This window comes from Xanthomonas hortorum pv. cynarae (genome assembly GCF_002939985.1).
GTDB lineage: Bacteria > Pseudomonadota > Gammaproteobacteria > Xanthomonadales > Xanthomonadaceae > Xanthomonas > Xanthomonas hortorum_D.
In genome coordinates, this window is the sequence record NZ_MDFM01000024.1 from 1 (window position 1) to 56892 (window position 56892).

The following is a 56892-nucleotide window of genomic DNA, read 5'->3' on the forward strand; positions in this document are numbered from 1 at the left end:
CTTCCTGCAGGCGTCCGCACAAATTACCTGCGCACACTGTCAAAGAACATTGGGAAGTGGCCTCAGCGCCGTTCCCGTCAGCTTCGCCGTTTCCGTCGAAGCGAGCCGCCTAGTATAGCGGACTTTTTCTTGCCGTCAACACCTTGTTTCCGAGGTGGTTGACGCTGCTTCGTTTCGACCCGAAGGTTTTCTGCGAAGCGAGCCGACCATATTAGCAGGCTTTTCATCTTCGTCAACCCCTCGTGAAGAGGAAGTTGCCGCCGCTGCACTTCAATCCGCCGTAGCGTCTTTCCGTGTAGCGAGCCGCCCATCATAGCCGACTTTCCTGCTTCGTCAACACCCAATTTTCTGGGGGTTTTCGAACCCTTTCCGCTCTGGTTCCGCGTTTGCGGGGCCGTTGCGTCGGGGGAGGCGAACTATAGGCCCAACCGGAGAGTTTGGGAAGGGTTTTGTGAAAAAAATTTCACGATTTTTCCCTTCCCCTGCGGTGACGGGTCCTGATAGTCCGCTATGGCAAGCCGCTGATCCGGCTCATGCATCCCGGTGCACCTATATAGATGTAACCGCAGAGCGGAGGTTGCCGCCATGCAGCAACCCTTCGCAGCTCAGCCGCTGACCAGCGCCACGCGGGCGAAGTTACGCTTGCCCACCTGGATGACGCCTTCGAAGCCTGGCCCGAACTGGCGTGCCGGATCTTCGACCACTTCGCCATCGATCTTGACCGCCCGCTCCTTGAGCTTGCGCGTAGCCTCCGAATTACTCGGCGTCAGGCCAGCTGCAGTAAGCAGGCTTGCGATCCGCAGACCTTCGTCCGGTACAGCGACCTCCTGCAGCGGCAACAGGCTGGTGTCGCCCTGCCCTGTCACTACCGCGTGCCAGCCGGCAATGGCCTGCTCCGCGGTAGCAGCGTTATGGAAACGTGCGGTGAGTTCGCGTGCCAGCCGCAATTTGACCTCGCGCGGGTGCAGTTCACCTGAGGCGACCTGGGCCTTCAGGCGCTCTGCTTCGGCCACGCTGATGTCGAAAGACAGCAGATCGATCCAGCGCCAGGTCAGCTCGTCGCCGATCTTCATGGTCTTGGTGACGATGTCGATGGCCGGCTCGTTGATGCCGATGTAGTTGCCCAGCGACTTGGACATCTTGGCCACGCCGTCCAGGCCTTCCAGCAGCGGCATGGTCAGCACGACCTGCGGGGCCTGGCCGTAGTGCTCCTGCAGGCCACGCCCCATCAACAGGTTGAACTTCTGGTCGGTACCGCCCAGTTCGACGTCCGCCTTCAGGGCGACCGAGTCGTAGCCCTGGACCAGCGGATACAGGAATTCGTGGATGGCGATCGGCTGCTGGCCGCTGAAGCGCTTGGCGAAGTCGTCGCGCTCGAGCATGCGCGCCACCGTGTGCTGCGCGGACAGCTTGATCATGTCCGCCGCGCTCATCTGGCCGAACCACTCGGAGTTGAAGCGCACCTCGGTGCGTTCGCGGTCCAGGATCTTGAAGACCTGCTCCTCATAGGTGCGCGCGTTGGCCAGCACATCGTCGCGGCTAAGCGGCTTGCGGGTAACGTTCTTGCCGCTCGGGTCGCCGATCATGCCGGTGAAGTCGCCGATCAGGAAGATCACCTGGTGCCCGAGCTGCTGGAACTGCCGCATCTTGTTGAGCAGCACGGTGTGGCCCAGATGCAGATCCGGCGCGGTGGGATCGAAGCCGGCCTTCACCCGCAACGGGACGCCTGATGTCAGCCGTGCTTCGAGCTGATCGAGCTTGAGGATCTCTTCGGCGCCGCGGCCGATGAGTGCGAGGGATTCTTCGATAGTGGCCAACCACAGACTCCAGCGGCGCTTGCCGTCAAAAACGTGAACGATGTTAAACTCGGGTTAATTCCGCGCCAAATGAAAATGTTGAACAGGCTCAATGGTTTGACGCGCTGTTACAGGCTGTCTATGGTACCGGCGATTGGGCTCGCATTTCGAGCCAGCGAGGAATTTGAACGATGCAGAACTCAGAGCAGGGCCGTGCACGCAAGCGGCGCTTTCAAGAACGCCTCCACGTCCTCCACGACACTGCCCTGCATCGCAAGCTCAAGGCCCATCTTCCGGCGGCATTCAACGACCAGTGGACGCGCCGTCACTGGATCCACGCCAGTCTGTTTGCCACCATCGGTGCGCTGGTTGCAACGATCGTGCCGGGCTTCTCCAACGCCATCGATACGCCGCTGTCCAGCCATTCCACACTGGCGTTGCCGCTGCCGCCGTTGGTGCCGAGCCGCAAGCAGCTGGCGCCGAGTACCGATTGGGAAATCGTGCAGGTCAAGTCGGGCCAGACGCTGAGCACCCTGTTCGGCGAGTTGGGACTTCCGACCACGGTGATGTACCAGGTGCTGGCGCATCCGGGCACCAAGGACGCGCTGACCAAGCTGCGCCCGGGCGCCGAGATCGCCTTCGATATGCCCACGCCAGGCGAGCTGCGCGCATTGCGCTTCGACCGCGACGACAGCCACCGTGTGGAGCTGCGCCTGCTGGGCGACAGCGTGCGCGAGAACGTCACCGAGCGGGCAACGACCACGCGCACGGTGGTGGCAAGCGGGGAAATCAGCAGCTCGCTGTACGCCTCGGCCGGCAAGTCGGGCCTGTCGCCGGCGGCAGTGGCGATCATGACCGACGAGATCTTCAAGTACGACATCGACTTCGACAAGGATCTGCAGCCGGGCGACCGTTTCAGCGTGGTGATGGACGAGACCTGGCGCGAAGGCGAGCGGATCAACACCGGCGACATCCTGGCGGCGACCTTCACCACCGGCGGCAAGACCTACACCGGTTTCCGCTTCGAGCGTGCCGGCAAGCCGGCCGAGTATTTCGACATCACCGGCCGGCCTTTGAAGAAGAGCTTCATCCGCATGCCGGTGGCTTACAGCCGCATCAGCTCGACCTTCGGCGCACGCAGGCATCCGGTGCTGGGCACGATGCGCATGCATAAAGGTGTGGATTACGCGGCAGCGTCGGGGACGCCGATCATGGCGGCCGGCGATGCGCGGGTGGTGTTTGTCGGTACCCAGCGCGGCTACGGCAATGTGGTGATCCTGGACCACGGCAGGAATTTCAGCACGCTGTACGGGCACATGTCGCGCTTCGGCAAGGTCAAGGCGGGGCAGCGCATCAACCAGGGCACGGTGATCGGCTATGTCGGCATGACCGGTCTTGCGACCGGCCCGCATCTGCATTACGAATTCCGCGTGGCCGGGCAGCAGCGCAACCCGATGTCGGTGACCATGCCGCCGCCGGAACCGCTGCAAGGCGCCGAGCTGGCCGCATTCCGTGCACAGACGGCGCCGGCGCTGGCGCGTATCGAAGGCATGGAGAAGTTGATCTACGCCGACGCCGCCAAGCCTGCCAAGGGCAAGCCGCGCGGTTGAGTGGGTGCGGGGCTGGTTGACGGCCCCTGCCCCGGCTGCACAAGCTGCTGGATCGCTGCGCAACTGGCTCTGGCATGTCTGCTCTGGAACACCTGGAATCCCCGCTTTACCTGGGCCTGATGTCGGGCACCAGTGCCGACGGCATCGATGCCGCGCTGGTGCGCTTCGAAGACGATAGCCATGGCCGCTGCGAACTGGTTGCCGGCACGACGGTGGCCTGGGAGCCGCAGCTGCGCGAGACGCTGGTGATGCTGGGCCAGGGCGCCGAGGTGATCGCCATCGATGCGCTTGGGCAGCTGGATGCGCAGGTGGGGCTGGCGTTTGCAGCCGCTGCCAATCAATTGATCCGCGAGAGCGGTATTGCGCGTGGGCGCATTCGGGCGATCGGCTCGCATGGGCAGACCATTCGGCATCGACCCAAGGCCGATCCGGCCTTCACCTGGCAGATTGGCGATGCCAGCCGGATTGCCGAGCACACCGGCATTACCACGGTGGCCGATTTCCGCCGTCGCGATGTGGCCGCCGGTGGCCAGGGCGCGCCGCTGATGCCGGCGTTTCATCTGGCCATGCTGGGCGCGGGGGACGAAGACCGTGCAGTGCTCAATCTGGGCGGCATCGGCAATCTGACACTGATTCCGCGCAATGGCACGGTGCTGGGCTTCGATACCGGCCCGGCTAACGCGCTGCTGGATAGCTGGTGCCAACAGCATCACGGCACGCCGTTCGATGCCGATGGGGTATTTGCTGCCCGTGGGCAGGTCGATGCCGCGCTGCTGCAGGCGTTGTTGGCCGACCGGTGGTTTGCGCTTGCGCCGCCCAAGAGCACCGGGCGCGAGCAGTTTCATCTGGCCTGGGCGTTGCAGGCGATGCAGTCCCTAGGAAACGTGGCGCTGTCTGCGGCCGATGTGCAGGCGACGCTGCTCGAACTCACTGCGGCCAGTGTGGCCGATGCGTTGTTGCGGCTGCAGCCCGACACCCGCCGGGTGCTGGTGTGCGGTGGCGGGGTGCGTAATCCGGTGCTGATGGCGCGATTGGCGGCACGGTTGCCGAACGTGGTGGTGGAATCCAGCGCGCGGCATGGGCTGGACCCGGATTATCTGGAGGCGATGGGGTTTGCGTGGTTGGCGGCGGAGCTGATCGCGGGGCGTGCGGCCAATCTACCGTCGGTGACCGGGGCGGCGGGGCCGCGATTGTTGGGGGCGATTTATCCGGCGTAAGCGGCCTGCATCGGCTCGATCCGGATGCCACCGGCCTCGCTTCTTGAAATGCCCTCCCTTGCATCTGGCGACTCTCACCAGTGCTCAACTAATCAGGTGTGGCGATGATGTGTGCGGTCTAGCCTGCGAGTGCGCCGGAGCCTGAGCCCTTCTCGGCAATGTGCATGGCTTTTGACCGAGCCATCCGCAGTTGCACACCATCGTCGATCGTCGCTCCGGGTGGATTCACACGCGAGGCAGCGCTGGCGGAGCGACGTGCAGCGCTAGGGATGATTTCCCGCCGGCAGCGCCTTGAGCGCGGCGATCGCTTCGGCCAGGGCATCGACTTCCGGGTGTTGCAGGCCGCCGGTGACTTCGTATTCGCTGGCGAACAGGCCTTGTTCGAGCAGATGCATCACGGCCTGGTGCTGGGTCCAGCCGCGTGCGACGGAGATGCGACGGATCCTGTCTACCAGCAATGGATCGATGTCACGTAATACCAGATCGGTCATGCATACTCCCTATTTGCAAGGTTTCCGGCGTGTTGGCGATCATCCCGCAACGCTGCGGCCACCCGCGACCGTCAAGCCGCAGCAGTGTGCCGGCGCTGCTGCAGGATAAGCATCCCGCACAGGATCACAACGGGGATCGCAATCAGCGCTGTCCCGACGAAGAACAAGGCGTACCCCTCCAGCAGGGTTCGTCCCTGTGACAATGTCTGGACCGACCAGCCCGAGAAGCCTTTCAGTGCCTTCCCCGGCATGGCATAGAACGAACTCAGTAAGGCGTACTGGGTCGCGGTATAGCCGAAGCTGGTCAGGCTGGACATGTAGGCGATCAGCGCGGTTCCGGCAAAGCCGTTGGCGAAATTATCGATCGCCATCGCCACTGCAAATTTGGTCGTGTCCGGGCCGACATAGGCTAACCATGCAAATGCCAGATTCGAACATGGACCCAACACCGCGCCAACCATCAATGTCGCAAGCACTCCCCAGCGCACGGAGACCAGACCGGCAGCTGCAATGCCGACGAACGTCGCAACCAGCCCCACCGAGCCGCGGATGGCGCCGACGGTATCTTCAGACAGGCCAAGGTCGACATAGAACGGATTGGCCATCGGCCCCATCACGAAATCCGCCATGCGATAGACGCTGATGGCTACCAGGATCAAGATTGCGCCGCTGCGATGCTCACGAATGAAGGCAAGAAACGGCCCGGCGATTGCGTCGAACAGCCCGCGCGGGGTCCACAGCGAAGCGGCCTGTGTTTGCACGGCAATGATTTCGCGGGCCGGCTCACCTGCCATCGTCACGGCGATCACGCCCAGCACCATCAGCGCTGCCATGACTTCATAAGAGACTTGCCAGCCGACGCGTGCGGCGATGATCAGGATCAGCGCATCGGTCACCAACAAGGCCGAGCGATAGCCTAGTGCCGACGCGGAGGTCAGCAGGCCGAGCTGCTCACTGTTGTCGGCACTTTCGATGCGCCACGCATCGATGACGATGTCCTGTGTGGCCGAGGCGAAGGCAACCACCACCGCCATCACGCCGAACACCACCAGGTGTTCCCAGGCAATGCCCATCATTAGTACCTGGCCGCCTTTGGGCTGGACCAGCGCCATGCCAACCAGACCTATCGCCACGACCGCCTGCGATAGCAGCATCCAGCCGCGGCGTCGCCCCAACCGGCCCAGCAGCGGCACGTCCGTCTTGTCGACAATCGGCGCCCATAAGAACTTCATGGTGTAGGCCAGGCCAACCCAGGACAGGAAACCGATCGTGCTCAGATCGATGCCTTCCTTGCGCATCCAGAAGCCGAGCGTGTTGCCAACCAGGTACAACGGCAGGCCGGAACTGAAGCCCAGCAGCAGCATCGTCAGCACTTTGCGCTGGCGAAGGTTGGTCAGCACTTGCTGCCAGCGTCGACGTGGCTTGGTGACCCCGCTCACTCCGCGTAATCCACGATGTAAGGGGCGTGGTCGGAGAAGCGCTGTTCGCGGTAGATCGCGCAGCGTTGCAGCTTGTCGCGCATCCAGGGGGTGACCAGCTGGTAGTCGATGCGCCAGCCGACGTTGTTGGCGCGCGCGGCGCCGCGGTTGCTCCACCAGGTGTAGTCCTCGCCCTGCGGGTGCAGCACGCGGTACGTGTCGACCCAGCCGCGGCCGTTGGCGGCGTTGGCTTCTTCCGGCGCGTCGGCGCACAGGCCATTGAGCCAGTCGCGCTCCGGTGGCAGGCAGCCGGAGTTCTTCTGGTTGGACTTCCAGTTCTTGATATCCAAAGCGGTGCGCACAATGTTCCAGTCGCCGCACAGCACGTACTGCCTGCCGCTGGCCAGCCACTCGTCCAGGATCGGCCGCAGCCATTCCATCACCTGGAACTTGTAGCCCTGGCGCAACTCGCCCGATGAACCGGACGGAATGTAGAAGGACACCACGCTGAGGTTGCCGAAGCGCGCTTCGATATAGCGGCCCTCTTCGTCGAACTCGGGCCAGCCCAGCGCGGTGCGCACTTCGTCGGGCTCATGCCTGCTGTAGATCGCCACGCCGCTGTAGCCCTTCTTGGTACTGGCATCGCGAAACCAGGCCTTGTAGCCGGTGGGCAGGAATTTCGGCCCGGCCAGCTGATGCTCCTGAGCCTTGGTCTCCTGCACGCATAGCACGTCGGCGTCCTGGGTGGCGAACCACTCGAAGAAGCCCTTGGTCGTGGCCGAGCGCAGGCCGTTGGCGTTGAAACTGATGATGCGCATAAGGGCCGGGAATGGGGAGTTGGGAATGGAGAATCGTAAAGCCTACCCCAGCGCAGCCGCGAAGGCTGCCGAGGCGCGATGCGTTTACCATTCCCGACTCTCCATTCCCCATTCCCGTCAATGACCGACCACCGCACCCGTTTCCTGCAGCTGGCCCTGGGCGCCGATGCCCTGCGCTTTGGCGAGTTCACGCTCAAGTCCGGGCGGCTCAGCCCGTATTTCTTCAATGCCGGTCGCTTCGATTCGGGCGCGAAGACTGCGCAGCTGGCGCAGTGCTATGCCGATGCGATCGATGCGGCGGGGGTGGAATTCGATCTGTTGTTCGGGCCGGCCTACAAGGGCATCCCGTTGGCGACCGCGCTCGCCTGCGCGTATGCCGGGCGCGGGCGCGACCTGCCGATGGCGTTCAACCGCAAGGAAGCCAAGGCGCATGGCGAGGGCGGCAGCCTGATCGGTGCGCTGCTTGAGGGGCGCAAGGTCTTGATCGTCGACGATGTGATCACCGCCGGCACCGCAATCCGTGAGGCCTTGGGCATCATTCGTGGCGCGGGCGGCATCCCGTCCGGGATCGTGGTGGCGCTGGACCGGCAGGAGATCGCCTCCGAGCAGGATCGCCGTTCAGCCGCACAGGCGGTGGCAGCCGAGGCCGGCATCCCGGTGATTGCGGTGGCCAACCTGGGCGACCTGCTTGCTTTTGCGGCAGGAAACGCCGACCTTGTGGGCTTCCGGGAACCGCTGCTGGCCTATCGTGGCCGCTACGGCACCGACACTACAGGCTGACGGCAGGCGACAGGGGGCTGCGATGATGCCGATACACATCCGTTTGGCGTTACTCGCCGCCGCGGCCGCAGCTGTCGTTGCGACAACGATCGCCGCCGCGCCCGCCAGTGCGCAGGACAAACCGGCCGCGAAAAAGCTGTATTGCTGGAACCAGAACGGCGCCCGCGTGTGCAGCGACACGCTGCCGCCGGAGGCGGTGAACCAGGCGCGCGACGAATTCAACGTCAAGAGCGGCATGCGCAGCGCCGAGGTGCAGCGCGCGATGAGCAGCGACGAGCGTGCCGCCGCCGCGGCAAGCGAGCAGCAACGCCAGGCCGATCTGGCCGCCGAGCAGATGCGCCAGCGCACCGACCAGGCAATGTTGATGTCGTATCAGAGCGAGGACGATCTGCGCCGGGTGTTCAACGAGCGCATCGCCATCGTCGACAACAACATCCACACCGCCCGCTTCAATGTGACTAGCCTGCGCGAGGGGCTGGCCAGCATGCTGCGCACCGCCGGTGATCGTGAACTGGCCGGTCAAGCCGTTGCCGACAAGCTGGCCGGCGACATCCAGCAGCGCCATCGCGAGCTGATGGCGCAATTGCGTTTGCAGACCAGCTTCGAGCAGCAACGGGTGGCACTGGACGGCGAAATCGCCGACATCCTGCTGCGCTACCGGGCCATGAAGGAGCCCCCGGCCGGCGCTTCGCCGAGCGGCTGACTGGCGCAGCCGTCATTCCCGCCGGTGCGGCGCGCTGCTGCGGGCGGCATTTCCCGATCCGACGCCCTGCCCGCATAATGGCCGGTCTTACTCCTTGCCCACGAGGCTCTCCCGCATGGCCCGGATCATCGCCATTGCCAACCAGAAAGGCGGCGTCGGCAAGACCACGACGGCAGTCAATCTGGCGGCCGGCCTGGCGCGCGCGCCCAAGCGTGTGTTGCTGGTGGATCTGGACTCGCAGGGCAACGCCACCATGGGCAGCGGCATCGACAAGCGCGATGTGGCCGCCTCGACCTGCGACCTGTTGCTGGGCGAAAACACCGCTGCCGAGATCCGGGTCACTGCGCCGGAAGGCTTCGATCTGCTGCCCGGCAACATCGACCTGACCGCCGCCGAGATCCAGCTGATGGATCAGGGCGAGCGCGAACAGCGGCTCAAGCGCGCCCTGGCGCCGATCCGCGACGAATACGATTTCATCCTGATCGACTGCCCGCCGGCGTTGTCGCTGCTCACGCTCAATGCCTTGACCGCGGCCGATTCGATCATCGTGCCGATGCAGTGCGAGTACTACGCGCTGGAAGGACTCACGGCATTGCTGGAGACGATCGAGGCGCTGCGCGCCAACCTCAATCCGGCGCTGGAAATCGAAGGGGTGTTGCGCACGATGTTCGACATCCGCAACAACCTGGCCAATGCGGTGTCGGCCGAGTTGACCCAGCATTTCGGCGACAAGGTGTTCCGCACCATCGTGCCGCGCAACGTGCGCCTGGCCGAGGCGCCCAGCCATGGCCAGAGCATCCTCGGTTACGACCGCACCTCGCGCGGTGGCGTGGCGTACCTGGGGCTGGCCGGCGAGATCGTGCGCCGCCAGAACGATCGCAACAAGGCCTACCGGCCCGTGGAGACCGTTTGATGAGCAAGCCGATCCCCGCAAAAAAGCGTGGTCTGGGCCGCGGCCTGGAAGCGCTGTTGGGACCGAAGGGCGCAGCCGCCGCAGCGGCACCGAGCGCAGCCAGCGAAGACGCCTTGCAGCCGGGCGACAGCTTGCGCCAGTTGCCGGTCACCCAGTTGCAGCCGGGCAAGTACCAGCCGCGTAAGGAGATGGACGAGGTCAAGCTGGCCGAGCTGGCCGAATCGATCAAGGCGCAGGGCGTGATCCAGCCGATCGTGGCGCGCGAGCTGGCGCCGGGCCAGTTCGAGATCGTGGCCGGCGAACGCCGCTGGCGCGCCTCGCAACTGGCCGGGCTGACCGAAGTGCCGGTGGTGGTGCGCGAGCTGGACGACCGCACTGTCATCGCGATGGCGCTGATCGAGAACATCCAGCGCGAAGACCTCAACCCGCTGGAAGAAGCGCAGGCGCTGCAGCGGCTGATCGACGAATTTTCGCTGACCCACGCCGAGGCCGCCGGCGCGGTGGGCCGCTCGCGTGCGTCTGTGTCCAACCTGCTGCGGTTGCTGGAATTGCCGGTGGCGATCCGGGTGCTGCTGGAAACCCGCCGTCTGGAAATGGGCCATGCGCGTGCGCTGCTCACCCTGGCGCCGGAACTGGCCAGCAAGCTGGCGCAGGAAGCGGCCGACCAGGGGTGGTCGGTGCGTGAGGTAGAACACCGCGCGCAGCAGTTCGCCGCCGGCAAGGTGCCCGGATCGTTGCGCAAGGGCAAGCCGGCCGCCGCCGCACCGCAGGCCGACATCGCCTCGCTGGAAACCGAGCTGTCCGAGTCGCTGGGCACCAAGGTGGTGTTCAACCACGGCCGCGGCGGCAAGGGCAAGCTGGTGATTCATTACACCGACCTGGACACGCTGGATGGCGTGCTGGAACGTTTACGCGCCCAGCGCAGCTGAGTTCCTGCATCCGCGCAAGAGGATCATTCCGGCTATGCATCCCGCCAAGGTCGATCGCAATCATCTGCTGTGTCTGACCGAACTGCCGAACGTCGGGCCGGCCTGCGAAAAAGATCTGCGTCTGATCGGCATCCGTGTGCCCGCGCAGCTGCGCGGCCGCGATGCCTACGACATGTACGCGCAGCTATGCCTGCGCACCGGTGTGCTGCACGATCCGTGCGTGATCGATGTGTTCCTGTCGATCGTGCGTTTCATGGAAGGCGAGGCACCGGGCCCGTGGTGGTCGTTCAGCGCCGAACGCAAAGCCAAACTGGCCAGCGAAGCACCGCTCAGCATGGGGTGAGTGCGATGGGTGAGCGAACGTCGCCAGGAAGCGCTTCGGAGTGGTCTAGCGTCGCCTTTCGCCTCCCTTTTGCCACTCAAAATCTCCAGGACAACTTCCATGACCATTCTCGTGACCGGCGCTGCCGGTTTCATCGGTGCCTACACCTGCCGCGCGCTGGCTGCGCGTGGTGAGACGGTGGTGGGCCTGGACAACTACAACAGCTACTACGACCCGCAGCTCAAGCGCGACCGGGTGGCGGCGCTGTGCCCGGACATCGACATCCGCACGCTGGATCTGACCGACCGTGATGGCCTGGCCGCGTTGTTCGATGAGATCCAGCCCACGCGCGTGGTGCATCTGGCCGCGCAGGCCGGGGTGCGTTACTCGCTGGAAAATCCATCCGCCTACGTCGACAGCAACCTGGTCGGTTTCGTCAACATGCTGGAGCTGTGCCGGCATCGGGGCGTGCAGCATCTGGTGTATGCATCGAGCAGCTCGGTGTATGGCGACTCGGCGACCCCGCCGTTCTCGGAAGACCAGCGCGTGGACCAGCCACGCTCGCTGTATGCGGCGACCAAGGCCGCCAATGAGCTGATGGGCTACACCTACGCGCAGTTATACGGCCTGCGCGCGACGGGCCTGCGCTTCTTCACCGTGTATGGGCCGTGGGGCCGGCCGGACATGGCGCCGCTGATCTTCAGCCGCGCGGTGCTGGCGGGGCGGCCGATCGAGGTGTTCAACCACGGCAAGATGCAGCGCGATTTCACCTTCGTCGACGACATCGTGGCAGGCGTGCTGGGCGCGCTTGACACACCCAGCAGCGAGCCGGTGCCGCACCGGGTGTTCAACCTGGGCAACCACACCCCGGTGGAGCTGGAATACTTCATCGACGTGATCGCGCAGGCCGCCGGCCGCCCGGCCGAGAAAGTCTACCGGCCGATGCAGCCGGGCGACATGGTCCGCACCATGGCCGATACGCAGCGCGCGCAGGCCGCGTTCGGCTTTGAGCCGGCCACTCCGGTCGAACGTGGCTTGCCGCAGGTGGTGGACTGGTGCCGCCGCTATTTCGGCGATCGCGCTTAGCATCCAACACGCTACAGGCCGCTTTCCATTCGCTCCACCGCGCACAACGCACGTTCGCTTCATGCCTGACTCAGACAGGGCACAATGCGCGATCTTTTTCGCTCAGCCTTCATCTGGCCACTACGAATCCATGAGCCAACCTCAGCTTTCCGTTGTCGTCCCGGTGTTTAATGAGCGCGATAACGTCGCCGCGCTGGTTGGCGAAATCGTCGCTGCGTTGCGCGGGCTGGTGGCGTTCGAAATCGTCTATGTCGACGACCACTCGCGCGACGATACGCTGGCGGTGCTGCAAGGCCTGAAGACCACCACGCCGGAACTGCGCGTGCTGCATCACGTCACCCAGAGCGGCCAGAGCACGGCGGTGCGCAACGGCGTCAAGGCGGCGCGTGCAAGCTGGATCGCCACGCTCGATGGCGACGGCCAGAACGACCCGGCCGACATTCCCAAACTGCTGACCGCGCGTGCCAGCGCCGAGACGCAAGTGAAGCTGTTCGCCGGCTGGCGGGTCAATCGCCAGGATTCGGGGTCCAAGCGCTGGGCCAGCAAGTGGGCCAATGCGATCCGCTCGCGCATGCTGCACGACAACACCCCCGACACCGGCTGCGGCATCAAGCTGTTCGAGCGCGAGGCGTTTCTGGACCTGCCCTACTTCGACCATATGCACCGCTATCTGCCTGCGCTGATGCAGCGCGCCGGCTGGCGCACGGTGAGCGTGCCGGTGCACCACCGCCATCGCACTGCCGGCGTGTCCAAGTACAACAACCTCAATCGCGCCCTGGTCGGCATCCGCGACCTGCGTGGCGTGGCCTGGTTGATCACCCGCAGCAAGCGCACCGTGGTGCAGGAACGCTGATGGAACTGCATTGGCTGGATCAACCGCTGACCTGGCTGTTCTGGACCGGGCTGCATGTCACCTGTTGGAAGCTGATCGGCTATGTGGGCGCGCTGATGTTCGGCGGCCGCTGGCTGGTGCAGTTCGTCGCCTCAAAACGCGCCGGCAAGCCGGTGATTCCGCGCATGTTCTGGTACATGAGCGTGGTCGGCAGCCTGATGACGCTGAGCTACTTCGTGTTCTCGGCCAAGCAGGATTCGGTGGGCGTGCTGCAGAACCTGTTTCCGGCGTTTACCGCGTTTTACAGCCTGTATCTGGATGTGAAGCATCGCGGCTGGAAGCGGGATCGGGCGGTGCATTGAGCCAGGATTGGGGAGTCGGGATTGGGAGTCGCAAGTGCGGCACTGGTGCTCCGGTCTTCAGGCGTTTGAGGTGATGCTGGCTGCGCAACTGAGCTGATGGAGCATGCTGCATCGGCTTTACTTTGCAGTGGATAACGCCAGGCGCGCGATCTCCGAGAGTTCGTACACCGCGCTGCGATGGTTACCGACCTGAGATGACGCGCATCGCCGATGCCGCTTCGCTAACGCCATCGACATGCTGGGGTCATGTCCAGCGCCTTGCTCCATCGTCCCGTCTCCATGCCAGCGCCCACTGCGGTGTACTGGCATCTGCGTTTGCAGACGCATCAACACGTACCGCTGTTTGCGGACTGGCGCTGCGCGCGGGCGGCGGCAGCGAGCCTTGCGATGGCCGGTCACTGGCATGGTGCGCGCCTGCTGTGCTGGGTGCTGCTGCCGGATAGTTGGTGCGCCTTGCTGCAGGCACCGGGCAAGGCTGCGCTGCTGCAGATGGCTGGTGTCGCGCGACAGGCGGCTGGCGAGGCGGTCAATCGCGCGCGTGGCCGTGGCGGAACGGTGTGGCAGCCGCAGATGCAGGCGTCGGCACTTCCGCTGCAGGCCGATCACCGCCAGTTCGCGCGCTCGCTGGTCGCGTTGCCGTTGCGTGCGGGACTGGCCGAGCAGATCGGTGGGTATCCGTATTGGGACGCGATCTGGTTGTTGCACGACAACGCCGGGAACGCCGCCGCCATTCCGGCGCCGGATGATCGCTTACGCATGGCAGGTTTAGGAGGCGCGTGATCGTCATCGCTTGGGTCTGCAGGGATCGAGCACGACGTACAGGTGATCCTCTACACCTGTCAGCGTCGAGCGCAACGGGATCGGCAACTGCTGCTCACCACCTGCTCTGCCGCCATGCCGGCAGAGCAATCGCCCGTCACTCACCTGTCGATCAAAACGCCAACGGATGCTCTGGCAGCAAGGCCTGCAATTCGCTGCGGAACAACGCGCGGATCCGGTTCAATGCAGCCTCGGTGTCGGCTTCGAACCGCAGCACCAAGATCGGCGTGGTATTGGAGGCACGCACCAGGCCCCAGCCGTCGGTAAAGTCCGCACGCAATCCGTCGATCGTGGAGAGCCGAGCCGATTCGAACGGCGATTCTTCGCTGGCCTGCGCACGTTCGACAAAGCGCGCCACCAGCGCATGCGCATCACCGTCGACCGGCACCTTGATCTCCGGCGTGGCCACGCTTTCGGGTAGCGCGTTCAGCACTTCGGACGGGGTTTCCTCGCGCTGGGCCAGGATTTCCAGCAGGCGCGCGGCGGCATAGATGCCGTCGTCGAAACCGTACCAGCGCTCCTTGAAGAAGAAGTGCCCGCTCATCTCGCCGGCCAGTTCGGCGTCGGTCTCGCGCATCTTGGACTTGATCAGCGAATGCCCGGTCTTCCACATCAACGGGCTGCCGCCATTGCGCAACACGTAGTCGGACAGCTTGCCGGTGCATTTGACGTCGTAGATCACCAGCGCGCCGGGGTTGCGCTGCAGCACGTCGGCGGCGAACAGCATCAGCAGGCGGTCGGGAAACACGATGGCGCCTTCCTTGGTGACCACGCCCAGACGGTCGGCATCGCCATCGAAGGCCACGCCGATATCCGCATCGAAACGCTGCACCATGTTCACCAGATCGTCGAGATTGTGCGGCTCGCTCGGGTCGGGGTGATGATTGGGAAAGGTGCCATCGACATCGCAGTACAGCGGAATGACTTCGGCGCCGATCGCCTCCAGCAAGCGCGGTGCGATATCGCCGGCCACGCCGTTGCCGGCATCCACCACCACCTTGATCGGGCGGTCCAGCTGCACGTCGTCGGCGATGCGCTGGATATAGGCATCGCTGATGTCGCGCTGTTCCAGTTCGCCGGGCGCCGCTGCGGTGTGCAGGCGGCCTTCGTTGATGCGCTGGTGCAGGTCGGTGATCGCCGCACCCGACAGGGTCTCGCCTCCGATCACGATCTTGAAGCCGTTGTAGTCGGGCGGATTGTGGCTGCCGGTCACCGCCACGCAGCTGCCGGCGCGCAGCTCGTAGGCGCCGAAATACACCACTGGCGTCGGTGCCAGACCGATGTCGATCACGCTGCAGCCGGCACGGCGCAGGCCTTCGATCAGGCCGTTGGCAAGCTCTGGGCCCGACAGGCGCCCGTCACGGCCGACCACCACCTCGCGCAGGCCTTGGGCCTGCATCACGCTGCCGATGGCCTGGCCGATCAGCGCGGCAACGCCAGGATTCAAGTCCTTGCCGACCACGCCGCGGATGTCATAGGCGCGGAACATCTCGGTGGCGATCTGCACCGCCGGCACCAGGGCGGGCGGCGCGGATGTGGCGGCGTCCTGGTCCAGCGCGCGTGCCTGGCTGGCGACGCTGGCATCGTGCTGCAGGCTTTGCCCGAAGGTAGGTTCGTCGGCCGTCGATTCGCTTGCCACGCGGCGGCGCGGCAGGGCGACACGGCCACGGCTGGCGAGTACCAGCAGCACGGCGATGATGAGCAACAGCGACGCCACGATCGCGCAGCCAACTGCGCCAAGACCCAACGGGCCGCTGTCGCTCTGTCGCACGGCGGCGGCAACGCGCAGACCGCTGTCGCCCAGCGGCCTGGCCAGCGTTTCGGCGGCGTCGGCCAGCCCGGCATCGCCCTGCTCGGCGACGTTGTAGCTGCCCTGACGCAATGCCAGATAGGCGCTGCCGGGCACTGCGATCGCATCCAGCGGGCCGGTCAACCGCAACAGCGGCAGGCGCGCATACGCCACGGCCGGCTGCGTGCCTAAAGTCACCGCTGCCGCCACGCCGAGGCGGACCTGCTCGGCGTCGCGCACCACATGCACCTGCGCACGTTTGCCGACCAGCGCCGACTCGAGCAGGCTCAGCCGCGCATAGCCGAAGTCCTTGGGATTTTCATAGGCGGCGGTCAGATCGCCGGACAGCACCTGCACGTCTTCGGCGCCCTTGAAGCGCTCGCGGATGGCCGAAGCGGCGGCGAGCGCATCGCCATTGGCCAACGCGGCGATGACCTGCGGCTGCTTGAGCACGGCGTCGAGCTGGCTGGCCTGCTTGGCCATGGCCTGGCTGACGTCCTGCACGGCGCGGTCGCGCGCCTGCTCGAGGTCCTGCGTCATCGCATCTTCGCGCCACTGCGCGTAGCCGCTCCAGCCGAACCACGCTGCCAGCAGCAACAACACGCCCCCCAACACCGGACCACTCGTGCGCATGCCGGACGCGGCCTGGCTGCGCTCGCTCGCTTTGCTCATATGACGCCCCCGTCAGCGCACGCCGGTGTGGCCGAATCCACCCGCTCCCCGCGCGCTGTCGACGAAAGTATCCACCACTTGCAAGCCCACGCGCACGATCGGCAGGATCACCAGCTGCGCGATGCGATCGCCCGGCTCGATGGTGAAGGCGGCACGGCCGCGATTCCAGGTGCTGATCAGCAGCGGCCCCTGGTAATCGGCATCGATCAGGCCGGTGCCGTTGCCGAGCACGATGCCGTGGCGATGGCCCAGGCCCGAGCGCGGCAGGATCACCGCGCACAGCTGCGGGTCGGCCAGATGAATCGCGATGCCGCTGGGGATCAGCGCCGCATCGCCGGGCTCCAGCGTCATCGGCGCTTCCAGCGCAGCGCGCAGGTCCATGCCTGCGCTGGCTTCGGTGGCATAGGCCGGCAACGGCCACAGGTCGCCGAAGCGCGGGTCGAGCAACTTCACTTGCAAGGACTGGGTTGGGTGGCTCATGCCTGCAATCTCTCCGCGATCAGGGCCAGCAGTTGCTCGGCCAATTCGGTTTTGCTGCTGCTGGGGAAGCCACGTTCGCCACCCTGCCAATAGGCGATCGCAGCGTTGTTGTCGCTTTCGAAGCCACCGCCTTCGATCCCCACCTGATTGGCGATGATCAGGTCCAGCCGCTTGGCGGCGAGCTTGCCACGCGCATAGTGCTCCACGTCGTGCGTTTCGGCCGCAAAACCGACCACCAGCTTCAATGCGCCGGTTTGCGCGGCGACTTCGGCCAGGATGTCCGGGGTGCGCACCAGTTCCAGGGTCAGCGTTTCGCCGGTCTTCTTGATCTTCTGCGCGACCACCCGTTTGGGGGTGTAGTCGGCCACTGCGGCGGCACCGATGTAGATGTCGGCCGGAAACGCGCCCAGCACCGCATCGCGCATCTGCGCGGCCGAGCGCACGTCGATCCGTTGCACGCCGGCCGGAGTGGTCTGATGCACCGGGCCGCTGACCAGCACCACCTCAGCACCCTGGTAGGCAGCCGCGGCGGCCAGGGCATAGCCCATCTTGCCGCTGCTGCGGTTGCCGACGTAGCGCACCGGGTCCAGGTCCTCGAAGGTGGGGCCGGCACTGATCACGATGCGTAGACCTTCCAGTTGCGCGCTGCCGGGCACGAAGGCCGGCGCAGCTGCGCTCCTGGAAGCGGCAGGCGCGGCGGTGCCAGACACTGCGGCAATGATCGCCGCCGGCTCGGCCAGCCGACCGGGGCCCGATTCGCCTTCGGCCAACGGGCCGTCGTCCGGGCCGACCACGCTCACGCCACGCGTGCGCAGAGTCGCCACGTTGGCCTGGGTGGCCGGATGCAGCCACATGCGATGGTTCATCGCCGGAGCCACGGTCAGCGGCGCGGTGGTGGCCAGGCACAGCGTGGTGACCAGGTCGTCGGCCAGGCCATGCGCCAGACGTGCCAGCAGGTCGGCGGTGGCCGGGGCGACGATCACCTGATCGGCCCAGCGCGCCAGTTCGATATGCCCCATCGCCTGCTCGGCGGCGCTGTCCCACAAGGTGGTGCGGGTGGGCTGCCCGGACAGCGCCTGGAAGCTGAGCGGGGTGACGAATTGTTGTGCGCCGCTGGTCATGGCGACCTGCACCTGCGCGCCGGCGTCGCGCAGGCGACGGACCAGTTCGAGCGATTTGTAAGCGGCAATGCCTCCGCCGACGCACAGCAGCAAGCGCTGTCCGTCCAGGGGGCGGGCCTGAGTGGAGCCGATCACGTCGGAGTCGTCCTACGGTTACAAGGACAACTAGATTAGCCGATGCCCCCGCCTGGCCTGATAGGCGTGAGCGATGAGCACCGGCAATCTCGCCATATGCACATTCACGACTGGCCCACCGACGAACGCCCGCGCGAGAAACTTCTGGCGCGCGGGGCGACTGCCTTATCCGATGCCGAGCTGCTGGCGATCTTTGTCGGCTCCGGTCTGCGCGGCCAGGACGCCGTGCGCACTGCGCGCGATCTGCTGCTTCGCCACGGCCCGCTGCGCGTGCTGCTGGATCGCCCGGCCCCGGCCCTGGCGCGCCTGCCCGGCCTTGGGCCCGCCTCGGCCTGCAAGCTCAACGCGGCACTGGAACTGGCACACCGTCACCTGATGAGCGAGCTGGAGCGCGGCGAAGCGCTCAGCGACCCACCCAGCGTCGGCCGCTATTTTTCGCAGCGACTACGTGCAAAGGCGTACGAGGTGTTCGCGGTGCTGTACCTGGATACCAAACATCACGCCATCGCCTTCGAGGAATTGTTCACCGGCACGCTGGATGGCGCCGACATCCATACGCGCGAAGTGGTGCGACGGGCGCTACTGCACAATGCAGCGGCCGTGATCGTCGGGCACAACCATCCGTCCGGCAACCCGGAGCCCTCCGAGGCCGACCGCGCGGTTACCAAACGTTTGCTGGAGGCACTGGATCTGGTGGAGATCCGCCTGCTCGACCACTTCGTGATCGGCGACGGCCGCCCGGTGTCGCTGGCCGAGCGCGGCTGGCTGGAATGACAACGCGGCGGTGACCTGAACCGTCGGCCGGACCCGGGCGCGCGCGGTCGGGTAAAATCGGTGGTTTCGTTCCAAGCAGATCTCACGTGAAAGCCCAACTCCGCGCACTGATCGGCCAAGGTATTGAAGCCTTGCGCGCCAACGGCACCCTGCCTGCCGACACCCTGCCGCCGGATTTTGTGGTCGAGCGACCCAAGACGCGCGAGCACGGCGACTTCGCCACCAATGCCGCAATGCTGCTGGCCAAGCCTGCACGCTCCAATCCGCGCGCACTGGCGCAGGCGCTGGTGGCCGCATTGCCGGCCAGCGACGAGGTGGCCAAGGTGGAGATCGCTGGGCCGGGGTTCATCAACTTCCATCTGACGCCCTCCGCCTACCAGCGCGAAGTGGCGCATGTCATCAAGCAAGGCCCCGACTACGGTCGCGGGCTGGCCGGCAATGGCCGCTCGGTGGGCGTGGAATACGTCTCGGCCAACCCGACCGGCCCGCTGCATGTCGGCCACGGCCGCGCGGCGGCGATCGGCGACAGCCTGGCGCGCGTGCTCGATGCCAACGGCTGGAACGTCAAGCGCGAGTTCTATTACAACGATGCCGGCGTGCAGATCGAAAACCTGGCCTTGTCGGTGCAGGCGCGCGCGCAAGGGCTCACCCCCGACAGCGACGGCTGGCCGGAGAACGGCTACCGCGGCGACTACATCGCCGATGTCGCCAACGCCTACCTGGCCGGCGATACCGTCGACCTGGAAGGCCATCTGGTCACCGGTACCCAGGACCCGGCCGATATCGAGTCGATCCGCCGCTTCGCGGTGGCCTATCTGCGTAACGAGCAGAACCACGACCTGGCCGCGTTCCGCGTCGATTTCGATATCTATTTCCTGGAAAGCTCGCTGTACAAGGACGGCAAGGTCGAAGAGGCCGTGCAGAAGCTGATCGCTTCCGGCCACACCTACGAGGAAGGCGGCGCGTTGTGGTTGAAGTCCACCGACTTCGGCGACGACAAGGACCGGGTGATGCGCAAGTCCGACGGCACCTACACCTACTTCGTGCCGGACGTGGCCTATCACCTGACCAAGTGGCAGCGCGGCTACGAGCGCGCGATCACCGAGCTCGGCGCTGACCACCACGGCTCGCTGACGCGCGTGCGCGCCGGCCTGCAGGCCTTGGAACTGGGCATCCCGCAGGGCTGGCCGGAATACGTGCTGCACCAGATGGTCACGGTGATGCGCGGCGGCGAAGAGGTGAAGCTGTCCAAGCGTGCCGGCAGCTACGTCACCCTGCGCGATCTGATCGAAGAAACCAGCGCCGATGCGGTGCGCTGGTTTCTGATCGCGCGCAAGCCCGATTCGCAGCTCACCTTCGACATCGACCTGGCCCGTCAGCAGAGCAACGACAACCCGGTGTTTTATGTGCAGTACGCGCATGCCCGCGTGTGCAGCGTGCTGCGTCAGGCGCTGGAAAAAGGCTACAAGTACGAGCAGGCACATGGGTTGGCCGAGCTGGCGCGTCTGGATGACGAGCATTCGCTCAACGTCATGGTCGAGCTGTCGCGCTATGCGGAAGTGGTGGAAATCGCCGGCCAGACACTGGAGCCGTATCAGATTGCGCAGTACCTGCGTGAATTGGCGCACGCCTTCCACACGTGGTATCACAACACCAAACTGCTGGTGGACGATGCCGCAGAGCGCGACGCCAAACTCACCCTCGCCGTCGCCACGCAACAGGTGCTCGCCAACGGCCTGGAACTGCTCGGCGTCAGCGCCCCAGAAAAGATGTAAGTCGGGCCGCACGGCCCGCAACGACGTGATTCGGAGAAGTGGTAGATGGCAGCACGACGCGGTAAGAGTCAGGCGCGACGCAACACCAGCAATGGCACCCCCGTTTGGGTGTGGTTGGTGGCGGGCGCCGCGATTGCGGCAGTGATTTTCCTGGCAGCGCCCAACCTGTTCAAGAAGGACGGCGACGGCTTCCTGCGTGTGGGCCCGCGCGCCAATCCCGATGCGCAGCCAGAGCCGGTGGCAGATGCCGACGTGGATACGCCGGCCGACCTGCCCAAGCCCAGCGCACAACCGCCCAAGCCGCAAGCCAAACCCGGCGATGCGCAGACCCAGTACGACTTCTACACCTTGCTGCCCGGCAAGGAAGTGCAGATGTCCGATGCCGAACTGGCGGCCAGTGCGCGCGCCGAGGAAGCCGCTCGTGCGCGTGCGGCACTGGAAGGCAAGCCGGTTGCGCCCGCACCAGGTGCAGCAGCACGTGTTGCTGCAGCCACGCCGGCCGCCAGCGTGCCGGTGCCGTTGAACGAAACCGCCGCCAGTGTGCCCAAGCCGTTGGCAGAAACTGCGCCTGCGCGTCCGGCGGCCACACCGGCGCCGGCCAGCACCGCAGCGCTCACCACGCCGGCTGCCGCCGCACCTGCAACTGCAGCGCCCAAACCGGCTGCGACGACCGCAGCGGCAACGACGGCGGCTGCACCTGCAATGACAGACAACACCCGCTACATCCTGCAGGCCGGCTCGTTCGGCGCCTCCGGCGATGCCGAATCGACCAAGGCCAAGCTGGCGATGATGGGCCTGGCCGCACGCGTGGAATCGGCCGAAATCAGCGGCAAAACCGTCTACCGCGTGCGCATGGGGCCGTATGGCAGCGCCGGCGAACTGGCCGAAGCCAAGCAGAAACTGACCGGCAGCGGATTGCCTGCCATCGCCATCAAGGCGCAGTAGCGACAGTGTCGGATCGCGCTTGCGGCCTGTTGCTACGACGTCGTTGCGCGCCAGCCGCTCGGTGCGGCCGGGCTGCACGCACGCCGTGCAGCGGCACGCGCATCCGGCACGGTCGCCACACCTGATTGCTTCGCCTGATCCCCCTTCGCAGGAGTTACCCCCATGTCCAAGACCGTTCTGATCACTGGTGCCACCTCCGGATTCGGCAGCGCCGCCGTGCGCCGTTTTGCTGCTGCCGGCTGGAAGATCATCGCCACCGGCCGGCGCGCCGAGCGCCTGGAGGCGCTGGCGGCCGAACTGCCCACCGGCCAGGTGCACACCGCCGCGTTCGACATGCGCGATGCGCACGCCTTGTCGGCAGTGATCGACACCTTGCCGGCTGACTTCGCCGACATCGATGTGCTGGTCAACAATGCCGGCCTGGCGCTGGGTACCGCGCCCGCACAGCAGGCGGACCTGACGCAGTGGCAGCAGATGATCGACACCAACGTCACCGCCCTGGTCACCCTCACCCACCGCCTGTTGCCGGCGTTGATCGCACGCCGCGGCGCGATCATCAACATCGCCTCGGTGGCGGCGACCTACCCGTACACCGGCGGTAACGTGTACGGCGGCACCAAGGCGTTTGTGCAGCAGTTTTCGCTGGGTCTGCGCGCGGACCTGCACGGCACCGGCGTGCGCGTGACCTCGATCGAACCGGGCATGGCCGAAACCGAATTCACCCTGGTACGCACCGGCGGCAACCAGGCCGCCTCCGACACGCTGTATCGCGGCGCTACCCCGATGACCGCCGAGGACATCGCCGAGCAGATCTTCTACGTCGCCAGCCTGCCGGCGCATCTGAATATCAATCGGCTGGAAATCATGCCGGTCACGCAGTCGTTCGCCGGTTTCCAGGTGGCGCGCGACGCGCAGTAACGATGGCCTGCAACGCCAATGCCTCGGTCGCGCCGTGATCCGATGATGTGTTGATTGGCGCGTGCGCAGATCGCGCAGCATCCAAGCTCGGTGCGGCGCTGGAACTGGCGCACTGCCAGAGATGACGACAACGCCGCGCATTGCGCGGCGTTTTGCGATGCCCGGTCAGGCGCGATCAGCGGCAGCCAACGGCCGCGCGCCTGGCCGCAGCATCTTGTCGCGCAGCTGCAGGAACGGGCGCTCCACCGCGTAGTGCAAGACCGCACCGCCCAGCACTGCCATCAGGCCATACACCGCAAATGCCAGCACGCCACGTCCCTCCAGCGCCGGGCCGAACCAGCCCTGGGTGAGATGGAACACGGCCTTGTGGGTCAGATACAGGCTGTAGGAAATGCCCGCCAGCCATGCGGCGCCTGGCACGCGCAGGCCGCCAAGCACTCCGCGGGTGGCGGTGCCGGCCAGCACCAGCAAGGCGAGCCCCAACGACAACACCGGCCAGCCCAGCGCATTGCCGATCAGGCCGGTGCGCTCGCGAAACAGCCACAACGCCAGCGCCAGAATCGCCATGCCGGCACACAGCACAGCGTTGCCGCGCTGCTGCAGCCGTTGCCACAGCGTGGGGCGGAAGATCTTGAGCACCGCCAGGACGACACCGGCCAGCAGACCGTCCAGACGGTTCCAGGTCGGGTAATAGATGTCTTCGATAAACCAGTTGCGCTGCAGGCCGGCACCGGCGCTGTCCAGGGCGGTGTTGTGCCACCAGATGCCGGCACGCAGCGCGATGCCTGCAACCACCACCAGCACGTAGAGCACGACAAAGCGCGCGGCCGAGGGCCGACGCATCAACAGCGTCGCCAGCAACGGAAACACCAGATAGAAATGTTCTTCCACGCACAGCGACCAGGCGTGCGAGAACGCGGCATCGCGGCCGTAATCGACGAACAGGTTCAGGGTAAAGCTGACGAACATCCACCACGGTGCCAACCCGGGCGACTCACGAAACTCCGGCCACGCCATGTAGATCGCCAGCACCACCAGAAACGCCGGCAGGATGCGGAACGCGCGGCGCAGATAGAACGCCTTGAAGTCCAGGCCTTGCCCGTGCGCCAGCGGCCGCAGCACCTGCGTACCGATCAGAAAACCGCTCAACACGAAGAACAGGTCCACGCCCATCCAGCCGTAGCGGGACAACCACGCCCAGTCCGGCCCCAGGCCGCCGACCACGAAGGAATGGAACAGCATCACCCAGACGATGGCGATGCCACGCAGCAGATCAAGGGCGGGATAGCGCATGCGGGCGATGCAAGGCGAAGGAGCCCGATTGTGCCGCATCCCGCCGATGCAGCGATGCCGGCATCGACGTTGGCCGCAGCAACACGCCCGGCACCTCACCCGTGCCGCACTCAGAGACCTGCGGTAATGCCCAGCCGCCTTGCCGCCGCCAATCCGCTGTCGACGCTGTGTTTCCCCCACAGCGTCATCCATCACACGACGGTCTGTATTACGCGACGGCCTGCTGCTCGATCCGCTGGGTCGGCGCCACCGACACCGCCGGTTGCAGCAATCCCCATGCTTCCAGCTGATCCACCGCCCGGCTGATCCCGTCCTCCTCACGGATGCGCTGACCCAGCACGCGTGCTGCTGCACGCATGCTCGGCGCGCTGGCCTGGCGGATGGCATCGGCCAAGGTTTCCGGCTGCAATCCGACCCGTGCGAGCGCCGGGGGCGCGACGCCGCGCTGGGCCAGGCAATGCGCCCAGAACGGTTGGTCGTAGCCGAACGGTAGGACCACCGACGGAATCCCCGCAGCCAGCGCCGCACCGGTCGTGCCGGCACCGCCGTGATGCACCGCGACCGACACCCGCGGGAACAGCCAATCGTGTGGTGCCTGTTCCAACTGGAAGAAGCGCTCCGCATCGTCGGACGCATCTTCCCCGGCCGCCAGCCCGCCCCAGCCGCTGGCCAGCAACGCGCGTTGACCGGTCAGACGCACCGCCGCCTTGACGATGGCGGTGAGCTGCGCCGCATCGATGCTGATCATGCTGCCGAAGCCGACATACAGCGCCGGCGGGCCGGCCTGCAAAAACGCTTCCAGCGCGGCCGGCGGCTGCCATTGGGGCTGCGGCAACTGCCAGAAACCGGCGACCTGGGCTCTGTCCGGCCAGTCCGGCGGACGTGGGCACAGATGCTCGCTATAGCCATACACCACGCGCTGCGCGCTGCGATCGGGACCACTCCACGGATACGCCGGCAGCCCCAATGCCGGGCGCACGATGCCGTTGAGCGCCGGGCGCATCAGCTGCCAGGCGGCAAAGCGCACCGCGTGATGCAGTGCCACACTCACCAGCCCGGGCAGACGCACAGTGGGCATCACCATCAACGGCACATGGCGCGAGGCGTTCAGCGGCTGCAATTGCGTGAATACCACCGGCAGGCCGTAGGCCTGGCCCAGGCTATGCGCCAGCAGGCTGGCGCTGCCGACGCCGAGAATCAGGCCGGCATCGGCACAGGCCGCGCGGCCCTGCTCGGCCCAGTCGCGCGCCCAGTCCATCAGTTGTGCGCGCAAGGTGCCCCAGATGCCGCGCCAGCCACCGCGCATCTCGGCGACATTCGGATGGCCTTGCAACAGCTTCTGGTGGTCGCCGCTGAGCGGAAAGAACTCCAGCCCATTGGCGCGGATCAGGGATTCGAAGTTGGCGCTGGTCAGCACCCGCACCGGATAGCCGCGCTCCTGCAGGCCGCGGCCCAGCGCAATGATCGGGCGCACATCGCCATGCGTGCCCAGGGTGGCGATCAGCACCGGGCGGTGACGTGCCGGCGTCTGCAGTGACTCAGGCATATTCGGCCACCCCGTCGCTGGCGGTGGCGGTGGCGGTGCTGCCATCGCGTTGTGCGGCTTTCGCAGTGGCAGCATGCAGTAAGGCGCTGAGCGTGGCCGAATGCGTGGACGACAGCATCGAATGATGATCGCTGTCCAAAACGTGCAGGTGCAGATTGCGCACGTATGGTTGCCAGGCCTGCGGCCGGTAGTCCAGCCAGACCGCATCGCCGCCGCCGAAGCTCATGCGCACACGTGCTTCGACGAACAGCACGTCCTGCTGCAGCGGCTTGGGCCGATGGCGTCGCGACAGTTGCAGGTGATGCTGAGTCAGCCCGCCCAGATCATCCAGCAGGGTTGGGTGTTGTGTGAGCAACTGGCGCAACGCGGGCAAGTCGTTTAGCAAGTAGTGATCGCATAGCAGGCTGGCCAGTTCGGCGAGCGTGGTCGGTCTCGTTTTGTCATCTGCCACGTCCAGGCCCAAGGCATGCATTGAGGCATGCACCATCTCGGATTCCGGCAATGCTGCGGCTTGTTCCAGATATGGGTAACTGTCGAGCATCGCCAGCAACTCGACTTCTTCGCCAAGCGCATGCAACTCGGCGGTGATGGCATGGGCGATCAAGCCGCCCAGCGACCAGCCGATCAATCGATACGGCCCGTGCGGCTGCACGCTGCGCAGACGGGCCAGATAATCGCGCGCGATCGCCTCGATGCTTTCCGGGCGATGCTGCGGGTCGCTCAATGCCGGCGACTGCAATGCATACACCGGCCACTGCGGATCGAGCTGACCGAGCAAGGTGAGATACGACCAGCCCAGACCGACCACCGGATGGATGCAGAACAGCGGCGTGGTGCCCGGCGTACCCGCACGCAACGGCAACAGCACGCCGAGCGGATCGTTCGGGGTCTGTGCGCTGCGTTTGATCACCTCGGCCAGGCCGGCAATCGTCGGCGCATGGAACAGCGTGCCCAGCGGCAGTTCGACGCCGAACATCTGCGGGAAACGCGCGGCCATTTCTGCCGCGCGCAGCGAGTCGCCGCCGAGCTCGAAGAAGTTGTCTTCCACCCCCACCACTTCAATGCCCAGCACGTCCTGCAACATCGCTGCCAGTTGGTGTTCGAGCGCATCGCGTGGCGCCACATGCGCGCGCTGCGGCAATGCGCCCGGTGACGGCAATGCGCGGCGATCCAGCTTGCCGTTGGGTGTCAGCGGCAGTGCCTCCAGCGGCATCCACAGCGTGGGAATCATCGACGCAGGCAAGCGTTGCTGCAGATGCGCGCGCAGCAGCTCGGTCGACGGCATGGTGCCGTGCTTACCCACCACATAGGCCAGCAACTGCAACGCGTTGTTGTCGCCATCGCTATGGCCAACCACCACTGCCTGGGCCACCTGCGAATGCAGCAGCAAGGCGTTTTCGATTTCGGCCGGCTCCACGCGATGGCCGCGGATCTTCAATTGCGCGTCCGCACGGCCGATGAACTCCAGCATGCCGTCGCGACGCTGACGCACGCGGTCGCCGGTGCGGTACATGCTGCTGCCGTCGTCGGCAAACGGGTCGCGCACAAAGCGCTCGCTGGTCAGCTGGCGCTTGCCGCGATAGCCCTTGGCCACGCCCGCGCCGCCGATATACAGCTCACCGATCGCACCGGTGGGCAGCGGCTGCCGCTGCGCATCCAGCACGTAGACGCGCGTATTGAGCAGCGGCCTGCCAATGGGTGGGGCTGCGGCGTCGGTCAGCTGCAACGGCATGATGGTCGACCAGATGGTGGTTTCGGTTGGCCCGTACAACTGGGTCAGGCGCCCCACCCGGCTCAGCAACTGCGTCGCCAACTCCGGCACCAGGGCCTCACCGCCCACCAGCGCGTGGATACGGTCCAGTGCCAGATCTTCATTGGCCAGCAGGATGCGCCACAACGACGGGGTGGCCTGCACCACGCTGATCTGCTCGTGTGCGATCAGGCGCGACAGGCTGCGTGGATCGTGGGTGATGCCGGCCGGTGCGATGACCACGCGTGCGCCCACCAGCAGCGGCAGGTACAACTCCAGCCCGGCGATGTCGAAGGTGATGGTGGTGACCGCCAGCACGCGGTCGCGCGGCCGCAATGCCAGTTCATGCTCCATCGCATGCAGGAAATTGAAGAGATTGCGATGGCTGATTTCCACGCCCTTGGGCGCGCCGGTCGAGCCGGAGGTGTACAGCACGTAGGCGGTGCCATCCGGCGTGGCGAGCGGTGCTATCGCCGCCGGCAACACCGCCGGGCGTGGATCCAGCCACACCATGCCACCGAGCAGATAGCGCTCGCACAACGCCGGCTCGCAGACCAGCGCGATGGCGCCGGAATCGTTGAGCATCTGCCGATTGCGTGCGGCCGGGCTTTCCGGGTCCAGTGGCAGATACGCCGCCCCACTCCACATCACTGCCAGCAAGGCCACCAGCAACTGTTCGCTGCGCGGCAACGCGATGGCGACCACATCGCCGGGGCCCACGCCGTCGGCCACCCACTGCGCCGCAATGCGCGAGGCGAGCTCGCACAGCGTGGCGTAATCCAGCGTGCGGTTGTCGTATTGCACCACCACCGCCGCCGGCATCAGCTCGGCGCGCTGCAACATGCCGTGCAACAGCGTGCTCGGCTCCGGCAGTGGCGCTGCGGTGTCGTTCCAGGTGTGCAGCAGTCGCTGACGCTCGTCATGACCCAGCACATCGATCAGGCCGAGTGCGCATTCCGGATTTGCCAGTACCGCATCGGCCAGGTGGGTCAGGCGGCGGCAATGTTCTGCCAGCTCGTCGCTGTCGTACATTGCCGGGTTGGCATCCAGATCGAAGCGCAACGCGGCGCCATCGCCACGCTCGTAGCAGAAGATGGTCAGATCGTCGACGCGACCATTGGAAAGATTATGCGGGATCGCAGACGCCTCGCCAAAACGCAGCGCACAATCGAAGGGTTCGATGTTGACCGCCAGCCGCGCGACGTTCTGATCGATGCCGAACATACCCAGATCACGGCGCAGATCCTCATAGCGATATTGCTGATGGCGCAACGCATGCCTGACCACCGACGAGACCTGTGTAAACAAGGTATGGAGCGGTTGCTGCGGATCCATCTTCAGACGCAGCGAGATCAGATTGGCAACCATGCCAGCGGTTTTACGGTAACGCGCGTTGATGCGACCGGTCACCGGCATTGCCAACACCAGATCTTCTGCGCCGGTGCAACGGTAGTAATAGGCCGCGATCAGCGAAATCAGCATCTGCGGCAAGCTGGCACCGTATTGCTTGCCCAGCGCGTGCAGACGCACCACTTGCTGTGGCGAAAAATACCCGGTGCTGCGCAAAAGACCGGTAGACGGATGGCTGCCGAGCCGCGACAAAGTCGTCGGCGGTGGCAGATCGGCCAGCTGCTGCATCCAGTATGCGCGATCGCGCTGAAGACGATCGGAGTCGAGGTACTGCTGCTCCCACTCCATCAAGGACAGCGCACTGCCGAATTGCGCAGGTTCCGGCTCGACACCTTCTGCGTATGCGTTATACAGCGCCGCCATGCGCTGCATCATGATCGATCCGCTATAACCATCCACCACCAGATGGTTCGCGCAATGCACCCACATATGGTGATCTTCGCCAAGACGGAACACCGCGCAATGCCATAACGGCCCGTCCTGCAGATTGTCCGGCTTGCGGACTTTCTCGTCGAGCCAGTGCTCGGCGGCGTCGCGCGGGAAGGGATCTTCGCTGACGTTGAAGTACGGAATGGCAGCCGTGTAATCGGGCCGGATCACCTGGCCGGGCACGCCATCGTGTTCGACGATGCACAGCCGCAGCGTGTCGAACTCGCGCGTCAGCTGCATGCTGGCGCGCAACAACAGCTGCGGATCGAGCGGGCCGAACATCTCCAATGCTTCGGACAACATCAAGGTGTTGTAGGTGTGCAACTTGCTGACGACCCACAGGCCGCGTTGCGCTTTGGTCAGGGGAATCACGGCAGAGACTTCAGCGTGCATTGCGTGCATCCTTCTTCAATGTAGAGCGCAGTCGCCCAACGCGCCGTGCCCGCAATGCGGTCAACGAGACGCCGGATCAGCACTTGGCCTAAAAACGTTCAGGTAGAAAACACCATCGACCACCGGCAGAGGCCGGCGATACGCAGTTGGAACACTCGATAAAGACGCACAATGGAGACGTATAACGAAGTGGCTCGTAAGTGACACCAAGACGTGCAACTGCGTTTTTCTTGAAGCACTTGCTTCCCGGCAAGTTAATAAACACTAACAATCGGGCAACACAATGAACCGTGCAAAAATCACGAATTGCGCGTTTCCTGCAAATTCTTTTTAATGAAGTGTGATTGCAGTTAGTGTTCTGGATACATACCTCTGTTTGGGGATCCGGCACTGCATGCAGCGCCACACACAAAACGCGACGCATGTCGCGTCGACGCGGCAGGTGCGCGATTGCAGGCGAAATTGCAGGCGGATTTGCGTTCTCCGCATTGCATAAAAGACCGCAATGCATAAGACCACTACGCGCGGCAGCGTTGATATAGCTGCGCTACCAGACAAATCACTGCACGACATGCGGCATCGCTTGCGACACCTAGCGCGTGCATTCGTTCGATCATGCGTCGGTCGTTTGGATGTCATACGACTGCGGCACTCTGTAGATCAACGCGCGGGGTCGCGCGGGTCACAGTGCGCTGTTTTATGTGGACTGCGCCGGTGCGCGTCTGCGCGGAGTCATGCGTGCGTGACTGAGCGGTGGCAAGCGGCGATCAAGGCGCGCTGGCAGGGCGGTGCCCAACAGATTCATGCCAAGGCCGATCACCTGCCGCGTCCGCTTTACGACTGCTCACTCGTCTATGCAGCTCTTTCTACACAGCTGCGGCGCCGCGGAATCAGTGCTGATCCTGCATCGGCACTGCCTGCGCGCCACGGCGTCGGCCGCAGCGCGCGTACTGCTTCAGCCCAACGGTTCGTCGGACAGATAGGTATAACCGGTCAGCCCGGCTTCCAAGGCGTCGTGCAATTCCTGCGCACGCTCCGGCGACAGCTGCGCGGCGGCGATGCGCTCGGCATAGGTCGCGCGCAGCGTGTCCAGCTGATAGCCCACATAGTCCAGCATCACATCGGTGGTATCGCCACGGCGCTGCTGCGCAATTCGATAGCCATCGCCGTCCACGGCCACTTCCACCGCATCGGTATCGCCGAACAGGTTATGGATATCGCCGAGGATTTCCTGGTAGGCGCCGACCAGGAAGAAGCCGATGCGATAGCTCTCGCCCGGATTCAATGTGTGGAGCGGCATCGAGTTGTCCAGGCTTTCGTTCTCGACGTAGGTCTTGACCATGCCATCGGAGTCGCAGGTCATGTCGGCGATGATGCCGCGCCGCTGCGGCGCTTCGTTCAAGCGCTCGATCGGCACGATCGGGAACACCTGATCGATCGCCCACACATCCGGGATCGATTCGAACACGCTGAAGTTGACGAAGTACTTGTCCACCAGCCGCTCGTTGAGCTCGTCCAGCACCGGGCGGTGGCTCTTTTCGTCGAAGCTCAGGCGTGCACGCACGCCATGGGCGATGGCGTAGAACAGATCGTCGATACGCGCGCGATGGGTGAGGTCGATCTGGCCCAATGCATACGCACTCAGGCCTTCGGCATGGAAGTGCTGCGCCTCCTGGAACAGTTCCACCGCCGGGCGCACGTCGAGTTCGTCGTGGATCTCGCGCAGGTGGCGAATCGCTGCCGGTTCGTCGTCGTGCGCGTCGGGCACGCGGCCTTCCGGCGCCTGCTCCACTTCGGACACGTTGGCGATCAGCACCGCGTGGTGCGCGGTCATCGCGCGGCCGCATTCGGTGACGATGCGCGGCGGGGTCAAGCCATGCTCTTCGCAGGCATTGGCCAGCGGCTGCACGATGTTGCTGGCGTAGGAATGCAGGCCGTAGTTGATCGAGCAATAGCTGCGCGAGCGGGTGCCTTCGTAATCGATACCCAGTCCGCCGCCGACATCCACGTGGCTGATCTTGGCGCCCAGGCGCGAGAGCTCCACGAAATAGCGCGTGGCCTCGCGCATGCCGTTGGCGATGTCGCGCACGTTGGAAATCTGCGAGCCCATGTGGAAATGCAGCAACTGCAGGCAGTCGGCGTATTCGGTGTCGCGCAGCGTCTTCCACAGATCGAGCACCTGCCGTGGCGACAGCCCGAACTTGGCCTTGTCGCCACCGCTGTTCTGCCACTTGCCCGCGCCCAACGAGGCCAGGCGCATGCGCACGCCCAGGCCCGGCTTGACCTCCAGCGCGCGCGCTTCTTCCAGCACCAGCTTCAGCTCGGAGGGCTTTTCGATGACGATGAAGGTCTGCAGGCCGAGCTTGCGCCCGATCAGTGCCAGGCGGATGTATTCGCGGTCCTTGTAGCCGTTGCAGACGATCAACCCGCCCGGGCGCGACAGTGCCAGCACCGCCATCAGCTCGGGCTTGCTGCCCGCTTCCAGGCCGAAGCCCTCGCCGTGGTGGCTGGCCAGGGTGCCGGCCACGCCGCGATGCTGATTGACCTTGATCGGATACACGGCCGTGTAGCCGCCGGCGTAGTCCCATTCGGACTGCGCCTGCGCGAACGCCGCCTGCAGCTTGCCCAGGCGCTGGCCCAGGATGTCCGGGAAGCGCACCAGCAGCGGCAGCTTGGCGCCGGCTGCGCGCGCGGCATCCACCACCTCGGGCAGCGACACCGATGGACCATCGCCGGTCGGGGTGACCACGATGTGTCCGGCAGCATTCACATCGAAATACCCGTCGGCCCAATGCGGGATCGAATAGGTCTTGCGGGCTTGGTCGAGGGACCAATCGCTCATTTCGCTGACTCGGCTGGGGCAAAAAGGGCGTGAAGTGTAACGCCTGGCACGCGCAGGGTCCGTTACAATCCGCGCCGACTTGATGCCCCGCTCCTGGTTGGAGTGGGGTGGAACGCAGATTCAGCCGCCGCGCAGTTTGGCTGCACGAGGCTGCGCCCGACCCTCATCCGGCGCTACGCGCCACCTTCTCCCGGTGGGAGAAGGAACAGTCCTCCATTCTTTCTAGGATCACCGCATGAGCGCCAACGACAACTGGTACATCGAACACTTCCAGCCCACCGGCTCGGCGATCGGCTTCCGCATCAGCGGCAAGCTGGACGAGGTGCAGTCCCCGTTCCAGAAGATCGAGATCTACCAGACCACCGACTGGGGCAAGCTCATGCTCATCGACGGCGCGGTGATGCTGACCAGCCGCGACAACTTCTTCTATCACGAGATGATCAGCCACCCGGCGCTGTTCACCCACGCTGCGCCCAAGCGCGTGGTGATCATCGGTGGCGGCGACTGCGGCACGCTGCGCGAGGTGCTAAAGCACCCGGGCGTGGAAAGCGCCACCCAGTGCGATATCGACGAGCAGGTCACGCGCATGTCGGAGAAGTACTTCCCCGAGCTGTGCGATTCAAACCATGACGCGCGCGCCGAGCTGTTGTTCGACGACGGCGTGGCCTATATGGCCAACTGCCCGGCCGGCAGCGTGGACATCGTGATCGTCGATTCCACCGACCCGGTCGGCCCGGCCGAAGGCCTGTTCAACAAGGACTTCTACGCGAGCTGCTTCAAGGCGCTGAAGGACGACGGCATCCTGGTGCAGCAGTCCGAATCGCCGCTGGCGCTGTTGGAGCTGATCAAGGAAATGCGCACCGAAATGGGCAAGGCCGGCTTCCAGTCGTTCAAGACTCTGCCGTTCCCGCAGCCGTGCTACCCCACCGGCTGGTGGAGCGTGACCATGGCCAGCAAGCAGGCCAACGCCGATTTCGCGTTCCGCCAAAACGATGCGCAGGCCAAGGGTTTCGAGACGCTGTACTACACCGCGCATCTGCATACCGGCGTGCTGGTTGCACCGCCGTTCGTGGCCAAGGCGCTGGGCGAGTAAGCATGTCATCGGGCCGGCGCAGCTTGCTGCGCGCCGGCCTGATTGAAAAGAACCGGCGCATCGCTCGCGTGCGCTGGTTCTGCAGATTGAGGGGGCGAAGACAGCACCGCTTACAGGCGTGCTGGCGATGCTCGCAGTGTCGCGCAGCATCGGCAGGGCCATGTGTGCACTACGCTCCCCTGCTGCGGCACGCATCTACCTGAGGCTTGTGCACGCAGTGCCGCCAGCCCCGTTCTTCGTTTGCCAGCCCTAGAGCCGCGCCAACACTTCAGCCTTTTTGGCGTCGAACTCTTCCTGGGTCACCAACCCCGCATCCAGCAACTGCTTGAGCTTGCTCAGCACCTGCATCGGATCATCCGCGCCGGCCACCGCAGTCGCTGGCACTGAAGGCGCCACGCCCTGCGCTGCAGGCGCATGCACCACCACACCGCCGGCCGATGCACGCAACTTGTCGAACTCCAGCTGCTGGCGTTTTTCGTGGGCCGATTCTTCCACCTGCTGGGCATAGGCGTAGACCCGCCGTGCCTGTTTCTTGGGCAGGCTGTCGATGGATAGGTAGCCGCCCTGCGTGGTGCGGCACATGATCGTCGCGCCCAGCATCTGCTCGCTCATATGCACGTCGAGCACCTCGCGCCAGGGGACATCCCGAAACGTCATCCCGAACAGCGTGGGGTGTACAACGATGAATCTGCGATTGGTCAGCACCACCGCGGCCGGCGACAAGTTCATCACCATTTTCTTCTGCACAGCGATGTACTCGACCTGCTCGTCGCGGGTCAGCAACTCGTTCACCTTGGGCAGGATCTTGCCCACGGCCACCGGGTCCTGCTCGTCGGTCAGGAATTGCGTAAAGACCTCCATACCTTCCTCGTCGTGATTGCTTGCGCCGCAGCGTTGTCTTGTATGACACCACATCCGTGCCCTCGTGGTGCCGATCAGAGCTACGACGAAGCGTGCGCAGTACCGGATCACCGAGCGCTTCATACAGCCCAGCGGCAACAAGGCGGATGTCGCCATCCGCCTTTGTTGTGTGCACAACGCTGTTTTTCTATCGCCGACTCAAAAGCGGACTTCGGCGCCGAAGCTCAGCACTTCGGCACGATTGATGGTGATGTCTTCGTAGTCGTCGTAGTACTCGTCGGCGTACAGGTAGTTCGTGTAGAGCGCGCTCAGACTGAAATGCTTGCCGATATCCACACCGAGGCCCGCACCCAGATATGCGCCGTAGACACGCTCGGTGTAGTCCTCGCCTTTTGCCTCGCCTCCCCAATAGCCCATGCGTACCAGAGCGAACACTGGGGTGTCGCCGAAGTTGAAGCGCGCCGTTCCACCGATGCTGCCGAAGTCCACTGTCGGAATGACGACAAAGCCATCCGCATCCTTCGAACCGTCAACCTTTCCGGTGGCCACTTCAATGCCGACCAGCGTGACCGGACCAGCACGCCAGCGGTAACCGACGTTGAAGCCCGCCATGTCCTGCTTGTTGCCCTCGAACACCTTGGCTTCGCCGCCCTGCGCGCCCAAGAACATGCCGCTCTTGAGGCGCTGTTCTTCTTCGCGCGGCGCAGGCGCAACGTAGGCGGGCGCCGGTGCAGGCGGTGCCGCCGCTGCGGGCATCTGCGCCGTCACCGTGGTGAAGCCGCCGGTCTCGCCGGCTGCGCTGTCTTGCACTGCCGTCTGTCCTGCGGCGGTACCGTCTTGCGACGGGCCCGACGGTGGCGCTGCCGGTGCGGTGGCCCCCTGGGTGCCAGCCTGCTGTTTTTGCTGTTGCCGATAATTGTCCCAGCCGCGCGACAACGACTGCGCGGCCGCGTCGGAAACGCAGCCCAGCGCCGTGCAGGCCAACAGCCATGTTGCGGTCCTTTTCATCGCATTCCCCAATGAGTCGTACTCCATCGTCCCCGCATCCAATGCGCACGCAGGCATGGCCTGGCGGCGTCCGGAAGTGGCGCAGTTGCTGTCCAATTCGGGGGCTTCCCCAGCATCACAGGATCGTGCGCGTACTCGGCTTCAGGCATCGCCCGTGTGGGCGTGCCGGTACTGACGCGTGATGCAGCCCCCTGACCGCAGCCGGCACAGTGAATCGAGTCTCATCAGCTGTCAAGAAGGGCTGTGATCGCTGCCTGTCGGCGCGCATTTCGCGCGGCCAGCCGCCTGATGAGCGCTCCTGCCGATGGGTAGGGCTTGGCTTTGCGCTCCACGCTCGCTCCCTGCAGGCGGCGCGCCGCGCGTGCGTACCGAAAAACTAGACACGGCCGACTTGGCAACCTATTGATTCTTTAGGCCGTTCCACTCCCGAAACATTTCATTTTTTTAACAAATGTAATTTCAATACTCACAAGTTCTAAAATTCACCGAACCGATCCCCCGCGATCATCGTGAACCTGCCAGACGCGTGATTCCTCCGCGCCGCCAAGGTCCGGAGACTTGCCATGCACTACCAGCCGCTGGACACCTCCAGCCTGCAAATCGTCACGCCCGTCCTGCTCAAGCAGGGCACCCGGCTGCTCGAGCCCACCGTTTATCGCACGCATCTGGATGGGCAACTGGCGGTGGTCAAGGACTACAGCCGCTACCGCCGTACGCTGCTGGCGCCGATCGCGCGGCTGATGGTGCGGCACGAGTCCAAGATGCTGGCCCGCCTGCACGGCTGGCGGCATGCGCCGGCCCTGCTCGGCACGCTGGGCGGGCTGGCACTGGGCATGGAGTTCATTCCGGGCGACACCCTCAGCGCCAGCGCGGTGGTCGGCCAGGAGGTGTTCCAGCAGCTGCAGCAGGCGCTGCGCCGCCTGCACGCAGTCGGCATCACCCACAACGATCTGCACGGCACCAATGTGGTGATCAGTGCCGGCGTGCCGGTGCTGATCGATTTCACCTCGGCCTGGCGCTTCCCGCGCTGGTTGCGACGCGGCACGCTGGCGCGTCAACTGCAGCGCAGTGACTTGGCCAATTTCCAGAAGATGCGCCAGCGCCTTGCCGGTATCGCGCCGACCGCCGACGAGGCCGCACGCAGCGCCGAGCCGCGCTGGGTACGCACCATCCGCGGGAGCTGGAAGCGGCTGTATTGGCACATGAAGCGCCATGCGCAGCCAACCAGTGCCGACTGAAACCCGCTGACCGGCAGGCCGCGGACCCGCCGCCGAGGCAGCGCGCACCCGCCGTGATGCCTGGCCGGTGACGTGCAACCGCGCCCTGCATCCAGCACCCGCACCTGCGCAACAACGCATCTCGATCTGCGTGCCGCATGCTGATCCGGCGACGCGGGCCACGCCCACCGGGCTGCACGCCTGACCATCCCGATGACACGCCAACGGTGCGCCTATCCACCTGGCGAGCAATCGCCAGGTGGTGCGCAACGGCGCGGGGGAACCACAGCAGACAGGGGTACGCGTCGATGCCGCGCACCGGCGACGCCTGTCTAGTGGCTAGGCCGTCGTCCGGTCGCCGCCCCAGGTCGTCACTGCGCGTTTGCCGCTTCGGCTGCCGACTGCGCGCGGTAGGCGATCAGGCGCGGCGCGTCGGCGACGAAGCGGTCCAGTACGCCATCGGCGATCTTGACCGGGCCACCGAAACGCGTGGCGCCGGGAATCGAGGGGATGGCTGCGGCTTCGGCGGCGATCCGCTTGGCATCGGCAAACGCCATTGACGCCTGTGCATCGCCGCGATTGGCGGCCTCCAGGCCGGCGGCAGTCTGCTGCAGCGCGCGGCCCCAGCCTTCCATGGCGTCCAGCCAGGGGCGCGATTGTTCCGCAAAGCCCTTGTCGGCCACCCCTGCGCGGATGATCTGCGGCGCGGCCGCGAATGCGTCTGCCGTGCGCGCCAACTCCGCGATGGCCTGGCTGCGTGCGGCCGCATCGCCGAGCGCGATCGCCTCGCGCACATGGTCGAGCACGGCCTTCAACTGCGGTGCCTGCTCCTGCCATGGCTGGCTGCCGAAGGTCGGCGCCAGATGCTGGGTGTCGAAGAAGGTCAGCAGCGCGGCGGTCACCCGCGCATCGCCGCCCGCCAGATCACGCGCGGCCGCGTGCCAGGTGCGCTCGGCGTCGTAGCCTTTGTCGTTCCACGCGAAGGCGGTGATCCCCATCACCGCGACGCGGCTGGGCACTTCCTGATTCATCGGATTGGAGACGATGCCGGACAATTCCGCGGACAAGCCCGCCTCGCGTCGCGCGTAAGGCGCCATCAGCAAACGCCCGGCCGAGGTTTCGAAATCGTTGACCGGGTAGTTGTCCCACAGCAGCGTCTTGCGGCCAAACGCCTTGGTGGCCGCGCGTGCATCGGGGATGGAAATGGCCGGCGGCACCACGTCGGTGCCGGTCCACTGCACCACGACTTTCGGGTCCAGGTGCTTGCGCAGTGCTTCCTTGTACGGGCTTTCCTTGGCGTCGAAATACTCGGTCGGCACCATGATCAATTCCGACGACGCATCGTGGCGGGCGACCAGATCGGCCTGCACCAGATTGAGCAGATGCGACTGCGCGATGCCGGCCGCTTGCGCACCGGAGTCGCCGAAAGTGGTCTTGTCGCGCTCGCAATTCCACTTGGTGTATTCGATATCGTCCAGCGCCACGTAGAAGCTGCGCACGCCCAGCGCGCGGAAGGCATCGAACTTGCGCAGCAGCGCCTTGGCGTCGGCCGGATCGGAGAAGCACACCGTCGGCCCCGGGGAGATCGCATAGACGAAGTCAACGTGATTGCGTTTGGCGGTGGCCGCCAGCTTGCCCAGCGCCTTCAACGTGGCGGCCGGATACGCCTCGCGCCAGCGGTCGCGCGCGTACGGGTCGTCCTTCGGGCTGTAGATGAAGGTGTTGGCCTTGGTACGGGCAAGAAATTCCAGATGCTTGGTGCGATCGGCCATCGACCACGGTGCACCGTAGAACCCTTCGATGGTGCCGCGGATCGGCATCGCCGGATGATCCTGGATCACCAGGATCGGGATGGCGGGGCGCTCGACCAGCTGACGCAGCGTCTGCGCCGCATGGAACAGCCCATCGTTATCGTGACCGGCCAGCGTGATCAGGCTGCCGTTGCCGAGCGCGACGCTGGCGAGCGTATAGCCCTCCTTGTGGCTGTCCTGCGCCGCCTTGCTGCGCGTCAGGGCATCGCGCACCACCGCCGCCTCGCCGGTGCCGAGCACGACGTACGGGCGATCAAGGGTGGCGGGCAGCCGCGACGCGGTAGCGAGTTTGGTGACGCCGGCGGTGCCGAGGATGCGACGCACCAGCGCGACCGATTCCGGATCTGCGCCCGGCGCGACGACCAGCACCACCGACTGACCCAGCGTGACCGTGCCGCCATCCAATGCGATCGACACCGGGGCCGGGAAGATCGCCGGCTGCGTCACCGGCTGCGCCAGCGCGGGGCCCGCAAGGCCCAGCGCTACCAGGATCGGGAGCAGGCGCAAACCCGACTTGCCATGACGTCGCTTCATTCCGAACTCCGGTATTGAAATGGTATTACCACCTAGAGTAGGCAAGTCGTCGCGCGGCGACAAGCAGGGGCCGTCTCAGGACGTTCTAGCTCTCTTCGACAATTCGCAGCTAGGTTACGAGCAGGCGGCCGGTACCGTTGCTGGCCTCTGGTGTCGGGGCAGATCTGCGGTATTAAAATGGTATGAGCGGGCAACGTAGCGCGGCGCGCGTTGGCGATACTTGGGCCCTATCGCGGCCAGACTGCTCCATCGAAGGTGGGCCCGGCTGCCAATTTCATAACCGCGTTGGTTGTCGGCAGCTGGATGCCGCCTACGACGGCAGTGACCGACGGTGCAGACCCGGCCCCGTGGCGCTGTTTTTCTGTCATCGGTCAGTTGCCTGCGCAACGCCGGCACAGCATCGACCGAAGTCGCTTCCGCTGACGCCTTACAGCGCGTCGCTATCCAGCTCGCCGGTGCGGATGCGCACCACGCTGCCCAGGTCGTAGACGAACACCTTGCCGTCGCCGATCTTGCCGGTGCCGGCGGCGGCCACGATGGCTTCGACCACGCGCTCGGCCTGGTCGTCGGTCACCGCCACTTCGATCTTCACCTTGGGCAGGAAATCGACCACATACTCGGCGCCGCGATACAGCTCGGTGTGGCCTTTCTGCCGGCCGAAGCCCTTGACCTCGGTCACCGTGATACCCGCCACCCCGCAGCCGGCGAGCGCTTCGCGCACATCGTCGAGCTTGAACGGTTTGACGATGGCCATGATCATTTTCATCGGTGCAGATCCCAGGGCATGACGGTCGCGCAGCATACCGTGGACGGCCGCAACACTCATCTCATGTGCATCGCCGTCACCGCGACCGACAGCCGAATGGGACTATCCTTACCGCCTGCCGACTGCCTTGCCGATGTCCCGCGTGTTCCGGCCTGCACTAGGCTTCCTACGGACCTGCGGAGAACACCCATGATCGATTTCAATCAGCTCGACGACCTCGCCCGCCGCCTCAGCGACCTGGTGCCGCCGGGCCTGCGCCAATCGCGCGAAGAACTGCAGAGCACCTTCAAGGGCGCACTGCAGGCCGGCCTGGGCAAGCTGGACCTGGTCACCCGCGAAGAGTTCGACGTGCAGCGCGCGGTGCTGCTGCGCACGCGCGAAAAACTCGACGCACTGGAACAGGCCGTCGCCGCACTGGAAACACGCGCCGCCGGCGCGCCGCCCCCAGCGCCACCCACCACTCCCTGACCCAAGGCCCTCCACCATGAGTCTGGCGCTGGTGCACAGCCGTGCCCGCGTAGGGGTGCATGCGCCTGAGGTTCGGGTGGAAGTGCATCTCTCCGGCGGGCTTCCCTCCACCCAGATCGTGGGCCTGCCCGAGGCGGCGGTGCGCGAGTCGCGCGAACGCGTGCGTGCCGCGCTGCTGTGCGCACAGTTCGAATTCCCCGCGCGGCGCATCACCATCAATCTGGCGCCGGCCGATTTGCCCAAGGAAGGCGGCCGTTTCGATCTGCCGATCGCACTCGGCATCCTGGCCGCCAGCGGGCAGATCGACCGGCAGGCCCTGGCCGAGTACGAATTTCTCGGCGAACTCGCCCTCACCGGCGAATTGCGCGGTGTCGATGGCGTGCTGCCCGCCGCCCTGGCAGCCGCGCAGGCCGGCCGCCGCCTGATCGTGCCGCTGGCCAACGGTGCCGAGGCCGCCATCGCCGGCCACGTCGAAGCCTTCACCGCGCGCACGCTGCTGGAAGTCTGTGCCACGCTCAATGGCACCCAGAAGGCGCCCGCCGCCGAACTGGCGGTGCAAGCGCTCGGCGCACGCGCCCTGCCCGACATGGCCGACGTGCGCGGCCAACCGCATGCCCGCCGCGCGCTGGAAATCGCTGCCGCTGGCAGTCACCATCTTTTGCTGGTTGGTAGCCCTGGCTGCGGCAAGACTCTGCTCGCCTCGCGCCTGCCCGGCCTGCTGCCGGAAGCCAGCGAGGCCGAAGCGCTGGAAACCGCTGCCATTACCTCCATCAGCGGTCGCGGACTGGATCTTGCGCGCTGGCGGCAACGCCCCTATCGGGCACCGCATCACACTGCCAGCGCGGTCGCCTTGGTGGGCGGCGGCACACATCCACGTCCTGGCGAGATTTCGCTGGCCCACAACGGCGTGCTGTTTCTGGACGAATTGCCCGAGTGGCAACGCCAAACGCTGGAAGTGCTGCGCGAACCGCTCGAATCGGGCCTGGTCACCATCTCACGCGCCGCGCGCAGTGTGGATTTCCCGGCAAGATTTCAATTGGTCGCCGCAATGAATCCATGCCCGTGCGGGTGGGCCGGCGATGGCAGTGGGCGTTGTCGTTGCAGCAGCGACACCATCGTCCGTTATCGCAGCCGGATCTCCGGGCCGCTGCTGGACCGCATCGATCTGCACGTTGAAGTTCCGCGCCTGCCACCGCAGGCCCTGCGCAACGGCAACGTCGGCGAGGACAGCGCCAGCGTGCGCACCCGCGTAGTCGCAGCACGCGTCCTGCAGCTGGCACGTGCCGGCGTGCCCAACGCACAACTAGACCAGGCGCAAACCGATCACCACTGCCGCCTGCGCAACGACGATCAGTTGCTGCTGGAACGCGCGATCGAACACCTGCAGCTGTCTGCACGCTCGATGCATCGCATCCTGCGCGTGGCACGCACCATCGCCGATCTCGACGACAGCGCGGTCATTGCCACCCACCATCTCACCGAAGCGATCGGCTACCGCAAACTGGATCGCGCGGTGGGTACAGCAAGCGCGGCGTAATGGCGCTGATCCAACAGCGGCAGCATCCCAACATGCATTTCATGACGATGCACGTACAACATCGGCCAACCCACTGCGCAGAGGCCGCCATGAGCCGACTTCCCGACCTAGTCACCGTCCCGTCCCTGGATCTGAATCGCTATCTGGGCACCTGGTACGAAATCGCGCGGCTGCCGATCCGCTTCGAAGATGCGGATTGCACCGATGTGTCGGCGCACTATGCGCTACAGGACGATGGCACGGTACGCGTGCAGAACCGCTGCCTGACCGCCGAAGGCGAATTGGAAGAGGCCATCGGTGAGGCCCGCGCCATCGACGACAGCAACGCGCGCCTGGAAGTCACCTTCCTGCCCGAAGGCCTGCGCTGGATTCCTTTCACCAAAGGCGATTACTGGGTGATGCGCATCGATGCGGACTACACCGCCGCGTTGGTCGGTGGCCCCGACCGCAAGTATCTGTGGCTGCTGGCACGGCTGCCGCAGCTGGACGAAAACATCACCCAGGCCTATCTGGCGCATGCGCGCGAGCAGGGCTTCGATCTGGCGCCGCTGATCCACACCCCGCATACCGGGCGGCTGACCGAGCAGCCGCTCTCCTGATCAGGGCTTGGGGTTTTCAGTAAAGCAATCTGCAACTGCCCAGAGGGCACTGCACCTTACGACTAGCCAAGTTTCTGCCAGTTGTAGAGCGGGTGATCTGCGGCTTGGCTGCAGGGCCCTTGCCTGCCCACCATCGCGGGACACGCCGCAAGTACTTCCGTGTAGCGGCATCCATGCCGCGTAAGGTCCCGCGACGGTGGGCGGGCAAGGACCCGTCGAGCTGGTCGGTGTGCATGGTTGCAAGCAAGGCATGTCGCGCGTTGTTTGGATAACTGCGCGTTTGATCAGCTTCGCAACGCAACGCGATCAACAGGCAGGCTTTCAACAAAGCAACCGCCAACTTTCTGGTGCGGTGTCCTCGCCGATTGCGGGACCGTGTGGTGGCATGGATGCCGCCACCGAGCCCCCAGGGACGAGTTAACGGCGTGTCCCGCGAGCGGCGAGGGCACCGCGCACTCGACTACCCCACCTCGCCGGCCTCCAGCGCAACCTCGTGCCTGTGCGTCGTCGATTAACTGACGAATCTAAAGCACGCCCTCAACCGTTGAGTGTGCTCAGATCCTTGGCCGCAGCCTGCGCACCTTCCAGGCTGTCGAAGGCCACGCCGGTGTCGCCGACAACGTACTTGGTAAGTTCGCCGTCGCGCGTGGTTTCCTGCATCTTGAAGATCGGCACGGCATCGGTGCCGCCGACACGTTCTTTCTGGGTTGTCATGAGTGATTCCTCCTCGGAAAGCGTCTTGCGTGGGACCGGATTGTCCCGCTGCTCCCGGACGGGAGGGCAGACCTTTCGACCCTAGCGCGCCATCGCGTGCAGGCGCGTGAACCTATTGACAAGCCCGCTTGCCACTCTGCGGTGCATGCGCGTCGGCAGAAAATCACATCCGCTTCGCTCCGAGGACGCGCGCAATGCACGCGCGTGTCGTACATTCGCGACGTGCAGCCTCATCAGTCCATGTCTCCTATCGTCACCATGCGCGCATCGGGCCTCCGTGTGCGCGACGACTTCGCTGTGCCGGTTGCTCGGCAATGCGCATCTGCCGCGCACTGTCCAGGGTGCACTGCGTGAGCTGGCCGCCATGCAGATGCGGGGGATGAGGTGAAGCGACAACGCATCATCAGTGTGACCGTGTTGCTGGTGGTGCTGTGCGCAACCCTTCCGATCAGCCTGTCCTATTATCTGGCGTGGCGGCTGGCGCTGGATCGCGAGCAGAGCAGGCTCAGCCAGCTGGCGGCGCTGTCGATCCGGCGCACCGAAGCCGCCTTCGACGAAGCGCACGGCGCGCTGGTGAACATGGCCGGCTCGCAGCTGCCGCGCTGTTCCCCGGAGCATCTGGCGCAGATGCGCGCCTTGGTGCTGACCAGTCATTACATCGTGGAGCTGGGGCATTTTCAGCAGCGCCGTTTGCGCTGCACCTCGTGGGGGCCGTTGCCAGAGGCCATTCCACAGTCCACCCCGGATTTCGTGGTCAAGCGCGGCATCGCGGTGACCACCCGCCTGCGTCCGCTGGCCAATCCGCAGCACCCGCTGATGGCGCTGCAGCTGGACGACTACAACGTGTTGATCAATCCGGCCACGCTCACCGACATCAATATCCCGACCGGCCTGCAACTGGCGATCGGCACCCCGGCCGGGCAGATCCTGAGCAGTACCGATACCGCCGCCGAGCAATTGTTGATCGAGCCGTTGCCCGATACATCCAGCGCAGACGCAACGCAGACGCAGGTCTTGTCCGGCCGCGACCGCCGCGGCGACTGGGCTGCGGTGGTCACCGAACCGGCCGCTTACCTGCGTGGCCCGCTGGCGGCGGCCCGCTTGCAGACAGTGCCGGTCGGCATCGCAGTGGCGCTGCTGCTGGTCAGCCTGGTGATCTGGGTTTCGCGGCGGCGGCTGTCGCCCTTGGCACGGCTGGAAAGCGCGGTGCAGCGCGGCGAATTCATCGTGCACTACCAGCCGATCATCGCGCTCGATAGCGGCGCATGCGTCGGTGCCGAGGCACTGGTGCGCTGGCAGCAATCCGATGGCGTGCTGATCCCGCCCGATGCCTTCATTCCTTTGGCCGAAGAGAGCGGTCTGATCCTGCCGATCACAGACATGGTGGTAGCCGAAGTCATCCGCGAACTCGGCCCGACCCTGGCGGCGATTCCGTCGCTGCATGTGGCCATCAACGTCTCGGCCGGCGACATCAAGAGCGGCCGCGTGCAGACCGTGCTGGCGCAAGCACTGCGCGGCACCGGCGTGGACAGCGGGCAGCTGTGGGTGGAGGCCACCGAGCGCAGCCTGATGGATATCGATGCGGCACGCGCCACCATCACCCATCTGCGCGGCGCCGGCCACACGGTGTCGATCGACGACTTCGGCACCGGCTATTCGAGCCTGCAGTACCTGCAAGGGCTGCCGCTGGATGCATTGAAGATCGACAAGTCGTTCGTGGACACCATTGGCACCCACTCGGCCACCAGTGCGGTGACCTCGCACATCATCGACATGGCCAAGACGCTGAAGTTGCGCACCATTGCCGAAGGCGTGGAGCGCCAGGAGCAGCTGGATTATCTGCGCGCACATGGCGTGGATCTGGCGCAGGGCTGGCTGTTCTCGCGCGCGCTGCCGGCGACCGGTTTCATCGCCTATCACGCGCTGATGCGCGGCGCCGCACACTGACCGGGGGCGGTGCGCCGCCACACCCTGACCTGAGCCGGCACTACGCGCCGCCGACCCACCAGGCACAGCGCTGGCCGGTATGCGCGAACGGCAGGCTCAACTCCCAGCGCAGGTCTTCACCGCTGCCGCAAGGGCACCGCCAGCGCCAGCGCGACGATGCGCAACGTCGTATGGCGACCACTTCGCTGACCCAACAAAAAGGGCCGCCGATGGCGACCCTTTTTGATAACGTTGATCAGGCGCTTTGCCTGATCAGGCGCTCTGCAAGGCGCTTTCGCGTTGGCGGCGCACCGGCTTGGGCCGGCTCGGGAAGGCGTGGCGCACGATCCGCCACATCACCTGACCGAACTGACGCGGCAGCGAGCCGGTGTTGTAGTGCTGGCCGTAACGCGCACAGATCTGCTTCACTTCCACGGCAATCTGCGCATAGCGATTGGCCGGCAGGTCCGGGTAGAAGTGATGCTCGATCTGATGGCTCAGATTGCCCGACAGCACGTTCATCAGCTTGCCGCCGGTCAGATTCGACGAGCCACGCAGCTGACGCAGATACCAATGGCCGCGCGACTCGTTGCGGATCGATTCCTTCGGGAACACTTCCGCATCGGCGGTGAAGTGGCCACAGAAGATGATCACGAAGGTCCAGATGCTGCGCAGCACGTTGGCAGCCAGGTTGCCCAGTAGCACGGTCAGGAAGAACGGACCGGCCAGCAGCGGGAACACGATGTAATCCTTGAGCATCTGGCGGCCCATCTTGCGGCCCACCGGAAGAAACGAAGCGCGCAGCTCTGCGGCTTTCATCTTGCCGGCAAACCAGCGGCCCAGGCGCAGGTCCTGGATCGCCACGCCCCATTCGAACAGCAGCGCGAAGAACACCGCCACGAACGGCTGCAGCAGGTAGAACGGGCGCCAGCGCTGCTCGGGGAAAATGCGCAGCAGGCCGTAGCCGATGTCGTCGTCCATGCCGCGCACGTTGGTGTAGGTGTGGTGCTTGAAGTTGTGCGTCTTGCGCCAGTTGTCGCCGGTGGCAACGATGTCCCACTCGTAGGTGTTGCCGTTGAGCTGCGGGTCGCCCATCCAGTCGTACTGGCCGTGCATGACATTGTGGCCCAGCTCCATGTTCTCCAGGATCTTGGACAGGGTCAGCAGCACCACGCCGGCAATCCACGCCGGAATCAGCACGCTATGCACGAACGCGCCCAGGAACAGCAGCGCGCGACCGGCCACACCGGTCCAGCGCACCGCCGCCACGATGCGGCGGATGTAACGCGCATCGGCAGCGCCGACCTGGCTCTGCACGCGGGCGCGGATGGCATCGAGCTCGTCGCCGAAGGACTGCAGTTCGGCAGCGGACAGGGCGCGGTTATGGACTCGGCTCATGAGGATTCCTTACAGATCCAGGATCAGGTCAGTGCTCGGGGCACTGATGCACAGGCGGACCTGTGCGGTGGGTTCGTTGCTGCGCTCACCGGTCAACAGGTGGCGCGTGGTGCCGGACTGGCGCGCGCAGGCGCAGCTGTTGCAGATGCCCATGCGGCAGCCGTGTTTCGGCCGCAGGCCTTGCGCTTCCAGGCCTTCCAGCAGCGACTGGCCGCGCGGCAGGGTGAGCGTACGGCCGCTGCGTGACAGCTGCACCTGCACCTCACCGGCCTCGCCCTCGTCCAGCGTCGGCACGCTGAAGGCTTCGGCCTGAAACGCGGCTACGCGCCCCTGCAAGCGCTCGCGCGCTGCCTGCACAAAACCGCCCGGGCCGCAGACCATGACGTGACGGTTGGAAAGATCGGCGATCTGCTCCAACGGATAGGTATCCACGCGCGCAGCCGGCGCCTCGCCTTCACGGGTGGTCAGCAAACGCACGCGCAGGCGCGGATGCGCAGCCGCCAGCGCTTCGAATTCTTCGACAAAACAGGCTTCGTCGCGCTGGCGCACCCAGTACAGCAGGTCCACCTCCATCGGCATGCCCGCCTGCGCGGCGGCCTGCAGCAGCGCGCGCATCGGGGTGATGCCCGAGCCGGCGGCCAGCAGCAACAGCGGCGTGGGCGTGGTCGGCAGCAGCATGTCGCCGAAGGCCGGCTCCAGCGAGACCACCGTGCCGATGGCCGCATCGGTTGCCAGGTAGCGACTCACCAGCCCGCCCTCGATCGCCTTGGCGGTGATCGCCAGGCGGCCATCGGCCAGCACGGTCGGGCTGTAGCTGCGCAGCAGGCGGCGGCCGTCGATCTCCACACCCAGGCTCACATGCTGGCCGGCGCGCAGGCCCTGCCAGTGGCCATTGGGCTGCAGCACCAGGGTCACCGCATCACGGCTGGCTGCGGTGCGCGCAACCAGGCGGGCCATCGGCCGCTCCAGGGTCCACAAGGGATTGAGCCGGGTTGCCCAGAAGTCGAACAACTGCGGCGACACCAGCCGGCGCGCCAGGCGCGTCGGCAACGGTGACTTGGACTTGGGGTCAGATGCCAGGTTCATGGATTGCACTATACGCATGCATGCACAGACGTGTATACAGTTGTATATCGGCCGAAGGGGCTATGATTCATCCCCACGACCGGCCGCAGCCTCATGACCTCCATCGCCCTGCCTTCCCACGACGCGCCGCCGTCACGCAAGCCGGCGATTTCACGCGAGGACCTGATCGCCGCCGCGCTGTCGTTGATCGGCCCGCACCGCAGCCTGTCCACGCTGAGCCTGCGCGAGGTGGCACGCGAAGCCGGCATCGCGCCCAACAGCTTCTATCGCCAGTTCCGCGACATGGACGAGCTCGCCGTGGCCTTGATCGATCTGGCCGGGCGCTCGCTGCGCACCATCATCGGCCAGGCCCGCCAACGCGCCACCTCCACCGACCGCAGCGTCATCCGCGTGTCGGTCGAGGCCTTCATGGAACAGCTGCGCGCCGACGACAAATTGCTGCATGTGCTGCTGCGCGAAGGTGCAGTGGGCTCGGATGCGTTCAAGCAGGCAGTGGAGCGCGAGCTCAGCTATTTCGAAGACGAGCTGCGCGTGGACCTGATCCGCCTGGCCGCCGCCGACAACGCCAAGCTGCACGCACCGGCGCTGGTGTCCAAGGCGATCACCCGGCTGGTCTTTGCGATGGGCGCAGTAGCGATGGATTCGCCGCCGGAAAAAGATCCCGAACTGGTCGAACAGATCTCGCAGATGCTGCGCATGATCCTGACCGGCGCACGCACGCTGGGTACGCACGGCGGTTGAGTGTGCTTGTGCTTTCGCATCTAAAAACGACGCTGCGACTCGAAATCTGGGTTGCCTTGTAGGGTTGATGGCGCGGATAGATCAATTGTAGAGCGGTTGATCTTTAGCTTTTCTGCAGGGCCCTTGCCGGCCTACCGTCGCAGGACACGCCGCAAGTACGTCCGTGTAGGCTCTTACGCGGCATCCATGCCGCGTAAGGTCCCGCGACGGTAGGCCGGCAAGGACCAGTCGAGATGGTCGGTGTGCATTTTTTTCAACAAAGCAGTCCGCAAGCTTCCTGGTGCGGTGTCCCCACCGCTTGCAGGACTCTTTGACGGCATCGATGGATTCACGGCGTGTCCCGCTAGCGTTGAAGGCATCGCGTCTGCTAACGCGGCTTGGAGGCTTCCAAGTTGTCGGCTCGAAAACTTGATTGAGGTCGTCTGTAGACGCCATTGCTGTGCATCAAGGGGAAAAGTAGAAGACCCGCGCATATCCCTTAATTTCCGCGGGAAAATATTGCAGCGGTATGTCACCAACCTCATCCACACTGCACTCGTGCACAGTTCAGGCATGTCGCGATGATGCTCACATCTACGCACACGCGTTTCACTCCTGCATCGCCATGGTGGCGCCACGTTGGCGATCTGTATCCACAGACCGCATCCACCAGGCAACCGGAGACGACATGACCAATCACGACAGCAATCTAGACAAGCTGGATAAGCAGGAACGCGCAGCAGAAGCACAGGATTCGAATCGTGACCCGATCACCGGTGCACCCGGATCGCATCCGGTTGGCGTGGGCGTTGGTGGCATCGCGGGCGGCGCTGCAGCAGGCGCGTTGGCCGGCACCGTGTTCGGCCCGCTAGGCACCTTGATCGGTGCGGCAGTCGGTGTTGTGGCTGGCGCTGCGGCCGGCAAGGGCGTGGCGGAACGCCTGGACCCGACCGTCGAATCCGAATACTGGCGCCAGGAACATCAGAACCGTCCTTACTACAAGGAAGGCACCGATTACGATCGCGATTACGCAACGGTTTACGGGTTCGGTCTGCAGGCACGCGAAACGCGTCCGACCAGCACCTGGGAAGAAACCGAAGCGACCCTGGCCGGCGAGTGGCCACGTAATCGTGGCGAATCGCGTCTGGAGTGGGACGACGCACGTCTGGCTGCACGCGATGCCTGGGAGCGCGCCGATCGCACGCACAGCGTGTATCGCGATGGCGACACGCATTACGAAGGTCGCTTCGACAGCGCAGGTTATCGCGATGCCGACTATTCGTACGACGATTATCGCCCGGCGTATCGCTACGGCATGCAGGCACGCCAGCAGCACGCCGGCCGCCAGTGGGACGACCATCTGGAACGCGACCTGGGCGATGGCTGGGACCGCTTCAAGTCCAACTCGCGTCTGAGCTGGGAAAAGGCCAAGCATGCCGTGCGCGAGGCATTCGACTCCGAGCATCACGACGAAGCCGCACGTCGTAACCCGACCGATCCACGCGTGTAGCCGTCTCGATCCAGCGCTTCACTGCAGTGAAAGCGAGAGCGTAATAAAAAAGAACGGGCCCAGTGGCCCGTTTTTTTTGCCGCGCATTCGTGATGATCGAGCATGGCGTGATCAGCCACTGCTCCAGATCAACCGGAGGTCTTTTCCACTGCCCGGATATCGCCAAGAAACTCACGCGCGCCCTGCCCCGAAGACGACCCCTCGTCGCCCTGCTCCTTGAGCAATTGCTTGCGTGCAGCTACCACTTCCTTGGCCAACGCGATCCGACGCCCGACAACCTTTTCGGTCAACCAGTCGATCAATGCGCGCGTGTAATGCTGTTGATGCTCCTTGACGCTCAAGGCATGGTCGGCGCCGGCAATCACACGTGTACTCAGTGAGCGCGCATTGACGAAGGCATCGGCGTAATTGCGCAACACCGGGTGCGGTACGATGACATCGTTTTCTGCTTCCACCAGCAGCACATCGCCCTTGTACTGCGCGCAGGCGGCCAGGGCGATGTTGTCATCGGGCGTCAGCGTGCGCTGGCGGTAGTCCATCAACTCCGGATCGGCATTGAGGCTGACCTTGGGGTGGTCCCAATGTTCGTCCTTGTAGAGTGCAGGCGAGCGCAATGCCAGCCATTCCACGGGGCGCTCGCGCGTCAGCAGGGCAGACAGATAACCGCCGTAGCTCAGCCCAACCACGGCAATCGACTGCGCATCCACATACGGCAGATGCGCGAGTTGATCGTAGGCGGCCTTGATGTCGTCCAGGTTCTGCGCACGGGTCACGGTCTGGCGCATCGATGCGTAGCCTTCGTGACCACGCAGGTCGAAGGTCATGCAGATACAGCCCAGGCCCACCGCCTCGCGTGCGCGCAGCAGATTGTGGTGCTGGCTGCCACCCCAGCCGTGCACGAACAACACGGCCGGCATGCCCGACGGCGTGAGCAAGGTACCGCTGAGCGCGTCCTGGTCGACGGGAATTTGGATGCTGGAAAGTTTGGCTTCCATTACGTGCTGGATACCCTCCTGTATTTGTAGCGCGGACCTGACCCGGCATGCTCGGCGCGGTAGTAGATCTGCGCATCGGCCGGCGGTTCGCCCTGATAGATCTCATGCGTGGATGCTGTCACCCATTGCAGCGCCGGGTCTTGCTGAAAGCGGGCGATTGCAGCGAGCTCGGCCGGGGTGGCGCCACCGACCCGCCAGGATTGCTCCAGCACGCCGCAGATCAGCCCAGCCTGCGCATCTTCACCGCTGACCACATCGTAATTGCGGCGCGAGATGTGCAACTCAGGATAGGCGGCGGTGATGAATCGATCGTATCTGCAGGCCTGTTCGACCACGTGTTTCTGCAATGCCGACAGCGCGGTGGCGGCCAGCGCTTCGAGCGATCCGCGATACACCTGCAGCGACGAGCCGCCGTAGACCTCGTCATCCTGCGCGTTGCGCACGTTGCATTGCGTGCCGAAATAGGCGATCTGAATTCCGGCAACACACAACTCGCCAACGCTATGCGTGACTGCATGCAGGACGTTGCGCTCCAGCACGGCGCCGTGCGTCGCAAGATAACAATCAGGCAGGCTGTCCAGTGCATCTGCCAGCTGCGCGGCACTGGCGATGCGCCATTGACCATTGCCACCGACGCCGGTCGGCAACTTGAGTCGCACCCCTCCGCCTGGCAGCAATGCATCCAGTGCGTGCTCGGCATCGGCACGCGAAAACACCGTGTAGCCCGGTAGCGTAGCCGGGATCAGCGCTGTGGCCAGCGCCTGATTCCAGCCACGGATGCTGGCCGCATCGTCGGCGATCAGCGGATGGCCAATCACCTTGGTCGCCAGAAACGCGTGCGGCACGATGCCGCCCAGCAGATCGCCGTTGTTGTCGATTCCCAAGCCATGCGCCTGCTCGGTGGTCAGGGTCTCGTCTGGCACATGGAAGACTGCGGCATCATCAACGGCCGCTGTTGCATCATGCGCGCCCAGCAAGCGTTCAATCTCGCTGCACACCCACGCATGCGTGATCCGCTCATGGCCGTGTTCGGGCACCAGACGCGTGACGTGTCCCAGCACCTGCCGATACCGCTTGTGTGCCATCACGTTCCCCTCGCGGCGCTCGGCCGCTTGATCGTTCTGGCTCTAATCGCGCACCTGAAACCTGCAATGCGTTAGCGCACGCGGGTTGCGCTAGCGTTTCACTTCAGTACCAGGTAGACCCCAAGCACAATCACAAGCACCACAACTAGGCTGATGGCGACGCGCCCGCCACGTAACTCCAGCAAGGCATGCCACCATACGCGTGCTTCCGATGTGCCGCTGGCGTGCTGCGGCTTGCTGCGACTGCTTTCGCTGTCCTGCATCCTGGGTGCTCTCTCCATTAGGTCGCTGCAGAGCTTACGGATCAGACGTTATACAGGTGTAGAGCGGTTCAGAATCTTCCGTAAAACACGGCTGTTTCTAGCGCAATTTATCGTATTCATCTTTGCACTGCGCTCGTTTGCGCGGCGCCTCGATCCGCTCAAAGTGATACAGGCCGGTGCACGAGCAGCATGTGGTCAGTGCCGGTCGACGCTGGAATCGCATGTAGGCCGCAGTGCACATGTAGCGTGTAGAGATCCATGAACACGCTGACCAATTAAGGCAATACGGCCGCACGAAGGGCCAATGGTCGCGTTCGATGATCAATCGTTGACATACCCGCAGTTACCCTGCACGTCAAGTTTGTTTAACCCGGACCACCCGAAGTCATGAGCAGAGACCCCTCCGTTATCGATGTACAAGCCGAAATCGCGCATTGGCAAGCGCGGCATGCCCAGGGCAACCTTGGTGCAGGCAAGTTCAGCGAGTTGTCACCGGTGGTGAAAATGGCCTGCGATATCTATCTGCAGGCACCGCGTTCAAGCGATCAGGAGCGTCTGCGATTGTTTCGCGACCGCCTGGAACATCACTTCATTTCATCCAACACCCAGTCCAATTACGAGCAGTTGGCCACCGATTGCTGGCAGCGTCTGGGCATGCGCAATAGTTGAGTACGTCAGTGTCAGCAGGACCCGTTATTCATTGGAGAACGTCATGAAAACCCCGTATCAAGTGCAGCAGGAGCTGGAACGATTGGAGCGGTTGGTACCCCACATCGTCAGCGACCAGGGCGACCGCGCGGAGGACATCCTTGGCTTTCATGTGGCCAGTCTGTTGGGCAGTGCGCCGGCCAGCGAACACGCGGTGATTCGCGAACGCACCGCACGCATGACGCGTCTCTGTCGCAGCGCGCAGGACGCAGTGCATGCACCGGCCAGGCCGATGGGCCTGGGGTCGGTAGCCCAGACCCAGTGGGCGTGAGTGCATAACTCCCCCCGCGCATTATCGGAGCCGCACAGCGGCTCCTTTGCATTTTGCCGTCGGCACCTGCCGGCGGTTTCTTCAACGCTCAGGACGTCCATGAAATCCCTTCTTGTTGCTACCTCGTTGTTCGCCATGCTGACGCTTACCGCATGTGATCGCCCCGGCGGCGATGCCTCGCGCACCGCACCGGCGGTGTCGCCGGAACCCACTGCCGCACCGGTCAGCGGCACCGGCGCAGCCGAATTGGCCAAGGGCGATGGCGCGGTGCTGGGCGTGCTGGCGGCGCTGGATGAAAACGAAATCGCGCTGGCCAAGCAGGCCATCGCGCAGGACATGGGCGGCGCCACCGACGCATTCGCCAAGCAGATGCTGCACGACCACGAAGCCAATCTCGAAAAGTGCAAGGCCTTGGGTGCCACCGGCAGCGCGCGCGCCGATGCGATGCGCGCCAAGGGCAAGGCTTCCGCCGATGCGCTGTCGCAGACCTTGACCCTGCCCGACGGCAAGGATGCGTATCGCAACGGCTTCATGCGCACCATGGTCATCGACCATGGCGACACCATCAAGATCATCGACTCCGAACTGCTGCCCGCCGCCGAAAGCGCTGCGGTCAAGCAGCATCTGGAAGAAAGCCGCCGTGTGGTGTCGGCGCACTTCGAGCGTGCCCACGCGGTATCTTCGTCGAAGTAAGCGCTCGACTGTTTTAGCGATCGCGCAACGCGCCGGCTGGTCCGGCGCGTTTGCGTTTGGGCTGCGCAGCGATCAGCTCGGTGCAACACGCCGTGATCCGATCGCAGCACCGGCAAGGCATCGACTTCACTCCGCTGCCGTCCACCCTGGCCTATCGTGCCGCATCGCCTTGGCCCAGGAATCTCCACCATGCAGTTGCTCATCACCGGCGGCACCGGTTTTATCGGCCAGGCACTGTGCCCGGCATTGCTGCGCGCCGGGCATCAGGTCAGCGTACTGACGCGCGATCCCCGCCGCGCCAGCCGCACCCTGCCCGGCATCGCCGCCGTGGAGACGCTGGACGGCGTGCAAGCCGATGCCGTCATCAACCTGGCCGGCGAGCCGCTGGCGGCCGGCCGCTGGACCGAGGCACGCAAGCAGCAATTTCGCGCATCGCGGCTGGGCATCACCCGGCAACTGCAGGCCTGGATCGCGCAGCAACCGGCCGAGCAGCGCCCGTCCGTGCTGATCTCCGGCTCGGCGGTGGGCTATTACGGCGAACGCGGCGACACCGCGCTGACCGAAGCCGACAGCGCCGGCGACGATTTTTCCGCCGTGTTGTGTCGCGACTGGGAGGCCGAAGCGGCCAAGATCGCCGCACTGGGCCCGCGCGCGAGCTGGGTGCGCACCGGCATCGTGCTCGACCGCGATGGCGGCGCGCTGGCGCGCATGCTGCCCGCGTTCCGCTTTGGCGGCGGCGGCCCGTTCGGCAATGGCGGCCACTGGATGAGCTGGATCCACCGCGCCGACATGGTCGAGCTGCTGCTGTGGCTGCTCGAGCACGGCGAAGCCGGCGCCTACAACGCCACCGCACCGACCCCGGTCACCAACGCCGAGTTCGCGCGCACGCTGGCCCGTGCGCTGCACCGCCCGGCGCTGCTGGCGCTGCCCGCCGGCCTGCTGCGGCTGGGCTTCGGCGAAATGGCCGAGCTGCTGCTGATCAGCCAGCGGGTGCTGCCGCAGCGCGCGCTCGCAGCCGGCTTCCGCTTCCAGTACCCAGGCCTGGAAGCGGCATTGCGCGCCATCCTGCAGCGCTGAGCGGCGCCACCGGCCCGGTGACTTCGGCCACCGGGACAACGCCGCTGGCCGCGCTGGAATGCGCGCCTGGGCCATGCACTAATATTTGCCTAATGGCGACCTCCGACAGTGGCGCGCATCTCGGACTGGCCCCGTGCCTGGCGGAACCTCTATGCACCTGCTCCTCGTCGAAGACGACACCATGCTGGCCAACGCGATCTGCGCCGGCGTGCGCCAGCAGTCCTGGACCATCGACCATGTCGGTAGTGCCAACGCCGCCAAGACCGTGCTGGTGGACCATCGCTACACGGCAGTGCTGCTGGATATCGGCCTGCCCGGCGAGTCCGGGCTGACCGTGATCCGCTTCATGCGCGGCCAGTACGACGCCACCCCGGTGATCGCACTGACGGCGCGCGGCCAGCTCACCGATCGCATCCGCGGCCTGGATGCCGGCGCCGACGATTACCTGGTGAAACCCTTCCAGTTCGATGAACTGATGGCGCGGCTGCGCGCAATCACCCGGCGCAGCCAGGGCCGCGTGGTGCCGCTGCTCACTCAGGGCGATGTCTGCGTGGACCCGAGCAGCCGCAAGGTCACCAGGGACGGCAAGTGGGTCGCACTGAGCGCGCACGAATACCGCCTGCTGCTCGCATTGATGGAACGCGCCGGGCGCGTGGTCACCAAGGATCAGCTGGAAGAAGGCGTCTACGGCGGCCCGTCCGAAGGCGGCAGCAACATGATCGCGGTGTATGTGCACCAGTTGCGCCGCAAGCTGGGCGACGAACTCATCTCCACCATTTATGGCCAGGGCTACATGGTCGGCAAGGCGCCCGAATGAAATCGCTGCAGGCGCGCATGCTGGCGGCGCTGGCCGCAATCGTGTTGCTGAGCTGGTCCACCTCGCTGTGGATCCTGGTCGCACTGGTCACCCAGGGCCATCACAGCGTGTTCGAGCAGGAGCTCAACACGTTTGGCGATCAATTGATCGCCGTGTTGCCGGACTCGCTGGAGCATCGCTTCGATACCCCAGACCCTCCGGATGTGGCAGACATCCAGACCCCGATGGGCAACGCGTCCTCGCGCATCAGCCTGAAGCAGACGCTCACTGCCATCGTGTTGAATACCTCGCAGCTAGCGATCCTGGGCCTGTTGATGTGGTGGGCGGTGCGCACCTCGCTCGGGCCGCTGCGCGCTGTTTCGCTCGCCATTGCGCAACGCACCGGGCTGGATACCGAACCGGTGCCGCTGGACCAGGTACCCGATGAAATCCGTCCGCTGATCGGCTCCTTCAACACCTTGCTGGCGCGGGTGGAAAAAACCGTGCAGGCCGAACGCGATTTCGTTGCCGATGCCGCACACGAATTGCGCACCCCGCTGTCGGCGCTGCATGCCTATGCCGAAGTCGCGCTGCGTGCGCCCACGCTGGAAGCCAAGGACGCGGCGCTGCAACAGCTGCTGGAAACCGCACGCCGCAGCAACCGTCTGGCCGAGCAATTACTGGACCTGGCGCGGCTGGATGCAGGCATCACATCGGCGGCGTATCAGCAGGTCGATATGGGCGAATTGATCACCCATGTACTGGACGAATTCAGCGTGCAGGCCGATGCGCGCCACATCACCCTGCAGCTGGAAGCCGCACCGTGCACCCTGCGTTGCGATGTGGACGCAGTGGGGATCCTGATCCGCAATCTGGTCGACAACGCCATCTGCTACGGCCGCACCCATGGCACGGTTGAAGTGAGTTGCGGCTATTGCCTGCGCGCCGATGTGCTGCACCCGTTCGTGCAGGTCAGCGATGACGGCCCCGGCGTGCCGGAGAGCGCACGCGCATCCATCTTCGAACGCTTTTACCGGGTTGCCGACAGCGAGGTGCAAGGCAGCGGTATCGGCTTGTCGCTGGTGGCCGGCATCGCACGCCTGCACGAAGCCACCATCGAAACCTGCGAAGGCAACGAGGGGCGTGGCCTGTGCGTGCGCGTGGTGTTTGCCAGCGACAGTGCGCGCATTAGCGGCTGACTGCAGTCCGCGCACCGCAATGGCGCGCCGACGATACCAATAAGTTTCCAAAACCGCTTGCCTAGAGTGCACTCACCGCACGCGTCCAGGATGCATGGTGATGTTCCACTCGATCCGTTCCACCCATCTCGCTCCGGCCGCCGTCTCGCTGCTGGCACCGCACATCGCCGCCAACGACAGCGTCACGAC

Annotated in this window: 50 protein-coding genes (1 of these 50 only partly in view); 30 read left to right on the forward strand and 20 right to left on the reverse strand. The window is 65.1% G+C overall.

Going from position 1 to position 56892, the window contains the following annotated elements; all coding sequences use genetic code 11:
- Positions 1-605 precede the first annotated feature (605 nt).
- Positions 606-1817, reverse strand: coding sequence for a tyrosine--tRNA ligase (tyrS, locus tag XcyCFBP4188_RS15905; protein WP_104592427.1), 1212 nt, complete (start codon positions 1815-1817; stop codon positions 606-608).
- A 170-nt stretch (positions 1818-1987) separates the two neighbouring features.
- Between tyrS and XcyCFBP4188_RS15910 the strand changes: the two genes are divergently transcribed.
- Positions 1988-3406, forward strand: coding sequence for a M23 family metallopeptidase (locus XcyCFBP4188_RS15910; protein ID WP_006448966.1), 1419 nt, complete (start codon positions 1988-1990; stop codon positions 3404-3406).
- Between the two features lie 74 nt (positions 3407-3480).
- A complete protein-coding gene (locus XcyCFBP4188_RS15915) occupies positions 3481-4623 on the forward strand; it encodes an anhydro-N-acetylmuramic acid kinase (protein ID WP_104592428.1) in 1143 nt (380 codons plus the stop codon).
- Between the two features lie 263 nt (positions 4624-4886).
- On the opposite strand, the gene XcyCFBP4188_RS15920 is transcribed toward XcyCFBP4188_RS15915, so the two are convergent.
- The 3 genes from XcyCFBP4188_RS15920 to XcyCFBP4188_RS15930 form a co-directional block, all read right to left on the reverse strand.
- Positions 4887-5114, reverse strand: a complete 228-nt coding sequence (locus XcyCFBP4188_RS15920; protein ID WP_023905456.1) for a hypothetical protein — start codon at positions 5112-5114, stop codon at positions 4887-4889.
- A gap of 71 nt (positions 5115-5185) precedes the next feature.
- Complete coding sequence (locus XcyCFBP4188_RS15925; RefSeq protein WP_043907423.1) at positions 5186-6553, reverse strand: AmpG family muropeptide MFS transporter; 1368 nt, start codon at positions 6551-6553, stop codon at positions 5186-5188.
- On the reverse strand, positions 6550-7350 hold the full coding sequence (locus XcyCFBP4188_RS15930) for an exodeoxyribonuclease III (protein WP_006448970.1): 801 nt from the start codon (positions 7348-7350) through the stop codon (positions 6550-6552). Before XcyCFBP4188_RS15930 ends, XcyCFBP4188_RS15925 begins: the two co-directional genes overlap by 4 nt.
- Positions 7351-7470: 120 nt before the next feature.
- Between XcyCFBP4188_RS15930 and pyrE the strand changes: the two genes are divergently transcribed.
- The 9 genes from pyrE to XcyCFBP4188_RS15975 all read left to right on the forward strand — a co-directional run bounded on the left by pyrE (position 7471) and on the right by XcyCFBP4188_RS15975 (position 14057).
- The gene (pyrE, locus tag XcyCFBP4188_RS15935) at positions 7471-8130 is read left to right on the forward strand and encodes an orotate phosphoribosyltransferase (protein ID WP_006448971.1); all 660 of its coding nucleotides are present in this window, start codon (positions 7471-7473) and stop codon (positions 8128-8130) included.
- 22 nt (positions 8131-8152) lie between these two features.
- Entirely contained in the window at positions 8153-8833 is a 681-nt protein-coding gene (locus tag XcyCFBP4188_RS15940) for a hypothetical protein (RefSeq protein WP_006448972.1), read from the forward strand.
- 115 nt (positions 8834-8948) lie between these two features.
- Positions 8949-9746, forward strand: a complete 798-nt coding sequence (locus XcyCFBP4188_RS15945; protein ID WP_006448973.1) for a ParA family protein — start codon at positions 8949-8951, stop codon at positions 9744-9746.
- Positions 9746-10675: a ParB/RepB/Spo0J family partition protein gene (locus tag XcyCFBP4188_RS15950; protein WP_023905462.1), complete on the forward strand. Its 930-nt coding sequence runs from the start codon at positions 9746-9748 to the stop codon at positions 10673-10675. Before XcyCFBP4188_RS15945 ends, XcyCFBP4188_RS15950 begins: the two co-directional genes overlap by 1 nt.
- 34 nt (positions 10676-10709) lie before the next feature.
- On the forward strand, positions 10710-11018 hold the full coding sequence (locus XcyCFBP4188_RS15955) for a helix-hairpin-helix domain-containing protein (RefSeq protein ID WP_104592429.1): 309 nt from the start codon (positions 10710-10712) through the stop codon (positions 11016-11018).
- A 99-nt stretch (positions 11019-11117) separates the two neighbouring features.
- A complete protein-coding gene (locus tag XcyCFBP4188_RS15960; RefSeq protein ID WP_006448976.1) occupies positions 11118-12083 on the forward strand; it encodes an SDR family NAD(P)-dependent oxidoreductase in 966 nt (321 codons plus the stop codon).
- A gap of 130 nt (positions 12084-12213) precedes the next feature.
- The gene (locus XcyCFBP4188_RS15965; protein WP_006448977.1) at positions 12214-12936 is read left to right on the forward strand and encodes a glycosyltransferase family 2 protein; all 723 of its coding nucleotides are present in this window, start codon (positions 12214-12216) and stop codon (positions 12934-12936) included.
- Positions 12936-13277 carry a lipid-A-disaccharide synthase N-terminal domain-containing protein gene (locus tag XcyCFBP4188_RS15970; RefSeq protein WP_006448978.1) on the forward strand — a complete coding sequence of 114 codons (342 nt, stop codon included), beginning with the start codon at positions 12936-12938 and terminating at the stop codon, positions 13275-13277. Before XcyCFBP4188_RS15965 ends, XcyCFBP4188_RS15970 begins: the two co-directional genes overlap by 1 nt.
- A 246-nt stretch (positions 13278-13523) precedes the next feature.
- Positions 13524-14057: a hypothetical protein gene (locus XcyCFBP4188_RS15975; protein ID WP_104592430.1), complete on the forward strand. Its 534-nt coding sequence runs from the start codon at positions 13524-13526 to the stop codon at positions 14055-14057.
- A 151-nt stretch (positions 14058-14208) separates the two neighbouring features.
- Here XcyCFBP4188_RS15975 and XcyCFBP4188_RS15980 read toward each other — a convergent pair whose 3' ends face one another.
- From XcyCFBP4188_RS15980 to coaBC, 3 genes are read right to left on the reverse strand one after another with little or no spacing between them, the layout of a single operon-like run.
- On the reverse strand, positions 14209-16557 hold the full coding sequence (locus XcyCFBP4188_RS15980) for a phosphomannomutase/phosphoglucomutase (RefSeq protein ID WP_104592431.1): 2349 nt from the start codon (positions 16555-16557) through the stop codon (positions 14209-14211).
- Positions 16558-16569: 12 nt separating this feature from the next.
- On the reverse strand, positions 16570-17037 hold the full coding sequence (gene dut, locus XcyCFBP4188_RS15985) for a dUTP diphosphatase (protein WP_006448981.1): 468 nt from the start codon (positions 17035-17037) through the stop codon (positions 16570-16572).
- Positions 17034-18293: a bifunctional phosphopantothenoylcysteine decarboxylase/phosphopantothenate--cysteine ligase CoaBC gene (gene coaBC, locus XcyCFBP4188_RS15990; RefSeq protein ID WP_006448982.1), complete on the reverse strand. Its 1260-nt coding sequence runs from the start codon at positions 18291-18293 to the stop codon at positions 17034-17036. The genes dut and coaBC overlap by 4 nt, the downstream gene beginning before the upstream one ends.
- Positions 18294-18389: 96 nt before the next feature.
- On the opposite strand from coaBC, the gene radC reads away from it, so the two are divergent.
- From radC to XcyCFBP4188_RS16010, 4 genes are all read left to right on the forward strand, one after another.
- Entirely contained in the window at positions 18390-19067 is a 678-nt protein-coding gene (gene radC, locus XcyCFBP4188_RS15995) for a RadC family protein (RefSeq protein ID WP_006448983.1), read from the forward strand.
- An 86-nt stretch (positions 19068-19153) separates the two neighbouring features.
- Positions 19154-20842 (forward strand): arginine--tRNA ligase, encoded by a 1689-nt coding sequence (gene argS / locus XcyCFBP4188_RS16000; RefSeq protein ID WP_104592432.1) that lies wholly within the window; start codon positions 19154-19156, stop codon positions 20840-20842.
- Positions 20843-20887: 45 nt separating this feature from the next.
- Positions 20888-21787 (forward strand): SPOR domain-containing protein, encoded by a 900-nt coding sequence (locus XcyCFBP4188_RS16005; protein ID WP_104592433.1) that lies wholly within the window; start codon positions 20888-20890, stop codon positions 21785-21787.
- Between the two features lie 162 nt (positions 21788-21949).
- Positions 21950-22705, forward strand: a complete 756-nt coding sequence (locus tag XcyCFBP4188_RS16010; RefSeq protein WP_104592434.1) for an SDR family NAD(P)-dependent oxidoreductase — start codon at positions 21950-21952, stop codon at positions 22703-22705.
- Between the two features lie 165 nt (positions 22706-22870).
- Here the strand turns inward: XcyCFBP4188_RS16010 and XcyCFBP4188_RS16015 are convergent, their stop codons facing one another.
- From XcyCFBP4188_RS16015 to speA, 4 genes are all read right to left on the reverse strand, one after another.
- Entirely contained in the window at positions 22871-23998 is a 1128-nt protein-coding gene (locus tag XcyCFBP4188_RS16015; protein WP_104592435.1) for an acyltransferase family protein, read from the reverse strand.
- A gap of 208 nt (positions 23999-24206) precedes the next feature.
- Positions 24207-25544 carry a glycosyltransferase gene (locus tag XcyCFBP4188_RS16020; protein ID WP_006448988.1) on the reverse strand — a complete coding sequence of 446 codons (1338 nt, stop codon included), beginning with the start codon at positions 25542-25544 and terminating at the stop codon, positions 24207-24209.
- Positions 25537-29526 carry a non-ribosomal peptide synthetase gene (locus tag XcyCFBP4188_RS16025; protein WP_104592436.1) on the reverse strand — a complete coding sequence of 1330 codons (3990 nt, stop codon included), beginning with the start codon at positions 29524-29526 and terminating at the stop codon, positions 25537-25539. Before XcyCFBP4188_RS16025 ends, XcyCFBP4188_RS16020 begins: the two co-directional genes overlap by 8 nt.
- A gap of 955 nt (positions 29527-30481) precedes the next feature.
- Positions 30482-32368, reverse strand: a complete 1887-nt coding sequence (gene speA / locus XcyCFBP4188_RS16030; RefSeq protein WP_006448990.1) for an arginine decarboxylase — start codon at positions 32366-32368, stop codon at positions 30482-30484.
- A 235-nt stretch (positions 32369-32603) separates the two neighbouring features.
- On the opposite strand from speA, the gene speE reads away from it, so the two are divergent.
- Complete coding sequence (gene speE / locus XcyCFBP4188_RS16035) at positions 32604-33461, forward strand: polyamine aminopropyltransferase (protein ID WP_006448991.1); 858 nt, start codon at positions 32604-32606, stop codon at positions 33459-33461.
- A gap of 249 nt (positions 33462-33710) precedes the next feature.
- Here the strand turns inward: speE and XcyCFBP4188_RS16040 are convergent, their stop codons facing one another.
- Both XcyCFBP4188_RS16040 and XcyCFBP4188_RS16045 read right to left on the reverse strand, forming a co-directional pair.
- Positions 33711-34322, reverse strand: coding sequence for a PH domain-containing protein (locus XcyCFBP4188_RS16040; RefSeq protein ID WP_006448992.1), 612 nt, complete (start codon positions 34320-34322; stop codon positions 33711-33713).
- Between the two features lie 198 nt (positions 34323-34520).
- Positions 34521-35330 (reverse strand): outer membrane beta-barrel protein, encoded by an 810-nt coding sequence (locus XcyCFBP4188_RS16045; RefSeq protein ID WP_043907431.1) that lies wholly within the window; start codon positions 35328-35330, stop codon positions 34521-34523.
- Positions 35331-35893: 563 nt separating this feature from the next.
- Between XcyCFBP4188_RS16045 and XcyCFBP4188_RS16050 the strand changes: the two genes are divergently transcribed.
- Entirely contained in the window at positions 35894-36568 is a 675-nt protein-coding gene (locus XcyCFBP4188_RS16050) for an RIO1 family regulatory kinase/ATPase domain-containing protein (RefSeq protein WP_167393559.1), read from the forward strand.
- Positions 36569-36918: 350 nt separating this feature from the next.
- Here XcyCFBP4188_RS16050 and XcyCFBP4188_RS16055 read toward each other — a convergent pair whose 3' ends face one another.
- Complete coding sequence (locus XcyCFBP4188_RS16055) at positions 36919-38892, reverse strand: glycoside hydrolase family 84 protein (RefSeq protein ID WP_104592437.1); 1974 nt, start codon at positions 38890-38892, stop codon at positions 36919-36921.
- Between the two features lie 427 nt (positions 38893-39319).
- Positions 39320-39694, reverse strand: a complete 375-nt coding sequence (locus XcyCFBP4188_RS16060) for a P-II family nitrogen regulator (protein ID WP_197970279.1) — start codon at positions 39692-39694, stop codon at positions 39320-39322.
- A 153-nt stretch (positions 39695-39847) separates the two neighbouring features.
- Here XcyCFBP4188_RS16060 and ubiK point away from each other — a divergent pair, with 153 nt between their 5' ends.
- From ubiK to XcyCFBP4188_RS16075, 3 genes are all read left to right on the forward strand, one after another.
- Positions 39848-40126: a ubiquinone biosynthesis accessory factor UbiK gene (ubiK, locus tag XcyCFBP4188_RS16065; RefSeq protein WP_043907433.1), complete on the forward strand. Its 279-nt coding sequence runs from the start codon at positions 39848-39850 to the stop codon at positions 40124-40126.
- 16 nt (positions 40127-40142) lie between these two features.
- The gene (locus XcyCFBP4188_RS16070) at positions 40143-41663 is read left to right on the forward strand and encodes a YifB family Mg chelatase-like AAA ATPase (RefSeq protein ID WP_104592438.1); all 1521 of its coding nucleotides are present in this window, start codon (positions 40143-40145) and stop codon (positions 41661-41663) included.
- Positions 41664-41752: 89 nt separating this feature from the next.
- Positions 41753-42262, forward strand: a complete 510-nt coding sequence (locus tag XcyCFBP4188_RS16075; protein ID WP_193748352.1) for a lipocalin family protein — start codon at positions 41753-41755, stop codon at positions 42260-42262.
- Positions 42263-42799: 537 nt separating this feature from the next.
- On the opposite strand, the gene XcyCFBP4188_RS16085 is transcribed toward XcyCFBP4188_RS16075, so the two are convergent.
- Entirely contained in the window at positions 42800-42976 is a 177-nt protein-coding gene (locus XcyCFBP4188_RS16085) for a hypothetical protein (RefSeq protein WP_006449000.1), read from the reverse strand.
- Between the two features lie 384 nt (positions 42977-43360).
- On the opposite strand from XcyCFBP4188_RS16085, the gene XcyCFBP4188_RS16090 reads away from it, so the two are divergent.
- The gene (locus tag XcyCFBP4188_RS16090; protein WP_006449001.1) at positions 43361-44923 is read left to right on the forward strand and encodes an EAL domain-containing protein; all 1563 of its coding nucleotides are present in this window, start codon (positions 43361-43363) and stop codon (positions 44921-44923) included.
- Positions 44924-45175: 252 nt separating this feature from the next.
- Here the strand turns inward: XcyCFBP4188_RS16090 and XcyCFBP4188_RS16095 are convergent, their stop codons facing one another.
- Both XcyCFBP4188_RS16095 and XcyCFBP4188_RS16100 read right to left on the reverse strand, forming a co-directional pair.
- On the reverse strand, positions 45176-46300 hold the full coding sequence (locus XcyCFBP4188_RS16095) for a fatty acid desaturase family protein (RefSeq protein ID WP_006449002.1): 1125 nt from the start codon (positions 46298-46300) through the stop codon (positions 45176-45178).
- Between the two features lie 9 nt (positions 46301-46309).
- On the reverse strand, positions 46310-47386 hold the full coding sequence (locus XcyCFBP4188_RS16100; RefSeq protein WP_104592439.1) for a ferredoxin reductase: 1077 nt from the start codon (positions 47384-47386) through the stop codon (positions 46310-46312).
- A 93-nt stretch (positions 47387-47479) separates the two neighbouring features.
- Here XcyCFBP4188_RS16100 and fabR point away from each other — a divergent pair, with 93 nt between their 5' ends.
- Together fabR and XcyCFBP4188_RS16110 are read left to right on the forward strand one after the other, a co-directional pair.
- Positions 47480-48127: an HTH-type transcriptional repressor FabR gene (gene fabR, locus XcyCFBP4188_RS16105; protein ID WP_006449004.1), complete on the forward strand. Its 648-nt coding sequence runs from the start codon at positions 47480-47482 to the stop codon at positions 48125-48127.
- Between the two features lie 667 nt (positions 48128-48794).
- Positions 48795-49616: a hypothetical protein gene (locus XcyCFBP4188_RS16110; RefSeq protein ID WP_043909154.1), complete on the forward strand. Its 822-nt coding sequence runs from the start codon at positions 48795-48797 to the stop codon at positions 49614-49616.
- Between the two features lie 128 nt (positions 49617-49744).
- On the opposite strand, the gene XcyCFBP4188_RS16115 is transcribed toward XcyCFBP4188_RS16110, so the two are convergent.
- Together XcyCFBP4188_RS16115 and XcyCFBP4188_RS16120 are read right to left on the reverse strand one after the other, a co-directional pair.
- Complete coding sequence (locus XcyCFBP4188_RS16115) at positions 49745-50611, reverse strand: alpha/beta hydrolase family protein (protein ID WP_006450955.1); 867 nt, start codon at positions 50609-50611, stop codon at positions 49745-49747.
- Positions 50611-51696: a DUF3182 family protein gene (locus tag XcyCFBP4188_RS16120; protein WP_006450954.1), complete on the reverse strand. Its 1086-nt coding sequence runs from the start codon at positions 51694-51696 to the stop codon at positions 50611-50613. The genes XcyCFBP4188_RS16115 and XcyCFBP4188_RS16120 overlap by 1 nt, the downstream gene beginning before the upstream one ends.
- A 650-nt stretch (positions 51697-52346) precedes the next feature.
- Between XcyCFBP4188_RS16120 and XcyCFBP4188_RS16125 the strand changes: the two genes are divergently transcribed.
- The 7 genes from XcyCFBP4188_RS16125 to XcyCFBP4188_RS16155 all read left to right on the forward strand — a co-directional run.
- Positions 52347-52628 (forward strand): hypothetical protein, encoded by a 282-nt coding sequence (locus XcyCFBP4188_RS16125; protein WP_006450952.1) that lies wholly within the window; start codon positions 52347-52349, stop codon positions 52626-52628.
- A 43-nt stretch (positions 52629-52671) separates the two neighbouring features.
- The gene (locus XcyCFBP4188_RS16130; RefSeq protein WP_006450951.1) at positions 52672-52938 is read left to right on the forward strand and encodes a hypothetical protein; all 267 of its coding nucleotides are present in this window, start codon (positions 52672-52674) and stop codon (positions 52936-52938) included.
- Between the two features lie 99 nt (positions 52939-53037).
- Positions 53038-53631, forward strand: coding sequence for a DUF4142 domain-containing protein (locus XcyCFBP4188_RS16135; RefSeq protein WP_006450950.1), 594 nt, complete (start codon positions 53038-53040; stop codon positions 53629-53631).
- 189 nt (positions 53632-53820) lie between these two features.
- On the forward strand, positions 53821-54708 hold the full coding sequence (locus XcyCFBP4188_RS16140; protein ID WP_104592440.1) for a TIGR01777 family oxidoreductase: 888 nt from the start codon (positions 53821-53823) through the stop codon (positions 54706-54708).
- 151 nt (positions 54709-54859) lie between these two features.
- The gene (locus tag XcyCFBP4188_RS16145) at positions 54860-55525 is read left to right on the forward strand and encodes a response regulator transcription factor (RefSeq protein WP_006450948.1); all 666 of its coding nucleotides are present in this window, start codon (positions 54860-54862) and stop codon (positions 55523-55525) included.
- Positions 55522-56703 carry a sensor histidine kinase gene (locus XcyCFBP4188_RS16150; RefSeq protein ID WP_006450947.1) on the forward strand — a complete coding sequence of 394 codons (1182 nt, stop codon included), beginning with the start codon at positions 55522-55524 and terminating at the stop codon, positions 56701-56703. Before XcyCFBP4188_RS16145 ends, XcyCFBP4188_RS16150 begins: the two co-directional genes overlap by 4 nt.
- A 100-nt stretch (positions 56704-56803) precedes the next feature.
- On the forward strand, positions 56804-56892 hold the beginning of the coding sequence (locus tag XcyCFBP4188_RS16155; RefSeq protein ID WP_043909161.1) for a hypothetical protein. It continues 202 nt past the right edge of the window; the window shows 89 of its 291 coding nt (coding positions 1-89); the start codon lies at positions 56804-56806; its stop codon lies off the right edge, out of view.

Excerpts from the sequence above, each read along its gene's own strand:
- XcyCFBP4188_RS16150 (WP_006450947.1), top strand. The coding sequence starts at position 55,522 with ATGAAATCGCTGCAGGCGCGCATGCTGGCGGCGCTGGCCGCAATCGTG.
- dut (WP_006448981.1), bottom strand. The coding sequence starts at position 17,037 with ATGAGCCACCCAACCCAGTCCTTGCAAGTGAAGTTGCTCGACCCGCGC.
- pyrE (WP_006448971.1), top strand. The coding sequence starts at position 7,471 with ATGACCGACCACCGCACCCGTTTCCTGCAGCTGGCCCTGGGCGCCGAT.
- XcyCFBP4188_RS16120 (WP_006450954.1), bottom strand. The coding sequence starts at position 51,696 with ATGGCACACAAGCGGTATCGGCAGGTGCTGGGACACGTCACGCGTCTG.
- XcyCFBP4188_RS16040 (WP_006448992.1), bottom strand. The coding sequence starts at position 34,322 with ATGGAGGTCTTTACGCAATTCCTGACCGACGAGCAGGACCCGGTGGCC.
- speA (WP_006448990.1), bottom strand. The coding sequence starts at position 32,368 with ATGAGCGATTGGTCCCTCGACCAAGCCCGCAAGACCTATTCGATCCCG.
- fabR (WP_006449004.1), top strand. The coding sequence starts at position 47,480 with ATGACCTCCATCGCCCTGCCTTCCCACGACGCGCCGCCGTCACGCAAG.
- XcyCFBP4188_RS16100 (WP_104592439.1), bottom strand. The coding sequence starts at position 47,386 with ATGAACCTGGCATCTGACCCCAAGTCCAAGTCACCGTTGCCGACGCGC.
- XcyCFBP4188_RS16060 (WP_197970279.1), bottom strand. The coding sequence starts at position 39,694 with ATGCTGCGCGACCGTCATGCCCTGGGATCTGCACCGATGAAAATGATC.
- radC (WP_006448983.1), top strand. The coding sequence starts at position 18,390 with ATGCACATTCACGACTGGCCCACCGACGAACGCCCGCGCGAGAAACTT.
- XcyCFBP4188_RS16085 (WP_006449000.1), bottom strand. The coding sequence starts at position 42,976 with ATGACAACCCAGAAAGAACGTGTCGGCGGCACCGATGCCGTGCCGATC.
- ubiK (WP_043907433.1), top strand. The coding sequence starts at position 39,848 with ATGATCGATTTCAATCAGCTCGACGACCTCGCCCGCCGCCTCAGCGAC.
- XcyCFBP4188_RS16070 (WP_104592438.1), top strand. The coding sequence starts at position 40,143 with ATGAGTCTGGCGCTGGTGCACAGCCGTGCCCGCGTAGGGGTGCATGCG.
- XcyCFBP4188_RS16025 (WP_104592436.1), bottom strand. The coding sequence starts at position 29,526 with ATGCACGCTGAAGTCTCTGCCGTGATTCCCCTGACCAAAGCGCAACGC.
- XcyCFBP4188_RS15920 (WP_023905456.1), bottom strand. The coding sequence starts at position 5,114 with ATGACCGATCTGGTATTACGTGACATCGATCCATTGCTGGTAGACAGG.
- XcyCFBP4188_RS16015 (WP_104592435.1), bottom strand. The coding sequence starts at position 23,998 with ATGCGCTATCCCGCCCTTGATCTGCTGCGTGGCATCGCCATCGTCTGG.
- XcyCFBP4188_RS15945 (WP_006448973.1), top strand. The coding sequence starts at position 8,949 with ATGGCCCGGATCATCGCCATTGCCAACCAGAAAGGCGGCGTCGGCAAG.
- XcyCFBP4188_RS16095 (WP_006449002.1), bottom strand. The coding sequence starts at position 46,300 with ATGAGCCGAGTCCATAACCGCGCCCTGTCCGCTGCCGAACTGCAGTCC.
- XcyCFBP4188_RS16110 (WP_043909154.1), top strand. The coding sequence starts at position 48,795 with ATGACCAATCACGACAGCAATCTAGACAAGCTGGATAAGCAGGAACGC.
- XcyCFBP4188_RS16055 (WP_104592437.1), bottom strand. The coding sequence starts at position 38,892 with ATGAAGCGACGTCATGGCAAGTCGGGTTTGCGCCTGCTCCCGATCCTG.
- XcyCFBP4188_RS15950 (WP_023905462.1), top strand. The coding sequence starts at position 9,746 with ATGAGCAAGCCGATCCCCGCAAAAAAGCGTGGTCTGGGCCGCGGCCTG.
- XcyCFBP4188_RS16130 (WP_006450951.1), top strand. The coding sequence starts at position 52,672 with ATGAAAACCCCGTATCAAGTGCAGCAGGAGCTGGAACGATTGGAGCGG.
- XcyCFBP4188_RS16125 (WP_006450952.1), top strand. The coding sequence starts at position 52,347 with ATGAGCAGAGACCCCTCCGTTATCGATGTACAAGCCGAAATCGCGCAT.
- XcyCFBP4188_RS16010 (WP_104592434.1), top strand. The coding sequence starts at position 21,950 with ATGTCCAAGACCGTTCTGATCACTGGTGCCACCTCCGGATTCGGCAGC.
- XcyCFBP4188_RS15955 (WP_104592429.1), top strand. The coding sequence starts at position 10,710 with ATGCATCCCGCCAAGGTCGATCGCAATCATCTGCTGTGTCTGACCGAA.
- XcyCFBP4188_RS16045 (WP_043907431.1), bottom strand. The coding sequence starts at position 35,330 with ATGAAAAGGACCGCAACATGGCTGTTGGCCTGCACGGCGCTGGGCTGC.
- XcyCFBP4188_RS15975 (WP_104592430.1), top strand. The coding sequence starts at position 13,524 with ATGTCCAGCGCCTTGCTCCATCGTCCCGTCTCCATGCCAGCGCCCACT.
- XcyCFBP4188_RS16020 (WP_006448988.1), bottom strand. The coding sequence starts at position 25,544 with ATGCCTGAGTCACTGCAGACGCCGGCACGTCACCGCCCGGTGCTGATC.
- XcyCFBP4188_RS16140 (WP_104592440.1), top strand. The coding sequence starts at position 53,821 with ATGCAGTTGCTCATCACCGGCGGCACCGGTTTTATCGGCCAGGCACTG.
- XcyCFBP4188_RS15915 (WP_104592428.1), top strand. The coding sequence starts at position 3,481 with ATGTCTGCTCTGGAACACCTGGAATCCCCGCTTTACCTGGGCCTGATG.
- speE (WP_006448991.1), top strand. The coding sequence starts at position 32,604 with ATGAGCGCCAACGACAACTGGTACATCGAACACTTCCAGCCCACCGGC.
- XcyCFBP4188_RS16005 (WP_104592433.1), top strand. The coding sequence starts at position 20,888 with ATGGCAGCACGACGCGGTAAGAGTCAGGCGCGACGCAACACCAGCAAT.
- XcyCFBP4188_RS15940 (WP_006448972.1), top strand. The coding sequence starts at position 8,153 with ATGATGCCGATACACATCCGTTTGGCGTTACTCGCCGCCGCGGCCGCA.
- XcyCFBP4188_RS15965 (WP_006448977.1), top strand. The coding sequence starts at position 12,214 with ATGAGCCAACCTCAGCTTTCCGTTGTCGTCCCGGTGTTTAATGAGCGC.
- XcyCFBP4188_RS16115 (WP_006450955.1), bottom strand. The coding sequence starts at position 50,611 with ATGGAAGCCAAACTTTCCAGCATCCAAATTCCCGTCGACCAGGACGCG.
- XcyCFBP4188_RS15910 (WP_006448966.1), top strand. The coding sequence starts at position 1,988 with ATGCAGAACTCAGAGCAGGGCCGTGCACGCAAGCGGCGCTTTCAAGAA.
- XcyCFBP4188_RS16075 (WP_193748352.1), top strand. The coding sequence starts at position 41,753 with ATGAGCCGACTTCCCGACCTAGTCACCGTCCCGTCCCTGGATCTGAAT.
- XcyCFBP4188_RS16135 (WP_006450950.1), top strand. The coding sequence starts at position 53,038 with ATGAAATCCCTTCTTGTTGCTACCTCGTTGTTCGCCATGCTGACGCTT.
- XcyCFBP4188_RS16050 (WP_167393559.1), top strand. The coding sequence starts at position 35,894 with ATGCACTACCAGCCGCTGGACACCTCCAGCCTGCAAATCGTCACGCCC.
- XcyCFBP4188_RS15960 (WP_006448976.1), top strand. The coding sequence starts at position 11,118 with ATGACCATTCTCGTGACCGGCGCTGCCGGTTTCATCGGTGCCTACACC.
- XcyCFBP4188_RS16145 (WP_006450948.1), top strand. The coding sequence starts at position 54,860 with ATGCACCTGCTCCTCGTCGAAGACGACACCATGCTGGCCAACGCGATC.
- XcyCFBP4188_RS15970 (WP_006448978.1), top strand. The coding sequence starts at position 12,936 with ATGGAACTGCATTGGCTGGATCAACCGCTGACCTGGCTGTTCTGGACC.
- XcyCFBP4188_RS15930 (WP_006448970.1), bottom strand. The coding sequence starts at position 7,350 with ATGCGCATCATCAGTTTCAACGCCAACGGCCTGCGCTCGGCCACGACC.
- XcyCFBP4188_RS15980 (WP_104592431.1), bottom strand. The coding sequence starts at position 16,557 with ATGAGCAAAGCGAGCGAGCGCAGCCAGGCCGCGTCCGGCATGCGCACG.